The organism is Entomomonas moraniae (genome assembly GCF_003991975.1).
GTDB classification, from domain to species: domain Bacteria; phylum Pseudomonadota; class Gammaproteobacteria; order Pseudomonadales; family Pseudomonadaceae; genus Entomomonas; species Entomomonas moraniae.
The window spans coordinates 1-57,671 of the sequence record NZ_CP029822.1; the positions used below are offsets into that span (position 1 = coordinate 1).

53 protein-coding genes and 1 riboswitch (1 of these 54 running past the window's edge) are annotated in these 57,671 nt (G+C 38.9%); of the genes, 24 read left to right on the plus strand and 29 right to left on the minus strand.

Features of this window, described 5'->3' with window-relative positions:
• The 8 genes from cysB to DM558_RS00040 all read left to right on the plus strand — a co-directional run bounded on the left by cysB (nucleotide 1) and on the right by DM558_RS00040 (nucleotide 7,994).
• A complete protein-coding gene (gene cysB / locus DM558_RS00005; protein WP_127161479.1) occupies nucleotides 1–975 on the plus strand; it encodes an HTH-type transcriptional regulator CysB in 975 nt (324 codons plus the stop codon).
• Nucleotides 976–1,007: 32 nt separating this feature from the next.
• The gene (gene ispF, locus DM558_RS00010) at nucleotides 1,008–1,490 is read left to right on the plus strand and encodes a 2-C-methyl-D-erythritol 2,4-cyclodiphosphate synthase (RefSeq protein ID WP_109703603.1); all 483 of its coding nucleotides are present in this window, start codon (nucleotides 1,008–1,010) and stop codon (nucleotides 1,488–1,490) included.
• Complete coding sequence (gene truD / locus DM558_RS00015) at nucleotides 1,477–2,523, plus strand: tRNA pseudouridine(13) synthase TruD (protein WP_127161480.1); 1,047 nt, start codon at nucleotides 1,477–1,479, stop codon at nucleotides 2,521–2,523. The genes ispF and truD overlap by 14 nt, the downstream gene beginning before the upstream one ends.
• The gene (surE, locus tag DM558_RS00020; protein WP_127161481.1) at nucleotides 2,511–3,254 is read left to right on the plus strand and encodes a 5'/3'-nucleotidase SurE; all 744 of its coding nucleotides are present in this window, start codon (nucleotides 2,511–2,513) and stop codon (nucleotides 3,252–3,254) included. Before truD ends, surE begins: the two co-directional genes overlap by 13 nt.
• 2 nt (nucleotides 3,255–3,256) lie before the next feature.
• A complete protein-coding gene (locus DM558_RS00025; RefSeq protein WP_127161482.1) occupies nucleotides 3,257–3,925 on the plus strand; it encodes a protein-L-isoaspartate(D-aspartate) O-methyltransferase in 669 nt (222 codons plus the stop codon).
• A 24-nt stretch (nucleotides 3,926–3,949) separates the two neighbouring features.
• On the plus strand, nucleotides 3,950–4,822 hold the full coding sequence (locus tag DM558_RS00030; RefSeq protein WP_127161483.1) for a peptidoglycan DD-metalloendopeptidase family protein: 873 nt from the start codon (nucleotides 3,950–3,952) through the stop codon (nucleotides 4,820–4,822).
• A 3-nt stretch (nucleotides 4,823–4,825) separates the two neighbouring features.
• Nucleotides 4,826–5,254, plus strand: a complete 429-nt coding sequence (locus tag DM558_RS00035; protein WP_127161484.1) for a DUF2750 domain-containing protein — start codon at nucleotides 4,826–4,828, stop codon at nucleotides 5,252–5,254.
• A 514-nt stretch (nucleotides 5,255–5,768) separates the two neighbouring features.
• Complete coding sequence (locus tag DM558_RS00040) at nucleotides 5,769–7,994, plus strand: primosomal protein N' (protein ID WP_228411773.1); 2,226 nt, start codon at nucleotides 5,769–5,771, stop codon at nucleotides 7,992–7,994.
• A 45-nt stretch (nucleotides 7,995–8,039) separates the two neighbouring features.
• Here the strand turns inward: DM558_RS00040 and DM558_RS00045 are convergent, their stop codons facing one another.
• From DM558_RS00045 to elbB, 8 genes are all read right to left on the minus strand, one after another.
• A complete protein-coding gene (locus DM558_RS00045) occupies nucleotides 8,040–8,783 on the minus strand; it encodes an SPOR domain-containing protein (protein ID WP_127161485.1) in 744 nt (247 codons plus the stop codon).
• A gap of 3 nt (nucleotides 8,784–8,786) precedes the next feature.
• A complete protein-coding gene (gene argS / locus DM558_RS00050; protein ID WP_127161486.1) occupies nucleotides 8,787–10,526 on the minus strand; it encodes an arginine--tRNA ligase in 1,740 nt (579 codons plus the stop codon).
• 96 nt (nucleotides 10,527–10,622) lie between these two features.
• On the minus strand, nucleotides 10,623–12,011 hold the full coding sequence (locus DM558_RS00055) for an MATE family efflux transporter (RefSeq protein WP_228411774.1): 1,389 nt from the start codon (nucleotides 12,009–12,011) through the stop codon (nucleotides 10,623–10,625).
• Between the two features lies 1 nt (nucleotide 12,012).
• The gene (locus tag DM558_RS00060) at nucleotides 12,013–12,513 is read right to left on the minus strand and encodes a YcxB family protein (RefSeq protein ID WP_127161487.1); all 501 of its coding nucleotides are present in this window, start codon (nucleotides 12,511–12,513) and stop codon (nucleotides 12,013–12,015) included.
• Between the two features lie 31 nt (nucleotides 12,514–12,544).
• Nucleotides 12,545–14,338 carry a DEAD/DEAH box helicase gene (locus DM558_RS00065; RefSeq protein WP_127161488.1) on the minus strand — a complete coding sequence of 598 codons (1,794 nt, stop codon included), beginning with the start codon at nucleotides 14,336–14,338 and terminating at the stop codon, nucleotides 12,545–12,547.
• A gap of 217 nt (nucleotides 14,339–14,555) precedes the next feature.
• Nucleotides 14,556–15,644: a tRNA (uridine(54)-C5)-methyltransferase TrmA gene (trmA, locus tag DM558_RS00070; RefSeq protein ID WP_127161489.1), complete on the minus strand. Its 1,089-nt coding sequence runs from the start codon at nucleotides 15,642–15,644 to the stop codon at nucleotides 14,556–14,558.
• A gap of 6 nt (nucleotides 15,645–15,650) precedes the next feature.
• The gene (locus DM558_RS00075) at nucleotides 15,651–16,952 is read right to left on the minus strand and encodes an NCS2 family permease (protein WP_127161490.1); all 1,302 of its coding nucleotides are present in this window, start codon (nucleotides 16,950–16,952) and stop codon (nucleotides 15,651–15,653) included.
• A 58-nt stretch (nucleotides 16,953–17,010) separates the two neighbouring features.
• A complete protein-coding gene (elbB, locus tag DM558_RS00080; RefSeq protein WP_127161491.1) occupies nucleotides 17,011–17,673 on the minus strand; it encodes an isoprenoid biosynthesis glyoxalase ElbB in 663 nt (220 codons plus the stop codon).
• Between the two features lie 169 nt (nucleotides 17,674–17,842).
• Here elbB and DM558_RS00085 point away from each other — a divergent pair, with 169 nt between their 5' ends.
• Complete coding sequence (locus DM558_RS00085; RefSeq protein ID WP_127161492.1) at nucleotides 17,843–18,556, plus strand: pirin family protein; 714 nt, start codon at nucleotides 17,843–17,845, stop codon at nucleotides 18,554–18,556.
• 15 nt (nucleotides 18,557–18,571) lie between these two features.
• Here the strand turns inward: DM558_RS00085 and DM558_RS00090 are convergent, their stop codons facing one another.
• Nucleotides 18,572–19,123, minus strand: a complete 552-nt coding sequence (locus tag DM558_RS00090; protein WP_228411775.1) for a DedA family protein — start codon at nucleotides 19,121–19,123, stop codon at nucleotides 18,572–18,574.
• A 225-nt stretch (nucleotides 19,124–19,348) separates the two neighbouring features.
• Here DM558_RS00090 and hemB point away from each other — a divergent pair, with 225 nt between their 5' ends.
• The 3 genes from hemB to DM558_RS00105 all read left to right on the plus strand — a co-directional run bounded on the left by hemB (nucleotide 19,349) and on the right by DM558_RS00105 (nucleotide 23,684).
• Nucleotides 19,349–20,356: a porphobilinogen synthase gene (hemB, locus tag DM558_RS00095; protein ID WP_127161493.1), complete on the plus strand. Its 1,008-nt coding sequence runs from the start codon at nucleotides 19,349–19,351 to the stop codon at nucleotides 20,354–20,356.
• Nucleotides 20,357–20,434: 78 nt separating this feature from the next.
• Nucleotides 20,435–22,564, plus strand: coding sequence for a polyphosphate kinase 1 (ppk1, locus tag DM558_RS00100; protein ID WP_127164766.1), 2,130 nt, complete (start codon nucleotides 20,435–20,437; stop codon nucleotides 22,562–22,564).
• A gap of 28 nt (nucleotides 22,565–22,592) precedes the next feature.
• A complete protein-coding gene (locus DM558_RS00105) occupies nucleotides 22,593–23,684 on the plus strand; it encodes an alpha-hydroxy acid oxidase (protein ID WP_127161494.1) in 1,092 nt (363 codons plus the stop codon).
• Here DM558_RS00105 and DM558_RS00110 read toward each other — a convergent pair.
• The gene (locus DM558_RS00110) at nucleotides 23,681–24,115 is read right to left on the minus strand and encodes a DNA polymerase III subunit chi (RefSeq protein ID WP_127161495.1); all 435 of its coding nucleotides are present in this window, start codon (nucleotides 24,113–24,115) and stop codon (nucleotides 23,681–23,683) included. The genes DM558_RS00105 and DM558_RS00110 overlap by 4 nt on opposite strands.
• Nucleotides 24,116–24,301: 186 nt before the next feature.
• Between DM558_RS00110 and DM558_RS00115 the strand changes: the two genes are divergently transcribed.
• From DM558_RS00115 to DM558_RS00145, 7 genes are all read left to right on the plus strand, one after another.
• Nucleotides 24,302–25,807, plus strand: a complete 1,506-nt coding sequence (locus DM558_RS00115) for an RNA polymerase factor sigma-54 (RefSeq protein WP_127161496.1) — start codon at nucleotides 24,302–24,304, stop codon at nucleotides 25,805–25,807.
• A gap of 61 nt (nucleotides 25,808–25,868) precedes the next feature.
• Nucleotides 25,869–26,156 (plus strand): ribosome hibernation-promoting factor, HPF/YfiA family, encoded by a 288-nt coding sequence (hpf, locus tag DM558_RS00120; protein WP_127161497.1) that lies wholly within the window; start codon nucleotides 25,869–25,871, stop codon nucleotides 26,154–26,156.
• Nucleotides 26,157–26,323: 167 nt separating this feature from the next.
• Complete coding sequence (ptsN, locus tag DM558_RS00125; protein ID WP_127161498.1) at nucleotides 26,324–26,788, plus strand: PTS IIA-like nitrogen regulatory protein PtsN; 465 nt, start codon at nucleotides 26,324–26,326, stop codon at nucleotides 26,786–26,788.
• Between the two features lie 8 nt (nucleotides 26,789–26,796).
• Complete coding sequence (gene rapZ, locus DM558_RS00130; protein WP_127161499.1) at nucleotides 26,797–27,648, plus strand: RNase adapter RapZ; 852 nt, start codon at nucleotides 26,797–26,799, stop codon at nucleotides 27,646–27,648.
• A gap of 14 nt (nucleotides 27,649–27,662) precedes the next feature.
• Nucleotides 27,663–27,935 carry an HPr family phosphocarrier protein gene (locus DM558_RS00135; RefSeq protein WP_109703585.1) on the plus strand — a complete coding sequence of 91 codons (273 nt, stop codon included), beginning with the start codon at nucleotides 27,663–27,665 and terminating at the stop codon, nucleotides 27,933–27,935.
• A 226-nt stretch (nucleotides 27,936–28,161) separates the two neighbouring features.
• On the plus strand, nucleotides 28,162–30,057 hold the full coding sequence (gene dxs, locus DM558_RS00140; protein WP_127161500.1) for a 1-deoxy-D-xylulose-5-phosphate synthase: 1,896 nt from the start codon (nucleotides 28,162–28,164) through the stop codon (nucleotides 30,055–30,057).
• Nucleotides 30,054–30,779 (plus strand): 16S rRNA (uracil(1498)-N(3))-methyltransferase, encoded by a 726-nt coding sequence (locus tag DM558_RS00145; RefSeq protein WP_127161501.1) that lies wholly within the window; start codon nucleotides 30,054–30,056, stop codon nucleotides 30,777–30,779. Before dxs ends, DM558_RS00145 begins: the two co-directional genes overlap by 4 nt.
• A 48-nt stretch (nucleotides 30,780–30,827) precedes the next feature.
• Here DM558_RS00145 and DM558_RS00150 read toward each other — a convergent pair whose 3' ends face one another.
• Nucleotides 30,828–33,404, minus strand: coding sequence for a glycosyltransferase (locus tag DM558_RS00150; RefSeq protein ID WP_127161502.1), 2,577 nt, complete (start codon nucleotides 33,402–33,404; stop codon nucleotides 30,828–30,830).
• 236 nt (nucleotides 33,405–33,640) lie between these two features.
• On the opposite strand from DM558_RS00150, the gene DM558_RS00155 reads away from it, so the two are divergent.
• The 5 genes from DM558_RS00155 to DM558_RS00175 all read left to right on the plus strand — a co-directional run bounded on the left by DM558_RS00155 (nucleotide 33,641) and on the right by DM558_RS00175 (nucleotide 39,919).
• A complete protein-coding gene (locus DM558_RS00155; RefSeq protein WP_228411776.1) occupies nucleotides 33,641–35,086 on the plus strand; it encodes a phospholipase D family protein in 1,446 nt (481 codons plus the stop codon).
• Between the two features lie 93 nt (nucleotides 35,087–35,179).
• On the plus strand, nucleotides 35,180–36,124 hold the full coding sequence (gene ribF / locus DM558_RS00160; RefSeq protein ID WP_127161503.1) for a bifunctional riboflavin kinase/FAD synthetase: 945 nt from the start codon (nucleotides 35,180–35,182) through the stop codon (nucleotides 36,122–36,124).
• Nucleotides 36,125–36,134: 10 nt separating this feature from the next.
• Nucleotides 36,135–38,966, plus strand: coding sequence for an isoleucine--tRNA ligase (gene ileS, locus DM558_RS00165; protein WP_127161504.1), 2,832 nt, complete (start codon nucleotides 36,135–36,137; stop codon nucleotides 38,964–38,966).
• A gap of 31 nt (nucleotides 38,967–38,997) precedes the next feature.
• Nucleotides 38,998–39,501: a signal peptidase II gene (gene lspA / locus DM558_RS00170; RefSeq protein ID WP_109703580.1), complete on the plus strand. Its 504-nt coding sequence runs from the start codon at nucleotides 38,998–39,000 to the stop codon at nucleotides 39,499–39,501.
• The gene (locus DM558_RS00175) at nucleotides 39,494–39,919 is read left to right on the plus strand and encodes an FKBP-type peptidyl-prolyl cis-trans isomerase (protein WP_127161505.1); all 426 of its coding nucleotides are present in this window, start codon (nucleotides 39,494–39,496) and stop codon (nucleotides 39,917–39,919) included. Before lspA ends, DM558_RS00175 begins: the two co-directional genes overlap by 8 nt.
• Nucleotides 39,920–39,931: 12 nt before the next feature.
• Here DM558_RS00175 and DM558_RS00180 read toward each other — a convergent pair whose 3' ends face one another.
• The 18 genes from DM558_RS00180 to DM558_RS00265 form a co-directional block, all read right to left on the minus strand.
• Complete coding sequence (locus DM558_RS00180; protein ID WP_127161506.1) at nucleotides 39,932–40,753, minus strand: TatD family hydrolase; 822 nt, start codon at nucleotides 40,751–40,753, stop codon at nucleotides 39,932–39,934.
• Nucleotides 40,753–42,642: a DEAD/DEAH box helicase gene (locus tag DM558_RS00185; RefSeq protein WP_127161507.1), complete on the minus strand. Its 1,890-nt coding sequence runs from the start codon at nucleotides 42,640–42,642 to the stop codon at nucleotides 40,753–40,755. Before DM558_RS00185 ends, DM558_RS00180 begins: the two co-directional genes overlap by 1 nt.
• 236 nt (nucleotides 42,643–42,878) lie before the next feature.
• The gene (gene metF, locus DM558_RS00190) at nucleotides 42,879–43,721 is read right to left on the minus strand and encodes a methylenetetrahydrofolate reductase [NAD(P)H] (protein WP_127161508.1); all 843 of its coding nucleotides are present in this window, start codon (nucleotides 43,719–43,721) and stop codon (nucleotides 42,879–42,881) included.
• 56 nt (nucleotides 43,722–43,777) lie between these two features.
• Nucleotides 43,778–45,169, minus strand: a complete 1,392-nt coding sequence (gene ahcY / locus DM558_RS00195; protein ID WP_407644296.1) for an adenosylhomocysteinase — start codon at nucleotides 45,167–45,169, stop codon at nucleotides 43,778–43,780.
• Nucleotides 45,170–45,244: 75 nt separating this feature from the next.
• A riboswitch (S-adenosyl-L-homocysteine riboswitch) is annotated at nucleotides 45,245–45,321 on the minus strand.
• A 128-nt stretch (nucleotides 45,322–45,449) separates the two neighbouring features.
• The gene (locus DM558_RS00200) at nucleotides 45,450–45,860 is read right to left on the minus strand and encodes a hypothetical protein (protein WP_109703574.1); all 411 of its coding nucleotides are present in this window, start codon (nucleotides 45,858–45,860) and stop codon (nucleotides 45,450–45,452) included.
• Between the two features lie 127 nt (nucleotides 45,861–45,987).
• Nucleotides 45,988–47,469 (minus strand): phosphatase domain-containing putative toxin, encoded by a 1,482-nt coding sequence (locus DM558_RS00205; RefSeq protein ID WP_127161510.1) that lies wholly within the window; start codon nucleotides 47,467–47,469, stop codon nucleotides 45,988–45,990.
• A 141-nt stretch (nucleotides 47,470–47,610) separates the two neighbouring features.
• Entirely contained in the window at nucleotides 47,611–48,489 is an 879-nt protein-coding gene (locus DM558_RS00210) for a LysR family transcriptional regulator (protein WP_127161511.1), read from the minus strand.
• A 3-nt stretch (nucleotides 48,490–48,492) separates the two neighbouring features.
• Entirely contained in the window at nucleotides 48,493–49,896 is a 1,404-nt protein-coding gene (locus DM558_RS00215; protein ID WP_127161512.1) for a sigma-54-dependent transcriptional regulator, read from the minus strand.
• Nucleotides 49,897–49,907: 11 nt separating this feature from the next.
• A complete protein-coding gene (locus DM558_RS00220; RefSeq protein WP_164731202.1) occupies nucleotides 49,908–51,518 on the minus strand; it encodes a two-component system sensor histidine kinase NtrB in 1,611 nt (536 codons plus the stop codon).
• A gap of 1 nt (nucleotide 51,519) precedes the next feature.
• Nucleotides 51,520–51,744 carry a PP0621 family protein gene (locus DM558_RS00225; RefSeq protein WP_127161514.1) on the minus strand — a complete coding sequence of 75 codons (225 nt, stop codon included), beginning with the start codon at nucleotides 51,742–51,744 and terminating at the stop codon, nucleotides 51,520–51,522.
• Between the two features lie 69 nt (nucleotides 51,745–51,813).
• Entirely contained in the window at nucleotides 51,814–52,527 is a 714-nt protein-coding gene (locus tag DM558_RS00230; RefSeq protein ID WP_127161515.1) for a 16S rRNA (uracil(1498)-N(3))-methyltransferase, read from the minus strand.
• Nucleotides 52,524–52,874 (minus strand): phosphoribosyl-ATP diphosphatase, encoded by a 351-nt coding sequence (locus DM558_RS00235; protein WP_127161516.1) that lies wholly within the window; start codon nucleotides 52,872–52,874, stop codon nucleotides 52,524–52,526. The genes DM558_RS00230 and DM558_RS00235 overlap by 4 nt, the downstream gene beginning before the upstream one ends.
• A 5-nt stretch (nucleotides 52,875–52,879) precedes the next feature.
• A complete protein-coding gene (gene hisI, locus DM558_RS00240) occupies nucleotides 52,880–53,272 on the minus strand; it encodes a phosphoribosyl-AMP cyclohydrolase (RefSeq protein ID WP_127161517.1) in 393 nt (130 codons plus the stop codon).
• Nucleotides 53,273–53,280: 8 nt separating this feature from the next.
• Nucleotides 53,281–54,891 (minus strand): ubiquinone biosynthesis regulatory protein kinase UbiB, encoded by a 1,611-nt coding sequence (gene ubiB / locus DM558_RS00245; RefSeq protein WP_127161518.1) that lies wholly within the window; start codon nucleotides 54,889–54,891, stop codon nucleotides 53,281–53,283.
• 1 nt (nucleotide 54,892) lies between these two features.
• Nucleotides 54,893–55,465 (minus strand): ubiquinone biosynthesis accessory factor UbiJ, encoded by a 573-nt coding sequence (locus DM558_RS00250; RefSeq protein ID WP_164731203.1) that lies wholly within the window; start codon nucleotides 55,463–55,465, stop codon nucleotides 54,893–54,895.
• A gap of 8 nt (nucleotides 55,466–55,473) precedes the next feature.
• A complete protein-coding gene (gene ubiE, locus DM558_RS00255; protein ID WP_127161520.1) occupies nucleotides 55,474–56,247 on the minus strand; it encodes a bifunctional demethylmenaquinone methyltransferase/2-methoxy-6-polyprenyl-1,4-benzoquinol methylase UbiE in 774 nt (257 codons plus the stop codon).
• A 71-nt stretch (nucleotides 56,248–56,318) separates the two neighbouring features.
• A complete protein-coding gene (locus DM558_RS00260) occupies nucleotides 56,319–57,464 on the minus strand; it encodes an ABC transporter permease (protein ID WP_127161521.1) in 1,146 nt (381 codons plus the stop codon).
• A 1-nt stretch (nucleotide 57,465) separates the two neighbouring features.
• On the minus strand, nucleotides 57,466–57,671 hold the 3' end of the coding sequence (locus DM558_RS00265; RefSeq protein ID WP_127161522.1) for an ABC transporter permease. It continues 946 nt past the right edge of the window; the window shows 206 of its 1,152 coding nt (coding positions 947–1,152); its start codon lies beyond the right edge, outside the window — the gene reads right to left on this strand; its stop codon occupies nucleotides 57,466–57,468.

Here is a 57,671-nt window from a genome sequence, read left to right on the forward strand (position 1 = left end):
ATGAAGTTACAACAATTACGTTACATTTGGGAAGTTGTACGCCATGACTTAAATGTTTCGGCAACAGCCCAAAGTTTGTATACTTCACAACCTGGAATCAGTAAGCAAATAAGGCTGTTAGAAGATGAGTTAGGCGTTGAGATCTTTTCACGCAGTGGCAAACATCTAACACAGGTAACACCTGCGGGCGAAAGAATTATCGAGTCAGCGATTGAGATTTTACGTAAAGCTGAGGGAATTAAGCGAATAGCACAAGAGTTTTCAAGTGAGAAAAGCGGTTCTTTAACCATTGCAACAACGCATACACAAGCACGTTACTCATTACCTAAAATGATTAGTGAGTTTATTACACATTACCCTGATGTTGCATTGCATATGCATCAAGGTTCCCCAACACAAATAGCCAAAATGGCGGCAGAGGGAGCCGCGGATTTTGCCATTGCTACCGAAGGGCTAGAGGAGTACACAGATTTAGTGATTATGCCATGTTATCGCTGGAATCGTTGTGTTATTGTTCCTAAGAGCCATCCTTTGAGTAGTTTGAAAGAGGTGAGTCTAGAGGTTTTAGCAGAGCAACCATTAGTAACGTATGTTCATGGTTTTACTGGACGTTCTAAACTTGACAGTGCTTTCTATGCCAAAGGGCTAGATCCTAAAATAGTTTTTACAGCGGCTGATGCTGATGTTATTAAAACCTATGTACGCTTGGGGTTAGGGGTTGGGATCATTGCTAATATGGCATTTGATGAGAATGCAGACAGTGATTTGGTTAAAATCAATATTGGTGATTTGTTTGAACCGAGCATTACTCGTATAGCTTTTCGTAAAGGAAGTTTTTTACGTGGCTTTATGTACGAGTTTATTGAAAAATTTGCTCCCCATTTAACGAAGGATGTTGTTAATAAAGCAATTGAATATCAAGGAAAGCCAGAGTTTTCAAGTCTATTTGATAATATAGAGCTACCCACTTATTAGTGGAGTAGCCATTTTTGATTAAGAGTTTATACATGCGTATTGGACATGGGTTTGATGTACACCGATTCGGTGAAGGTTCTTTTGTTACTCTGGGTGGTGTAAAGATTCCCTTTCATAAAGGGTTGATCGCTCATTCAGATGGCGATGTGTTGATTCATGCGGTTTGTGATGCTTTATTAGGCGCTTGTGGCTTAGGCGACATAGGTCGCCACTTTCCTGATACGGATCCGCAATATAAGGGGATCGATAGCCGACAATTACTCCGCCATGTGGTTGCGTTAGTCAATCAACAAGGCTGGCAGTTATTAAACATGGATGCCACTATTATTGCACAAGCTCCCAAAATGTTGCCTCATATTGAGAAAATGAAAACATTATTGGCAGAAGACTTGGCAGCAGATTTAACACAAATTAATATTAAGGCGACGACAACAGAACAGTTAGGTTTTGTTGGGCGAGAAGAGGGTATCGCTACACACGCAGTTGTATTATTGGCTCCTTATGAAAGAAATTGAATTATTAGGCCCAACCGCTTGGGCAGAATCTTGCGGTAATGCACAGTTGAAAGCCACAGCAGAAGATTTCCAAGTCGATGAAGTATTGGATATTCCACTAACAGGCGAGGGAGAACATCTCTGGTTGTGGGTTGAAAAACGTTATTTAAATACAGAAGAAGTAGCAAAGCGTATTGCAAAAGCAGTTCAGGTACCGTTAAGGCAGGTAAGTTATGCGGGTTTAAAAGATAAGCTCGCGCTAACACGGCAATGGTTTAGCATTCATTTACCGGGTAAGAGTGATCCCGATTTGAGTGCTTTAGAGTCTGAACAGTTGCATATTGCTAAAAAAATACGCCATCAACGTAAGCTTCAACGAGGAACTCATTCAGGGAATGGGTTTATTATCTGTTTAACACAGTTGCAAGCGGATAAAGAAGCTTTAAACGAGCGCTTAACACAGATTGCTTCAACTGGAGTTCCCAATTATTTTGGTTTACAGCGTTTTGGTTTTGAGGGCAATAATGTTGTACAAGCGTTAGAGTTTGCTAATCAGCATCATTATCCAGAGCAAAGAAATATGCGCTCTCGCTTATTATCATCGGCAAGAAGTTATTTATTTAATAAGGTATTAGCTGCCAGAGTATTAAATAGCACTTGGAACCAAGTTATTGAAGGTGATATTCTTTCTTTTACAGAAAGCCGTAGCTTTTTTCCAGCAAATGAATTGGAATCAATGGATAACCGATTCGCAGAATTAGTTATTCATCCGACGGCCCCTTTAATTGGTGAAGGTGAGCTTGCTACGACAGAGACCGCCTTTCAACTTGAGCAAACCATTTTAGAGCATGAACCGTCATTGGTAAATTGGCTTCAAGCGGCTGGTTTAAAGCAAGAGCGACGTATTTTAAGGTTGCCAGTCAAATCATTGACATGGGATTTTATCGATACGGACAGATTACAATTAAGTTTTACATTACCAACAGGATGTTTCGCAACATCGGTAATCAGAGAGTTAGTTTCGTTGCAAGTGGATGATCAATGTACATTTTAATTTCTAATGATGACGGTGTTAATGCGCCAGGTATTAAAGCACTTTATGATGCTTTGGCTAATGATGGTGATTGTAAAGTATTAGCACCTATGCGAGATATGAGCGGTACAAGCAATTCATTAACACTCAATAGGCCGCTTTATCCTACTTATTTGGAAAATGGCTTTGTAGGAATTGATGGAACCCCCGCAGATTGTGTGCACCTTGGTATGAACGGCTTTTTTGATAATAAACCTGATTTGGTGGTGGCAGGAATTAATTTAGGGGCGAATTTAGGTGATGATGTATTGTATTCTGGTACAGTCGCCGCGGCAACAGAGGGGCGTTTTACTGCGATGCCTTCTTTTGCTTTCTCTTTAGTCTCAAAAACAACAACACACCTAGCAACGGCAGCATATTATGCTAAAAATATTATTAAAGAATATGCTAAACTAGAACTACCTAAACATACAGTACTTAATGTCAATATTCCTGATTTGCCTTTGGAGCAAGTTAAAGGAATACAATTAACGCGCTTAGGTTATCGTACTCACTCATTACCTCCAGAAAAAACGGTTAATCCAAGAGGAAAGGTTGGCTATTGGGTTTCGCGGGTTGGTGATATAGTTGATGGGAGTGAGGGTACTGATTTTTATGCGATCAAAGCGGGGTATGTTTCAATTACGCCATTAACCATTGATCGTAGTTGTCGATCTTCATTGGATTCTTTACAAACGCTTAGGAAATTATAAGTATGACTGATAGTTTGATGCGAAGCGGTATTGGCATGACTTCGCAGCGGACAAGACAACGCCTGGTTCAGCGGCTTCAAGAAGAAGGCGTAATGAATGAGCGCGTGTTGGCTGCAATTGGTAATACGCCGCGTCATCTATTTATTGATGAGGCTCTGTCCCATCGTGCTTATGAAGATACGGCATTACCTATAGGACATAATCAAACTATTTCTCAACCACTCATTGTTGCGCACATGTCAGAGCTATTATTGGCCACAGGGCCATTAGATAAAGTGCTAGAAATAGGTACTGGATCAGGTTATCAAACGGCTATTCTTGCTCAATTAGTTAATCGTGTCTTCTCTGTGGAAAGAATTCAACCACTGCAAGATAAAGCGAAAGAACGTTTACAATCATTAAAGTTGCGTAATATCGTTTTTCGTTGGGGAGATGGTTGGGAAGGGTGGAATGCATTAGCACCTTATAATGGTATTATTGTCACGGCGGCAGCTCTAGAGGTTCCAAAAGCATTGCTTGATCAATTGGCTGTTGGGGGACGATTGGTGATGCCCGTGGGTGATAGTCATAGCCAACAGCTTTATCTTATTACAAGACAAGAGCAAGGTTTTAAACAACAAATACTTGGGAATGTACGCTTTGTTCCTTTACTCAACGGTACTATTCGTTAATTTAATTTTTATTAGGAGCTTAAAATGGGGGCATTGAACAAAAGGTTATTACCCATTTCAACACTCGCTATCTTAATATTCACAACAGCTTGTTCATCAAACAATAATGCGCATGTACAAGTTGTTGATAAAACGACAAGCTATAATCAACGTGTTAAAACCTCAGAAGTGCCAAGAGTTGGAAAAGTTGTGCAGTCAAATGCGACTTACACGCCAACGGCAAGAGGTCAGTATACTGTAAAGCAAGGTGAGACACTGTATTCGTTGGCCTTTAATTATGGTAAGGATTGGCGTGAATTAGCGGCTTCTAATAACATTCAATCCCCTTACACTATCTACCCTGGTCAGGTTATTTATCTTGATGGTAAGGCTGTATCAAGTACGACAACCAATACCCATAGTTCGGGCAGTGTAAAAGTTACAACAACCCAAACTAAAGCAAGTACAACCACAAAAGCCTCGAAGACAACTAGCACCCAGACACCAACAAAAACCGCTTCAACTGTTAAAACAACGACGGCTGTTGTAGGCGGATGGACATGGCCAGCCATGGGAACGGTGATTGGTACATTCTCCCCAACAGGAACGTTGAATAAAGGGGTTGATATTTCAGCCGCTGAAGGTACGCCTGTAATGGCAGCCGCTGCAGGTACGGTAGTCTATGCAGGTGATAACTTGCATGGTTATGGTAACTTATTGATTGTAAAACATAACGATAGCTATGTAAGTGCTTATGCCCATAACCGACAATTATTAGTTAAAGAAGGCCAGAAAGTTTCTGTTGGTCAAAAAATTGCTGAAATGGGTTCTACAGGTGCAGATAGAGTTAAACTCCATTTTGAAATTCGTTTAAATGGTAAGCCTGTTGATCCACTCAAATATTTACCAAAGAAATAATATATGTCCATGAAAAAAATCCACGAGCTAGAAGTTAAAGCTTTTAGCCAATTGACCAATAAGCAGCGCTATAATTATTTTGTGACCAAAGTATTTGAGTGGAAATCTGTGTGGGGATTAGCCGATCAAGACGGGTGGGTGGTTACTGAGATGAGCGAAGATATTATTTTCCCTTTATGGCCTGCTGAACCCTTTGCAGAAAAATGCCAAATTAACGATTGGCAACAGACACAAACTAAAGAAATAGAGTTTGATGAACTTATTAATGTCGTGTTACCTGACTTAGCAGAAGATAATGTCAAGGTAGCCACCTTTATTGTTCCTGGTAGTGATCAGTGCGGAGTACTTCCAGCACAAGAGTTATTAAATGATTTTTTAACGCTACAAGAACAAGAAAAGTCCAAAGAAGCTAATGATGCCTCATCGGAGTAATTATTAATCTACGGATTATATAAGTGACCACGTTTATTTTTTATTAAGAATAAAATTCTTGGGGCAGAGCGCCAACTTAATGATAGTCGAAAATAAAAGTTATAAATTTTACATGATTATTGTTATGGGATTGTATGGATACTTATCTTTTTGAGTAGAGAAATAATCTGTTAGTTTTTTTAGAAAGTATGAGGAGTCTAATCATTGGTTAAACCCCGCTTGATAGGAGAGGGTGCTATTATCAATTTAGATTGTAAGGTCTGCTCTTATTCGGTGGTGAAGACTTTAATTATACCTAGTTTATTTAGACTCTCTGGAAATCCGTTAGCCTGATTATGAAATTCATTGAGCGCTATTTAGCAACTAAACTCAATGTTCAATGGTCGACAAGTATTTTATGATAAATACAGGTGTGTTACCGTTTCTCTTAATATCAATAAAAATAAGCTTATCCTCTTTGCACTTTTTACAAATCCTTATATGATGGTTTTATAAATGACTCTAAGGATCACTTGTGCCTAACAAGACTTACTACTTGCGCTTAGCTTTACCTTCACCGTTGCGGCGATTATTTGATTATTTGCCAGGGAAGGGGCTCGATGTCGCTTTATTAAAAGCAGGGATACGAGTAAAAGTGCCTTTTGCTAATCGTGTATTGATAGGTGTATTAATAGAGGTTGTTGAGGAAACCAATGTTCCTGTTGAGAAGTTAAAGCCTATCCTTGAGGTTATCGATGATGCTCCTATTATTTCGCCGATGCTTCTAAGTTTTTGTCAATGGACTGCTAATTATTATCAACATAGCTTAGGCGATACCCTTTCGTGGGCATTACCTAATTTATTAAGGCAAGGTAAATATCCTGATGATAATAAAGAGCTTTATTGGCGAGTTAGTCAAAATGCAAGCCTTGATGATGTTCGCTTAAATCGGGCAACCAAACAAAAGAAAACTTTAAGGATAGTCATGCAGCACCCTCATGGCCTTTCTCAAGGATTACTGCAAGATTTAGAAATACAACCTGACACTTTGAGGCGTTTACAAGAGAAAGGCTTGGTTTATGGTGAGCTTCGAGAGCGTAAACATACACCACATCAAGGCAGTTGGTTAATTGAGCCAGAATTATTGGCTAATGAAGAACAAGAAAAAGCAATTCAAACAGTTAGTGGATCGTTAGATCATTTTCAAACTTTTTTATTGTACGGTATCACTGGCAGTGGCAAAACAGAGGTGTATTTTCAGCTTATTCACCAAGTATTACAGGCGGGTAAGCAGTCACTTGTTCTTATTCCCGAGATTAATCTAAGTCCACAAACACTGTATCGTTTTGAAAAGCGTTTTAATGCAAAAATAGCCGTTATTCACTCTAATCTAACCGATAAAGAGCGTTTAAATGCATGGCAGCAAGCCAAAGAAGGTACAGTTGATATCGTGATAGGAACGCGCTCAGCCATTTTTACCCCAATGGCACATTTGGGGCTGATTATTGTGGATGAGGAGCATGATAGCTCATATAAGCAACAAGATGGTTTACGCTACCATGCGCGTGATTTAGCGGTTGTGCGTGGGCGTATGGAAAATACGCCGGTTATATTATGTTCAGCGACTCCTTCATTTGAAAGCTTATATAACGTAGAGCAAAAGCGCTATCACTGGTTAAGTCTGACTGAACGAGCAGGCAGTGCAGAAAAACCAAAGATTTTGTGCTTAGATGTGCGTGCACAAACGATGGATGCAGGCATTTCATCACAGCTTCAGCACTTGATAACTCAAACATTAAATGCAGGGCAACAGGTTCTTATTTTTATTAATCGCAGAGGTTTTGCCCCTACGCTGATTTGTCATGATTGTGGTTGGATTTGTCATTGTCCTCATTGTGATGCAAGGATGACTTTTCATTTAAAAGACCATGTATTACGTTGTCATCATTGTGATTATCAGATGTCTCCTCCACTGGCATGTCCACACTGTCAACATGTTAACTTAAAACCTGTTGGTGTAGGCACAGAGCGTACAGAAGAGCGATTAAAAGTGTTATTTAAAGATTGGCCTATTTGGCGAATTGATCGCGATACGACGAGTCGCAAACAAGCAATGCAAGAGATTGTAGAAACGGTACGTAGTGGTGAACCTGGAATTTTGGTTGGTACGCAAATGCTAGCAAAGGGGCATCACTTCCCTAATGTGACCTTAGTAGCGATCTTAGATGTTGATAGCGGGTTGTTTTCAGCAGACTTTAAGGCGTGTGAAAAAACTGCACAATTAATTGTACAAGTGGCTGGCCGTTCCGGAAGAGCTGAGCATAAAGGAAAAGTCCTTATTCAAACACATTTACCTGATCACCCGCTTATCATTGAACTGATCGATAAAGGTTATTTGGCTTTTGCTCAGCACGACTTGCAAGAACGAAAAGAGGCAAATTTACCGCCTTATAGCCACTTTGCTTTATTAAGGGCAGAGGCTTATAAAAAGGAGCAGTTGGATGCTTTTTTTATAAAAGCGCATGCACAAGCCGAATTATTGGCAACACAGTTTGCAAATAACGTATTTGAGATATTTGATCCAGTTCCTGCACCGATGGAAAGAAAAGCGGGACGTTACCGTGCTCAATTATTGATTCAAAGTAATCTGCGGCCAATGCTACATCACTTTTTAAGTCAATGGATACAGTCTTTAGAAGAGATGCCTAAGATGAGTCAGATCAGATGGTCGATTGATGTCGACCCAATAGATTTATTCTAGTGATCTCACTATAGCTAGATCACCAGAATGGATAATGTCACAGAACTAATTAACTTTGCGTGGAACCACTAAGGTTTGTTTAAAACCATGTGAAGCCAGTTGGCTCTGTGTCTTTGAGGCTTGCTCTTTAGTAGCGAAAGAGCCAATAATCACACGGTACCATGTTTTTCCATTAGAAGATGCCGTTTCTAATTTAGCATTTTGTCCAAGCATTAATAACTGTGCGCGAATACTTTCTGCACCTTGCTTCGAAGGATAAGAACCCACTTGTAAGAAAAATGTCATTTTAGTGGGCGAAGCAATGGTTGCTACCTGTGTTGGTTTTTGTTCTGCGATGCTAGTAGTAGGAGTATTAGCAACGGGTTTGTTAGTAGGTTTTTCTGTTGGTGCCGCTGCAACCGTGGTTACGGGGGCAGGTGCAGGTTTTTGTTGTACCGGAGGTAGAGGGGGAGGTGTTTTTCCATCTAACAGTGCGGCTGCACGCTCACCATCGAGCTGTTTATACTCTTGTGGTGTGACAGGCGGAGCGGTATTGGTTGCGGTTTCTTTACCCGACAGTAAATCACGGAATACAAACTTAGGTTTATCGGTTGTATGATCTTTAGGCGTAATACTAGTCGTTGTTTTTTGTTCAGGTCGAATATCTTGTTTAGGTTCAAGCTTCATTAAAAACATAATGAAGCAACCAATGACGATCCCAGCTACTAACCAAATCCATGCCGGAGCACTTGATTTTGCTGGTGGAGTATATTTATTAGCCCCACGAGGTTTAGTTTTTGCTTTAGCCATTTGTTACATGCGCTCCAACGGAACCAGTCCTAATAATTCTAATCCTTGTTTTAAGGTACGACCTGTTAATGCAGTCAGACGTAAGCGGCTTTGTTGCTGAGCTGTAGTCTGGGCTTTTAATACAGGGCATTCCTCATAAAATGTTGAGAAAAGCTTAGCTAATTCATAAAGGTAATTACACAGCAAGTGTGGCAACCCTTTGCTTGATACACTATTTAATGTTTCAGTAAAGAGCATTAAATGTGCAGCTAAATCTTTTTCTTGCTCTGCTTCTAAAACAATTTTACCGTCTAATTGCTCGATTGTCTTATTTGCTGTACGTAATACACCTGCTGTACGTGTATACGCATACAATAAATAAGGGGCTGTATTTCCTACTAAGCTTAACATGTTATCAAAACTAAAGGTATAGTCACTAGTACGGTGTTTTGACAGGTCTGCATATTTAACGGCACCTATGCCAATGGCATGGGCGATCTTTTTGCATTCTTCATCACTCATGTCTGGGTTAAGCTGTTTGGCCAGATCATAGGCTTTTTGTTCAGCATCGTTGAGCAGATCGACTAATTTAACAACACCACCATCGCGGGTTTTAAAGGGTTTACCATCTTCACCATTCATGGTGCCAAAGCCCATGTGTTCTAAGTCAAGTGCTGGTTTAGCAAAGCCTGCTTGGCGTGCAGCGACAAACAGCATATCAAAGTGTAACGATTGGCGCTGATCGACAAAATATAAGCAACGATCGGCTTTAAGAACATCATTACGATAACGGATAGCAGCAAGGTCTGTGGTTGAGTAGAGATACCCACCATCCGCTTTTTGGACAATCATGCCCAGTGGCTCACCTTCTTTATTTTTAAAGCCGTCTAAGAATATACATTGCGCACCATCACTGATGGACAGCATATTTTTAGCTTTTAATGTTTCGATGATTTTGGGGAGGTCTTCATTATAAGCACTCTCACCTCTAACGTCTTGACGGGTTAGTTTGACATCAAGACGATCATAAATTTGTTGACAGTGGCCTAAAGAAATATCATTAAACTTTGTCCAGAGAGTCAAGCAACCTTTATCACCGGCTTGCAGTTTAACCACCATTTCACGCGCTTTCGTTGCAAATTCAGGTGATTCATCAAAGCGTTTTTTAGCCGCACGGTAGAAGTTTTCTAAGTCAGACAATTGGTTTTCAGCGTGATTAGGGTGTTCTTCCATATACGCAAGCAACATGCCGAATTGTGTTCCCCAGTCACCCACATGGTTTTGACGTATGACGGTATCACCCAAAAACTCAGTAACACGGCCAACCGCATCACCAATGATAGTTGAGCGTAAATGACCAACATGCATTTCTTTAGCAAGATTAGGGGATGACATGTCGATAACGACTCGTTGAGTTGGGGTGGTTTTTGTCACCAATAATCGAGGGTCGCTAAGCACTTCATCTAGCTTTGTTGCTAGGGCTTGTGAATTTTGAAAAAAGTTTAAAAAACCTGGGCCTGCAATTTCAATTTTGCTAATCTCGTCATGTTGAGGCAATGAGGCCAATAACTTTTCAGCTAGATCACGTGGTTTCATGTTAGCTGGTTTAGCTAACATGAGAGCAATATTTGAGGCAAAATCACCGTGTGACTTGTCTTTTGTGTTATCTATTTGAATAGTAACATTTAGGTCATTAGGTAAAATATTTTCATTAACTAATGACGCTAATGCTTGTTTAATAAGTGTCTGGATAAGTTCTTTCATTAGGATTCTGTATAGAAAACAAATTAAAATAAAGGATTAATCAACTCGCTATTGTATACCAAGTTTAGGTATAGCCGATACTAGTAAATCGTGAGATCACATTTCTTGGATAGTTTTTTGTTCTGTTCGTTGTTGATTGGGCTCTATCCATTGATTACGTTGTTCAATTTTCCAAGCTGTATAACCGAGTATAATGCTTCGTAGTGCCATAAACGTGAGGAAGGTAATCCATAGCCCCGTATTAGCGAAAGATTGTAATAAGAAGCCTAAGGGTAAACAGATGATAAAAGCTAAAAGCATACTATTACGCATTTCTTTAGCTCGAGTTGCACTAATAAATAGTCCGTCTAATAAATAGCTCCACACTGTGATAAGCGGTAGGACAGCAAGATAAGGAATTAATGGATAGGCGTGCTCACGAAGCTCAAGAATGGTTGTTTGCATATTAATAAAATAAACACCTAGCTCAAAAAAGCATGCTGCAAACAACAGGCTAGCAATTAGAGCCCAACCACATGAAACCATCAGTATTTTATGAAAGAGGATTTTATTCTGTCTGCCAATGGCTTTGCCACATAAGGCCTCAATGGCGTAAGCAAAGCCATCTAAAATATAGGCTGTTATGGTTAAGCCATTAATAATTAGGGTGTTAGCGGCAACCGTGTTTTCACCTAGTTTTGCACCTTCAATCATTAATAGGAAAAATACACATTGCAAGGTTAAGCTGCGGATAAAAATATCTCGATTAACACTTAATAAAGGTTTCCAACTGTGCCAGTTTTTTAGGTAAGTAAATAACCATTGGCCTGTATATTTTTTTAAAGGTGTTGATATAAAACAAAAACCAATAATACAGCCAGACCATTCAGCAATAAGAGCAGCTTGTGCTGCCCCTGTTACTCCTTTACCGAGATACAAAACAAACCAAACAGATAAGACCATATTGATAATGTTGGTAATAATGAGGATTAATAAGGGGATGCGTGCATTTTGAGAACCTAGATACCAACCTACTAGGGTATTGTTAATTAACGCAGCAGGTAGCCCCAGTACGCGCCAATTAAAAAATTGTTGTGCCGATTCATGAAATTGTTGATTGGGTTGAATCCAATAGAGTGTCAGCTGATAAAAAGGGGAGGCAAGGACGATTACAATGGCTGCGATACCAGTCGCTAATAATAAGCTTTGTATCAGTACTTGTCGTAAAGCTGTGCCATCTTTACGCCCAACTGCTTGTGCGGTGAAGCCAATTGTCCCCATTCGAAAAAAGCCTAAACAGCCCACAATAAATAGATAGGTGGTACTCCCCACAGTTACTGCTGCTAGATTTTGTGCTTCAGGAAGCCTACCCATCACCATGGTATCAACTAAAGAAACGAGGGGAACAGAAAGGTTAGATAAAATCATAGGCAGTGTGAGTGCCCAAATTTTTTTATGAACAGAAAGGTCTTTCCAACTTGTTAAAAAAGAGGTGATAAAAGACACGTTATTTTATTTTACAACCAGCCGCTTGGGTTTTTTCTAATATAAACTCTTGGGCTTCTTGTGGTATAACATTAAGAGGGAATGTGGCATAGCTGGCACGTGCTAAGAATACAAGCCAAGTATCTGGATAACGCCAGATTTCTTTTATGGCAGACCACGGCCACTCACCTTCGCCTAGTTCTGATGAGAGCGCGAATTTATCATCATACATTTTGATGGTAACTTCTGGATTCTGTAAGGCTCTAAAAGTGCCTAAGACATGGTAGCGGTTGTTGAGATATGTACTAATACCAAACAAGAGACCAAGGGTAAAGATAACAGCAAAAGCACCCATCATCCAAGAGGTATCTTTTTTGATGAGTGCACTAATAAAACAGAAGCCAACAAAGAGCATTGCTAAAAAATAACGCCAGCCCAAAGATTTTAACCAATAACGACGGACTGACTTTTTGAGCATGGGTAGAGTGTATGTCATGGTTATTTGATGGCGAATTTCTTCCATTTTGCTCTACCCACTATGCTGTATTGATTGACTAATCTTCGCGGTAACGTCTTAGTTTTAAAGGCTTACCTGCAACACGTGTTTCTTTAAGTTTAGATAAAATACTGTCTAAACCTTTTTCAGGTAATTCAACTAAACTAAAACTATCACGGATAGTGATTTTTCCAATTTGGTCTTTATTAATACCTGCTTCATTGAGTATAGCACCTAATAAGTTTTTAGCTGCAACACCATCTAGACTACCAACGGGCGTACGGCAACGAACTTTGCCTTCAGAAATTCTATCGTTTCCATTATCTCGTCTTTCACCGCGAGAACTACGTTCTTTTCTTTCTCCGCGCTCACCACGCTCTTTTCTTTCACCACGTTCTGCGCGCTCTTTTCTTTCACCACGTTCTGCGCGCTCACCACGCTCCTTTCTTTCGCCGCGGCCTCTACGTTCCCTGGGCTCTCTACTATCAGGCTTACTGCTAACAGGAGTGAGTTTTGGCTCAGTTTTCTCAATCTCTTCAACTGTAATAGGGCGACGGCTACTTGCACGTCGTAGTAGGGCAATAGCTAAATCTTCGAGTGAACAGTCTAAATCACCTTGTAATTGTTTAATGAGTTCAAGGTAATGTTCTTGGTTCTTTTGTGGCGCAGCAAAAGGCTGTAAATTTTTAGTAAGGCGTTTAATTCTAGCGACTAAAATGTTTTGAGCATCTGGTAAGCTTGCTTCACTTACTTCTTGTTTAGTAACACGTTCGATTGTTTGTAGCATACGACGTTCGCGAGGTGTTACGAGGAGTAATGCTTTTCCTGTGCGACCTGCACGGCCCGTACGACCAATACGGTGTACATAAGATTCAGGGTCATATGGCATGTCGACGTTAAAGACGTGAGTGATACGGGGTACATCTAAACCTCGTGCGGCAACGTCGGTTGCAACAACAATATCGAGGCGGCCATCTTTTAATGACTCTACAACTCGCTCACGTTGATTTTGTGCAATATCGCCATTGAGTGCAGCAACACGATAACCTTTGATTTCTAACTCGGTAGCTAAATCGAGAGTGGCTTGTTTAGTCCGTACGAAGGCTATCACTGCATCAAAATCTTCTACTTCTAATAAACGAAGTACGGCTGTATTTTTTTGATCAGGATGTACCATTAAGTAGCTTTGTTCAATACGTTCTACGGTTTGTGTTTTTGTAACTATTTTAATATTTTTTGGATTGTTTAATTGTTTTTCAGCGATGGCTTTAATAGAAGCTGGAACAGTTGCTGAAAATAGAGCTGTTTGGCGCTTAGCAGGTAATGTTTTAAAAATGCTTTCAAGGTCATCCATAAAGCCGAGCTTTAACATTTCATCAGCTTCATCTAGTACTAAAAATTTAACTTCTGACAAGAAATTGTTATCGCGGCGTAAATGGTCACAAAGTCTCCCCGGTGTTGCAACTAATACTTGTACGCCTTGGCGAATAGCTCGTAGTTGTGCTCCCATAGGTGCACCACCATAAATAGCGGCTACTTTTACAGTAGGCATTAATTTAGCGAAGGTTTCGAATGCGTCAGCTACTTGTAAAGCCAGCTCTCTTGTAGGCGCTAATACAAGCACTTGTGTATGACGATTATTGGGGTCAATTTTGCTTAGAATAGGTAAAGCAAAGGCAGCAGTTTTACCTGTACCTGTTTGAGCTTGACCAATAATATCTTGACCAGCTAGGATTTCAGGTATGGCTTTGCTTTGTATGGGAGATGGTTCTTCGTAGCCAGCGGCAGTAATAGCTGCTAATACACTAGGGTGAATACCAAGCTCAGCAAAGGAGTTGTTTTTTTGGGTCATGAAAATGCCTCGATATGCAATCGCAATTACCCAAGAACTAAGACTGCCTATGCCTAGTTTACTAATAACCCGAGCAGCATAAATGATTGGGATCTGCGAAATTTGAAAAAATAAGATGATGTGCATAACACACCATAAATCGATTTAGCTATATATTAATAGCGGTCGAACATCATACGTTAATTTAATAAAAAATAAAGTGGTTTGTTGTAAAATATTATTTTTGCTCTAATAAAATGCCTGTTTCTATGTGATGAGTATAAGGAAACTGGTCAAATAATGCAAAGCGGGTAATTTTATGAGTAGTTTGTAGTAGCTTAATATTCTCTGCTAAGGTTTCAGGATTGCACGAGATGTAGATGATACGGGAAAAGCGTCTAGCCAGTTCACACGTTTCAGTGTCCATCCCAGCTCTTGGGGGGTCAACAAAAATAGTCCCAAAATTGTATTCATCCAAATCAACATGAGCTAAGCGATTAAATGGTCTTGTTTTATTAAGTGCTTGGGTTAACTCTTCAGCGGATAGTCTGACTAACATTATATTATCGATTTGATTATCAGCTATGTTTTGTGAAGCTGCTTTAACCGATGTTTTACTGATTTCAGTAGCTAATACTTTATTGACCCTTGTGGATAAGGGGAGCGTAAAATTGCCATTACCACAATAAAGCTCGAGTAAATCATCATCGCGCTTACCTAACACATCGTATGCCCAGTTCAGCATTTTATTACAAACATCTGCATTGGGCTGGGTGAAGGCCCCTTCAGGTTGTTGGTAGGTAAATGGGCGATTATCTACAATGAATCTTTCAGTGACATAATCATGACCAATCACAATTTTTTGTTTACGTGAGCGGCCAATAATATGAATATTAAGTTGTTTAGCCAGTTGTACGGCTTCGGCTTGCCATTGTTCATCGAGAGGGCGGTGATAACAGAGAGTGATTATGGCATCGTCTGTCTGAGTCGTTAAAAACTCTATTTGGAACAAGCGATTTGATAAGACTCCACTAGCTTCCCATGCTGCTTTTAAGTGCGGCATAAGCGCATTAATTTTTTTGCTAGCAATAGGAAAGCTATCAATAAGTATAGGCGTGTATTTATCGCCAGCTTTAAACATCGCGTAATCTAATTGATCACCACTGCGCCATAACCTAAACTCGGTACGCATTCGGTAGTGTTTGTCAGGTGATTCAAACACCTCTAATGCAGGAGCATTAAAAGGTGCTAATAAGTCAGCTAAATAAGTTTGCTTCTTTTTTAATTGTTCGCTGTAACGGTTTGAGTCAAATAATAGTGTATTCATAAGTCATTAGTGTATAAAGGCAAATTTCAAAGCAAACAAAATAGAAAGTACAATCAATGCGGAATTGACTTGATGTTTACGTCCCGTTAAAAGTTTAATGACTGTCCAACTGATAAAGCCAAAGGCGATACCATTAGCGATGGAGTAAGTAAATGGCATGGCAATAGCTGTAATCAAAACGGGAGCAGCTGTGGTTAAGTCATTCCAGTCAATTTCAGCAAGGCCAGATGCCATTAGAATGGCTACAAACATCAGTGCTGGGGCGGTCGCAAATAGAGGAACACTTTCTGCTAAAGGAGAGAAGAAGAGGGCGAAAATAAATAAGATCCCTACGACACAAGCTGTTAACCCTGTTCGCCCACCAGCTGCAACTCCTGCTGTCGATTCAACAAAGCTGGTAGTAGTTGATGTACCTAGTAATGAACCTGACATGGCCGCGGTACTATCAGCTAACAATACTCTGCCCATGCGAGGAAGGTAACCATCTGCGCGCATAAGCCCCGTCTTTTTTGCAACACCAATTAAGGTTCCTGAGTTATCGAATAGATCCACAAATAGAAATGAGAAAATAACTACGATCATGCCGACTTGAAAAGCACCTGCTATATCTAACTGTAAAAAGGTAGGGGCGATTGAAGGGGGGAGTGATGCGACACCTTTAAACGGTGAAATATGGAGAATAATACTTATGGCGGTAATAAATAGAATACTGATAATGACTGCACCGGGTATTTTTCGAGCTTCTAATGCAATAAGGATAAAGAAACCTAAAATAGCAAGTAGTGGTTCTGGTTTTGTGAGGTCACCAATGGTAACGAGTGTTGCTGAATCAGCGCCAATAATACCTGCTTTTTGTAAAGCAATGATAGCAAGGAATAAACCAATACCCGCTGCAATCGCTGAACGCAATTCTAAGGGAATACTGTTGATAATCCATTCTCTGATTTTAAATAAAGAAAGTAGAAAAAAAAGGGTGGCAGAGATAAAAACAGCGCCAAGTGCAACTTGCCAGCTATAGCCCATCGAATGAACAACTGTGTAAGAGAAAAAGACATTTAGTCCCATCCCTGGTGCTAGGGCTAAAGGGTAGTTAGAAATTAAGCCCATGGTGCATGAGCCAATAAAGGCAGCAAGGCAAGTAGCAACAAAAACAGCAGAGTGATCCATGCCTGCACCGTTCGCATCACTTAAAATATTGGGATTAATAAAAAGAATATAAGACATGGCTAGAAAGGTGGTGAAGCCAGCAATAACTTCTGTTCTAATCGTTGTATTGTTAGCTTTTAATTTAAATAACTTCTCTAGCATGCTTTATTCTCTGCTAATTAAAATGAAATGGTGTAAGTGATAAATACAGTCTGGTGTATTAAGTATTAGTCAATTGAATTAGGCGTGTGACCAGTTTTTTAATACCAACTGCTACTTCGCTAATATTTTTACCTAACATATAAGCAGGGGTAGAGATAAGTTTATTGGCTTTGTCTTCAACAATATTAGAGACATCACAAGATTGATGAACAGCACCCATTTTTTCGAGTTCTGCTGCTGTATTCTCATCGTTACCAATGGTGCAAATCACTCCTCTGCCATAAATTTTTGGGGCAAGGTGGGGGGCAATACAAATGAGGCCAATGGGTTTTTCAGCTTTAGCAAACGATTTTGCAGCTGTTAACACATCATCATTAACCGTGCAATCTGAACCTTTAAATGCGAAGTTTGAAAGATTCTTGGCCGCGCCAAAGCCACCTGGGATAATAAGGCCATCAAAATCATCAGCTGTTAATTCTTTAACATCTTTCACATTACCACGAGCGATGCGAGCTGATTCAACTAATACATTGCGTGTTTCAGGTGATTCTTTTTGTGTCAGGTGATTAATCACGTGTGTTTGCTCTATATTCGGTGCAAAACACTGTATTTTTACGCCTTGTTCAGATAGATAGAGTAGCGCTAATGTGGCTTCATGGATTTCGCTACCATCATATACACCTGATCCTGCAAGGATTACAGCTATTTTCTTAGTGGGCATAATCGTACCTGTTTTCATATAGAGTTAGTAGCTAACCATTATATAACAAAATTTGCCTGTTATGATTTGTTGATTAACAAAAAAATAGCAATAATTTGTTCCATTTTTATCTATTGTTTTATCTATTTTCAAGAGTATTATTTTTAAAAATGAAATTAAAGAGGTTTATATGATAACGAAAACATTGCATAGAGCTATTGACCGGGGCCATGTTAAACATAATTGGCTCGATACATACCATAGCTTTAGTTTTGCACAGTATTTTGATTCAAAAAAAAATAACTTTGGTGCATTAAGAGTTATTAATGATGATGTGATCGCTTCTGGAAAGGGGTTTGGAATGCATCCGCACCAAAATATGGAGATTATTACGATTCCTCTGTCAGGTGCTTTAGCTCATAAAGATAGCATGGGGAACAGTTCTATTATTCGCGCAGGAGAGGTACAAGTCATGAGTGCAGGGACTGGTATCTATCACAGTGAGTATAATGCGAGTCAAGAGCAAGCCGTTAGTCTACTGCAAATTTGGATATTTCCTAATAAGGAGAATTTGAAACCTCGTTATCAACAACTTACATTTGATGAGTCAAGATTGAATGAGTTTCAACAAGTGGTTTCTCCTAATTCGTATGATAGTGGTGCATGGATACACCAACAAGCATGGCTTTCATTGAGTAAGTTTGACCGAGAAATAGAAATTGATTATGTTTTACATAATGAAGCGAATGGTTTGTATATTTTTGTGATTGATGGTCAAGCTGTTGTGGATGATCTTGTTTTATCAAGTAAAGACGCCTTGGGGATAGAAAATCAATCAGCTGTAAAAATGCTTGCACAAAAAGGTGCTAGGATTTTACTTATAGAAATTCCTATGCATTACTAATTGTTTGTACATGCTTTATTCTTTTGATTCTCTGCGGCATTTAAAAAAGCGATGCAGCCAAAAGAATAAAGCAATCACAATAATCGCAACTAAGAAAATAAGTTCGTAATCTTTGAGGTAACTAAGCACGATACTACCAAAATAATAAGAGGTACTACCTAATACAACTGACCAAATAATGGCACCAATAGCATTTAATATAACATAGCGCTTAGGGGAGTATCCCGATATACCAATGGCAACAGGCATGATTGTTCTTAGGCCATACATAAACCTAAAGGTGAGAACCCATAAATCAGGATTCTTTTTTAAATAAATAAGGGCTTTATCTGCTGATTTTTGCCATTTAGGCCGTTTTTGTAAGATGGCAATGCCGTAGTGCCTACCTAGAAAATACCAAAGTTGATCACCAAAATAACTACCAATAAATGCGACGATAATCACTATTTGTAGATCTAAGTAATCGTGTGCGGCAGCAATACCAGCGAGTATTAAAATAGTTTCCCCTTCTAAAAAGGTTCCTATAAATAACGCGAAATAACCGTACTCATTTAGCAAATGTTCCATTATATAATCTAACTTCAAACCAGTAATTAATTTATAACTTAATAGTATATACAAAAAAGCAGTATGGTACTGTATCTTAAATCGTGACAAAATCTATTAACCTATTAATAAAGTATTTAGAAATACTTTATTGGCTAGCAAGAGCAAGGTGTTGCGGTAAAATGGTAACTGTTTATTATTTATTCATCTACTTGATAGAGAGCAATTTTTGTTTTAGGAGGTAATGTGTTTTCTTATTCTAATCGTTTATTCCCTGCTACTAGATTACGAAGAAATCGCGTGGATGACTTTTCAAGGCGACTGGTCTGCGAAAGCCAACTTTCTGTTAATGACTTTATTTTGCCTGTTTTTGTGGTCGAAGGTAAAAAGCAGCGAGTGGATGTCCCCTCTATGCCGGGAGTTCAAAGATTATCCATTGATGAGTTGTTGAAGGAGGTTGAAGAGCTTGCTTCTTTAGGTATTCCTGCCATTGATATTTTTCCTGTTATCGAACCCTCATTAAAAACAGAGGATGGTCGTGAGGCTTGGAATTCGAATGGTTTAGTACAACGAACGATTCGCGCCGTGCGGGAAAATATCCCAGAGATGGGAGTGATTACTGATGTGGCACTGGATCCTTATACAACCCATGGACAAGACGGTATTATAAACGATGAGGGTTACGTCGTTAACGATGTGACAGTTGAGGCACTCGTGAATCAAAGCCTATCCCATGCTCAGGCAGGTGCGCATGTTATTTCTCCTTCTGATATGATGGATGGACGTATTCAAGCCATTAGAAATGCTTTTGAAGAGGATGGACATCATACAACTAGATTAATGGCTTATTCTGCTAAATATGCCAGTGCTTATTATGGGCCTTTCCGTGATGCGGTAGGTTCAAGCAGTCAATTAGGGAAGTCAAATAAGTGTAATTATCAAATGGACCCAGCGAATGCTGATGAAGCATTGCATGAAATAGCACTTGATTTAGCTGAGGGAGCTGATATGGTAATGGTTAAGCCGGGGACACCTTATTTAGATATTGTGTATCGGGTTAAACAAACATTTAAAGTCCCCACTTTTGTATACCAAGTGAGTGGGGAGTACGCAATGCAAATGGCTGCTATTAATAATGGATGGCTTTCAGAAAATATTATTATGGAAACATTGCTTGGCTTTAAACGTGCTGGTGCGGATGGAATATTATCTTATTTTGCTAAATATGCGGCTGAGCAATTAAAAAATAATTGATTTCTTAAAAAGGTTGAAATAGCTATGGCTATAAAAGATAACAAGAATCAAGAGCTAACAGAAAAAGAAGTTATTTCGATGGTTGATGGTGTGGTAGAACAACCACCCACAGAGCTAGAGGATAATCCTATTAATTTAGATGATTACAGTTTATATCTTAATCGTGAGTTTTCCCTCCTTGAGTTTAATTCTCGGGTATTAGAGCAGTCTTTAGATGAGTCTTATCCATTGCTTGAGCGCTTAAAATTCTTATTAATTTTTTCAGGCAACTTAGATGAGTTTTTTGAGATTCGCGTCTCAGGCTTAAAAAAACAGGTGAAATTTTCTCGTGAGCAAGTGGGTGATGATGGCCTCTTGCCTTATCAAGTCTTAGAGCATGTTAATACGGTTGTGCATGATCTCGTGGCACGGCAATATCACATTCTAAATGAAGTGTTGTTACCTGCATTAGCTGAACAGAATATCCGTTTTATTCGCCGTAGAAATTGGAATACAAAACTTAAAGCATGGGCTCGTAAATTTTTTAAGGAAGAAATTGAACCTATTGTAAGTCCTATTGGGTTAGATCCTACCCATCCATTTCCATTATTGGTTAATAAAAGTCTTAACTTTATTGTGGAGCTTGAGGGAACAGATTTATTTGGTCGCAGTTCTGGACTGGCGATTATTCCAGCACCAAGATCATTACCTAGAATTGTGAGAGTTCCTGAGTCGGTAGGGGGAAGTGGTGATAATTTTGTTTTTTTATCTTCGCTCATTCATGCTTATGCCGATGATTTATTCCAGGGCATGCAGGTAAAGGGTTGTTATCAGTTTAGATTAACGCGTAATGCTGATTTATCTGTTGATGCAGAGGATGTGGATGACTTAGCCAGAGCGTTAAAAGGTGAGCTTTTTTCAAGACGCTATGGTGATGCGGTAAGGTTAGAAGTAGTTGATGCATGCCCTGCACATCTAACAGATTATTTGTGTGATCAGTTTCATTTACCAAAAAACGAGCTTTATTTAGTAGATGGCCCCGTCAATTTAACACGACTTTTTCGTATTACTGAGTTGGAAGGGCATGCTGAACTACAACATAAGCCGTTTTTATCGATTATTCCTAGAACGCTGCAAAGAAAGAAAGACAATTTCTTTGCTACGTTATCAAGAACCGATGTTCTGTTATTGCACCCGTTTGAGTCATTTACCCCCGTGATTGATTTTATCAAACAGGCAGCTAAAGACCCTAATGTCTTAGCTATTAAACAAACACTCTATCGGACAGGTGCTAATTCTGAGGTGGTTGACGGCCTTGTTGAAGCTGCTCGTAATGGTAAAGAAGTAACCGCAGTTATTGAGTTAAGAGCACGTTTTGATGAAGAGTCCAACTTACAATTGGCTTCACGATTACAAGAAGCAGGTGTTATTGTTACCTATGGCGTGGTTAGCTTTAAAACCCATGCCAAAATGTGTTTGATTTTAAGACGCGAGGGAACTGAGCTAAAACGCTATGCGCATCTGGGAACAGGTAATTACCACGCAGGTAATGCTAAGCTGTACACTGATTATAGTTTGCTAACAGCAGATGTCGCATTGTGTGAAGATATGCATAAGCTATTTATCCAGCTAATTGGCATGGGGAAAACGCAACGAATGAAGAAGTTGCTTTATTCACCTTTTACGTTAAAGAAAAATTTACTGGATATGATTAGTCGAGAAGCTGTCATTGCTGCTCATGGAGAGCAAGCTCGGATTATTATAAAAGTAAATGGCCTTACCGATGCAAAAATGATCAAAGCACTTTATAAAGCGAGTCAAGCGGGTGTAAAAATTGATCTTATTGTACGAGGTAAGTGTTGTTTGAGACCTGGTGTACCTGGTGTTTCTCAAAATATACAAGTACGTTCTATTATTGGTCGTTTCTTAGAACATAGCCGCGTTTTCTACTTCCTCAATGGTGGAGAAGAAAAGATTTATTTATCCAGTGCAGACTGGATGGAACGTAATCTTGATATGCGTGTGGAAACGTGTTTTCCTATTGAAGGTAAGAGGCTAATTTCTCGTGTGAAAAAAGAGCTTGAACTTTATTTAAGTGATAATACACATAGTTGGATACTGCAAAGTGATGGCAGTTATATTCGCTCTAAGCCTATTGGAAATCAAATACCAAGGTCAGCACAACAAATATTATTTGAACAGTTAACTAAGCCAGTACATAGCCATTAAATAATTTGACGAGAGGGGAACATCATCGATGGTTTATTCAATTGTACCACCACAATTATTTTCAGTTGAAGATTATGAAAAATCCTCTGTTAAGCACATGGATCATACTGCTTGGAGTTATTTGGTTGGTGGTAGTGCGGATGAGATAACTGCTGATAAAAATAAATGTGCTTTTGATGAGATACAGTTACAAACACAGGTGTTAAGGGATTTTGCAGGTGCGAATACACGATTGAATTTGTTAGGCAGTACCTTACCTTTTCCTATTTTATTAGCCCCTGTTGCGTGGCATAAATTATTTCATCCTGATGGTGAGTTAGCCACTGTACAAGCTGCTTCTGCAATAGGTGCGGGTATGGTGGTCAGTACGCAGTCGAGTGTTTTATTAGAAGATGTGGCTGAAAATGCAACGAAGCCGTTATGGTTTCAATTGTATATTCAGCCAGATCGTATGTTTACAGCGGAGCTAGTGAAACGGGCAGAACAGGCAGGTTATAAAGCATTGGTTTTAACCATTGATGCACCTATTTCGGGTGTTCGTAATCGTGAGCAACGGGTTAATTTTCATCTCCCACAAGGTATTAGTTCCGTTAACTTAGCGGGTATGAAAAGGCCAGCAGTACATAATGCTAGTTTGTTAGAAAGCCCTTTGTTTTCAGGGCAGTTAGAAAGCATTCCAACATGGCAAGACATTGAGTGGTTAAAATCTATTACCTCATTGCCAATTATTGTGAAAGGTATTACTTCGGTGGCCGATGTTGAACAGGCCATTACTTTAGGTGTTAATGGCTTGATCGTTTCTAATCATGGCGGACGTGTATTGGATACACTACCTTCAACCATCGAGTTATTACCCGGTATTGCTGAGCAAGTGGCAGGACGTGTCCCTATTTTATTAGACAGTGGTATTCGTCGTGGTACGGATATTTTAAAAGCGCTAGCTTTAGGAGCGAGTGCCGTGATGATTGGACGTCCTTATATCTATGCGCTTTCTGTTGCTGGTGCGGTTGGAGTTGTCCATTTATTAAACATATTGCGCGCGGAGCTTGAAGCCGCAATGGTATTAACAGGCTGCCGTACCTTGTATGAAATTGATCGATCTCTTTTATGGAAGAGCTAGATTTTGGTGAGTGTATGATAATCGAGTGAACAGTTAGCTGTTTTATAAAATCGATAGTTTTCGCGTGCTTGATCTTTCAACAACGGATCATCAATAACAAATTCGGCTATTCGAGCAAACTGTTGATAGCTATTGGGGGGGGTAAAGCTTAAATTAACGAGTAACTTATTGCTTGTTAATGGAATATCTACTCCTTCATAGCCTAAAATAACAGGACTTTCTGGATTTTCTTCCACTAGATCATGAGCGATAAAACTATTGGGTTGGAATTGCCAAAGCAATTCATTCATCTGTTGTCGTTGCTCTGTGTTTTGGCAAAGAATATAAATATTATCTAATTGTCGCCATGCCTTATTAATTAACTTACAACTAAATAATAAACAATCTGCTATTTGCGTGGTGGGTAAGTTATAAAAGTCTACTTTTGGCATGGGGCTTTACCATCAATTTATAATAAAAATGCTATGTAACCTATTATATTAACCAATATTTTTTAATACTGCATTAAACAAATTTTTGTGATGTAGGTTGTTTCATTTTTCTGACGTGTTATTATTTGAGTAATAGAAATTAAGGCATATAATTTGCTTAATATTATGAGGTTTATGGATTAGGGTATGAAGCCAACCTTAGCGTTAAAGATAGGACAACAACTGTCAATGACACCCCAGTTGCAGCAAGCAATTAGGCTTTTGCAATTGTCTACTGTTGATTTACAACAAGAAATTCAAGAAATACTAGAATCTAACTCTATGTTAGAGCAGCAGGAACCCGGTGAGGAGTTTGATGATAACAACTTATTGGCAGAAGAAAATATACTGGTTAATCCGTCGAGCCAAGAAATTAGTTTCAAAGATCATAATCATGACAATGAAAATACGATAAGCACTGACGATAGAAACCAAGTTTCATCAACTGATGTTATTCCTGAAGAGCTCCCCGTTGATACTAATTGGGATGATATTTATCAAAGTAGTTTGCCAGCTTCTCATAACGACTCAGAAGAGTCTGATTTTACAACGTATACCTCCGAGGGCGAAACCCTACAAACCCACTTATTATGGCAGCTTAATGTAGCCCCATTAACCGATAGAGATAAAACAATTGCCATTAATATTATTGATTGTATTAATGAAGATGGTTATTTAGAAGAGTCAATCACTGATATTTGTGAAGGGTTGGATGCATCGCTAGAGGTTGAGGCTGATGAAGTCGAAATGATGCTTCATTACATTCAGCAGTTTGATCCAGTGGGGATAGGCGCACGAGATCTAAAAGAATGTTTACTCCTACAGTTAAATGGCTTGTTTACTGAGCACACTTATTATCAAGGGGCAAAAGAGCTTGTGACAACTTGGTTAGATGTTTTAGCGTCGAAAGATTATACCAAGTTGATGCGGTTGACGAAACTTAAAGAAGAAGAGTTAAGGCAAGTGATAGGTTTAGTACAATGCCTTAATCCTAAGCCTGGCAGTCAGATAGAGTCTAAAGAGCCAGAGTATATTGTCCCTGATGTGATTGTCCGTAAAAATAATGACCACTGGATTGTTGAGCTTAATCAAGAGGCGATGCCTAAGCTCCGTGTTAATGCACAATATGCAAGTTATGTACAACGTGCTAACAATTCATCAGATAATCAATTTTTAAAAAACCAACTTCAAGAAGCACGTTGGTTTATCAAAAGCTTACAAAGTCGTAATGAAACACTGATGAAAGTTGCAACACAAATTGTTGAACATCAGCGTGGCTTTTTAGAATATGGCGAAGAAGCGATGAAGCCATTGATTTTATCAGAAGTGGCTGACGTAGTTGGGATGCACGAGTCGACTATTTCTCGTGTAACAACTCAAAAATATATGTACACCCCCCGTGGTATTTATGAGCTGAAATATTTTTTTTCAAGTCATGTTAATACTTCCGAAGGGGGGGAGTGTTCATCAACGGCTATTCGCGCTATGATTAAAAAACTAATTGCTGCAGAGGATTCTAAAAAGCCTTTGAGTGATAGTAAATTGACCTCTTTATTGGAGGAGCAAGGTGTACAAGTGGCGAGAAGAACAGTTGCTAAATACCGAGAGGCATTGGGCATTGGTTCTTCGAGTGAACGTAAACAATTCATATAATAAATAACGTCGCTTATACTTATTTTGAGTGTAAGTATTTTTAAATGTTAAGGAGAAATATATGCAAATTAACATTACTGGTCACCAACTTGAAGTTACAGAAGCTTTACGTAACTATGTTGATGAAAAATTCACAAGGCTTGAAAGACACTTCGACAAGATAACTAGTGCCCAAGTCATTATGGGTGTTGAGAAGTTAAATAAAAAAATAGATGCAACGTTGCTATTAGCCGGTGGTGAGGTAGTTGCCAGTGCTGAAAATACTGACATGTATACAGCTATTGATTCATTAGTTGATAAATTAGACCGTCAATTAATTAAGTTTAAAGAAAAGCAACAAAAATACTAATTAGTTTTTGAGTGTAAGGCCTGATTTCATAATTAATTTATTAATTATGAAATCAGGCCTTAATTTATTTGTATAGACAACATCACTTAATGATTGATATACATGTTATAATTATTTAAATATTAGACAATTTTTTATATAAATTTATTGAGCGATCATTTTTGTTTATGATTCAACTTAAAGAAATACTAACGCCATCCCAAGTGGTAGTAAATGCTCATGTGACTAGCAAAAAAAGAGCGTTAGAGCTAGTTGCTCAGACAATTGCAGAAAACTGTAATGAATTAGATGTTCATAACTTGTTTGAGCATTTAATAGAAAGAGAGCGATTAGGCACGACTGGTTTTGGTAACGGTGTGGCTATTCCCCATTGTCGTATTGAAAATTGCCAACAACCTATTGCAGTTGTTTTGAAATTAACGACACCAATTGATTTTGATGCTATAGACAACGAACTGGTTGATATTCTTGTTGGATTAGTTGTTCCTAATAATGCGACAGATGAACATTTGCAACTACTTAAACAAATAGCCGCGTTATTAAGTGATGCGCAAGCATGTAAACAGATAAGATCCTCTACAAGTAGTCAAGAGCTTTATCAAATTTTAACAAATGGAGTTTCAGGTATATAGGAACGGATATGCGTCTTGTTATTATCAGTGGCCGCTCAGGTGCGGGAAAAACTACCGCTTTACATTTGTTAGAGGATAACGGTTTTTACTGCATTGATAATTTACCTGCAAGCCTTTTTTCTGTTGCGATTGAGCAAGCCATATCCCAAACCAATATTACCAAAATAGCGGTATCGATTGATGCGCGAAGCTTGCCTACGCAAATTGAAAATTTCCCTACTGTGTTTGAGCACTTACAAGGTAAATATACTTCTTGTGACTTAGTCTATCTTGATGCAAAAGATGACATATTGATCAGTCGTTTTTCTGAAACAAGACGTCGCCATCCCTTAACAACGGGAGAGCGCTCATTACCTGAATCTATCGAAGAAGAATCTAGGCTATTAGCCCCTATTGTTAATTTAGCTACTTTGCATGTTGATACAACTGCTTTAAATATTTACCAGCTAAGAGACTTTTTAAAACTCCGCTTGTTAGGCGAAGCAGGGCTAGCGACAGCACTGCTTATTGAGTCATTTGGTTTTAAGTATGGTGTACCAATAGATGCAGATTGGATTTTTGATTTAAGGGCATTACCTAATCCTTATTGGGTAAGCGAGTTAAGGTATTTAAAAGGGAAAGATCAGGCTGTAATAGATTACTTAGAGAAACAGCCCGATGTATTGGAAATGCAAGAAGACATACTGACGTTTTTAAAGAAGTGGCTACCCAAAATTATAGCATCTAATAGACCTTATATTACGGTTGCTCTAGGTTGTACTGGTGGGCAACATCGTTCTGTTTATTTTGTAGAACAAATCAGTCGTGAGTTAAAAACGCTTTTAACCAATGTTCAGGTGCGCCATCGTGATTTATCATAGGAGATTTACAGTAAATGCAGTCAAAAGAAATCGAAATTATTAATCAATTAGGACTACATGCCCGAGCAGCAGCTAAGTTTGTGGGGGCTGCAGGTCGTTTTGATTGTAGTATCAAAGTTGGACGTACCGTCGATTCGCTGGTGGATGGTAAAAGCATTATGTCTGTTATGATGTTAGCTGCAAGTAAAGGCACTAAGTTACAATTAATAACAGATGGTACCGATGAACAAGAAGCTATAGACGCTATTGTAGAGCTAGTAGAAAATTATTTTGGTGAAGGTAAGTAGTACATAGATAAAAGCATGTAAACTCATGCGATACTGATATTATAAAGACGTTATTATTTGTTATGATACATGTCTATTAATGGTCTCATGTATACAGCAGTAAATGATTAATATCTACTGCATGTGAGTTTTCCGTGATAATGGCTAAGAAAGATAATTAATTATTTATGCATCTTTTCTTGTCAGATAAAAGATCTGATTTGATTATATAGAATGAATATTGCTAATGCCTAAAACTTTTTATGATATTCCTAAGCAGCGTCCGATTACTCCCTTGCTTGATAGCATTGATGATACGAAACAACTGCGCTTATTAGGTAGTGCCGAGTTACTCCAACTAGCAGATGAGCTACGAGAGTATTTACTCTATAGCGTTGCTAAAACAGGGGGCCATTTTGGAGCAGGGCTTGGGGTTATCGAGTTAACCATCGCATTACATTATGTCTACAATACGCCTGTTGATAATTTGGTATGGGATGTTGGGCATCAAGCCTACCCCCATAAGATTTTGACAGGCCGTCGTGAGCAAATGGCTACACTACGTCAACGGGGCGGATTAAGTGCTTTTCCTAAGCAAACGGAAAGTGATTATGATAGTTTTGGGGTTGGTCATTCCAGTACCTCTATTAGTGCAGCATTGGGCATGGCTATTGCTGCCCACTTACAAAATAATCAAAAGAAAACAGTTGCCGTGATTGGCGATGGTGCACTTACTGCGGGCATGGCATTTGAAGCGCTCAATCATGCAACAGTTGTTGATGCCGATATGTTGGTCGTGCTTAACGATAACGAAATGTCCATTTCCGATAATGTGGGCGGGCTTTCTAATCATTTAGCTAAAATTTTATCAAGTCAGACGTATCGTAATGTTCGAGACAATGGTAGAAAACTGTTGTCACATTTACCTGGGGCATGGAATATTGCTCGCTTAACGGAAGAATATGCTAAAGGTATTCTTGCTCCTACAACATTATTTGAGGCGCTAGGCTGGAATTACATTGGGCCAATAGATGGTCATGACCTCCCTACATTAGTAGCGACATTACGTAATATGCGTAATTTATCAGGCCCTCAATTCTTGCATATCGTGACTAAAAAAGGGAAAGGGTTTGCCCCTGCAGAAGCGAACCCTATTGCTTATCATGCAATTAGTAAACTAAAGCAGACCAGTATCGATAAACAAGAAAGCAAACCGCCTAAATATTCTAATGTATTTGGTCAGTGGCTTTGTGACATGGCCGCGCAAGACGAACACTTAGTAGGTATAACCCCTGCAATGAAAGAGGGATCAGATCTGATTGCCTTTAGTGAGAAGTATCCACAGCGCTATTTTGATGTGGCGATTGCAGAGCAACATGCGGTGACCTTAGCTGCAGGTTTGGCTTGTGATGGTATGAAACCTGTAGTGGCCATTTATTCAAGTTTTTTACAGCGTGCTTATGACCAGCTTATTCATGATGTGGCTATTCAAAACTTAGATGTATTATTTGCAATTGATCGAGCTGGGCTTGTTGGAGAAGATGGACCCACTCATGCGGGAAGCTTTGATCTTTCGTTCTTACGCTGTATTCCTAACATGGTTATTATGGCGCCCAGTGATGAAAATGAACTGCGTAAGATGCTAACAACGGGGTATTTATACCATGGTCCCGCCGCGGTTCGTTATCCTAGAGGAACAGGGCCTAATGCAAAAATTGAAAAAACACTTTTACCTATAGCAATTGGTAAAGCGGTTGTTCGCAGACAAGGCCAACGACTTGCTATCCTAGTATTTGGCGTGCAATTACAACAAGCAATAGTGGTTGCTGAGAAATTAAATGCAACCGTTGTTGATATGCGGTTTGTTAAACCCCTAGATGAAGACTTGTTGATAACTATTGTAAAAGAGCATGATTTATTAGTAACGATTGAAGAAAATAGCATTATGGGTGGTGCTGGCTCTGCTGTAGGAGAGTACTTATCTAAACATAATTATACAAACTCATTATTACAGCTAGGCTTACCTGACAGCTATGTTGAGCATGCATCACATTCGTTTATGTTAGCTGAGTGTGGCTTAGATGAAGCAGGGATAGAGCAAGCAATTAATACGCGTCTAGCAATGTTGGAGAAAGATGCGTGAGACTCTCTCGATTCTTTGTTAATACGCCGCTTACGCTAGGCGATATCGAGCTACCAGAGCAGATAGCACATTATATGGGACGTGTTTTGCGGCTGCCTGCTGGCGCAGAGGTTCAGTTATTTGATGGTTCAGGGTTCGAGTTTTTAGGCTCGATCAGTGAAATAACTAAGAAAAGACTGACAGTTACGCTGACAGAGCAAATAGCAGGTCTTCCCGAGTCACCTCTTCATACCCATTTGGGACAAGGGTTGGCACGTGGTGAAAAAATGGATTTTGTGATCCAAAAGGCAACAGAGCTAGGCGTTAATGAAATAACCCCATTAGTGACCGAGCGTTGCGAGGTTCGTTTAAGTGATGAACGAGCCGATAAACGCCTTTTACATTGGCAGCAAGTGGCGATTAGTGCCTGTGAACAATCAGGTCGTACTAAAATACCTGTTATCCATGCGCCTATCGTGCTGGATGATTGGTTGGTTCACGTGCAAGCTGATCTTAAATTGATGTTACACCCGATGGCGGAGTCTATAGAAAGTTATACGAAACCTTCTTCGTTAGCACTATTGATAGGACCTGAAGGTGGTTTTTCTGATAATGAAATAGCTAAAGCCAAACAACATGCTTTTCAGTCCATTCGTTTAGGGCATCGAGTCTTACGTACAGAAACTGCGCCTATTGTGGCTTTGACGTTAGCACAACAGTTGTGGGGTGATTTCTCTGCTTAAAAAAATACGGCCTTGTATTCGGCCGTATTTAAAGTTTCTGCTCCCCAGTTATTCTGATTCTGGGGCTTTTAATGATGACACAAGCGCCATGAACATAGCGGCTAAATAGGGAAGTGATTGAATTGTTAACATCGCTATCCAAAGAATAAGATCATAGCCAAAACTGCTTTGTGTGATGATTAAACCCACAACCATTGCCCATAGCAATAGCATAATAAAGAGCTCTTCTCTGGCCTCAGCTAATGCCACCAATAAACCATGGGTACTGCGCATTTTAGGTGTTCTAAAGAACGGAATATGCTTTGTCACTGTGCCATAAATAACCGCTTTGGCAATGGTATGCGAGAGTGATAATCCGGCAATCGCTGCATATAAACCTTCTTTATAATTGATGGTAACTGCTTTTTTATAAAGAAAAATAATCTTGCCTACTTTAAATAAAAACAGTGCCAGTGGCGGTAATGCAAAGATGGTTAAAGGGGGGTCAAATTGTTGAGGATTAATAATCATCGCCGTTGACCACAATAGCGAGCCAATGATAAAGAAAATATTCATGCCATCGGCAATCCAAGGAAGCCAGCCAGCAATAAAATGGTAACGTTGACCTCTAGTTAATTGTCTAGTGTCTTTTGACTCGCCCAGAACCAATAATTTGAAATGGTGCTTAATAATTTGCATTGCACCATAGGCCCATCTAAAGCGCTGTTTTTTAAAGTCGATAAAGGTATCTGGCATTACCCCTTTACCAAAGCTTTGCTCACAATAGGCTGCAGAGAGGCCTTTTTCAAAAACGCGAAGACCCAGTTCAGCATCTTCAGTAATACACCATTCTGCCCATTTTAATTCGTCCAATACGGTACGGCGAACCATGGTCATCGTACCGTGTTCGATAATGGCATCACGCTCATTACGGGTTATCATACCGATATGGAAGAATCCCTTATATTCAGCATAACAGAGCTTTTTAAAGAAGTTTTCATCACCGTCGTAGTAATCTTGTGGTGATTGAACAATGGCAATTTGTTGGCTTTTGAAATGAGGCGTCATGTATTTTAGCCAGTTAGGCTCAACACAATAATCGGCGTCAATCACTGCCACAATTTCTACCTCAGGAGAAACTCTTTCCAATGCATAATTGAGTGCACCTGCTTTAAAACCAGCCAAGGGAGCGACATGGAAAAAACGGAATTTTTCACCGAGCTCTTTACAGTAAGCTTCGATAGGTTCCCAAACATTAGGGTCTTTCGTGTTGTTATCAATCACCATGACTTCATAATGAGGGTAATCTAAGTTAGCCAATGCGTTGAGAGTTTTTTTCATCATCTCAGGCGGCTCATTATAGCAGGGGACTTGTACGCAAACTTTAGGACGATAAGCTTCATCTTCCATGACGGGGGGGAAGGGGCGGCGGCGGTTACTTGTCCAAACGGTTTCAGCTAACTCATGAGCTTCAACTAATATCACAATGGCAACACCAATGACCCCAAAGGTTAATAAGATGCCGACAATCAAATTAAACCATGTACTGTATTGTTGGGTATAGTCATAACCAATCCAAACAATAGCTGAGGCACAGGTAAAAGCAATCAGGGTTAGAAAAACACGGCCTCTCTTTTTAAGTGATGAACCATCAATCATTAGTAGTGCAAAGGCTAAGAAGGCGAGTACAGCCGAAATAACCGCAAGAGTTTTCCATTCAGGGATGGCGACAATTGGCCCTGTAAAGTTAAATTTAGGCTGTCTATCAAGGCCGTATACACCCCAATAAGCACCAACAGCGCCTTCTTGTGCAATTTTCCAAGGTTGGTCGAATGCTTCAACAACGAAGTAATTGTAGCTGAGGTCATTTAATTGGTTAACCAATGTGCGTAAATAAATAGCTTGTTCAGAGTAAGAAGCTTCTGCCTCACCAATCATACGGCCATTACTAGGCCAACCCACTTCTGAGAGAAGCAATGGTTTGTTTGGAAAGTCTTTTTCAAGCAGTGTTATTTTATCAAAAACAAAGTCAATGGCTTGGTTGGCAGGGACTTCTTCCCAGTAGGGCAAAATATGGGCAGCCACTAAATCAGTATGGTTGGCGAGTTCAGGGTATTTATCCCAAATATGCCATTGTTCGGAGGTGGTAACAGGAATATCGAGTTGTGAACGGGCATAGTCGAGGTAGCTGATCATTTGCTCAAGGCTAACTTCTTCGCGAAATAGCGCTTCATTCCCAATGGTTAAACGGACAACATTTTTGTTTTCTTTGGCTATTTGTATCGCCTTATCTAATTCTTTTTGATTTTCTTCTAAATCATTACTGATCCAAGCACCGAGTGTTACATTTAAGCCATATTCTTTAGCAATCGCTGGGATAGTGGCTAAGCTTCCTTTAACAGAGTAAACACGAATATTGTCTGTTTCTTTGGTCACAATGTTGAGGTCTTGTCTAATCTCTTTTTCTGTTGGAAAGGTATTTTTAGCAGGGTCTTCTCCATTATGAAAAGGAGAAAAAGAGTAACCTGATATATAAGATGGCCAGTTAGGTGCCTGAATGGGGCGGTCATACCATGCCCATATCCCTGTAAAAAAAGCAGTGATCAGGAGTACAATAATAATATTGGCGGTGCTTTTGTGCTTCATGAAAAAATAACCTTAAAATAAATAACCGCTAAGTCAATCTAGTTTTTATATAATTAAAAATTAACTATAAGACAGCAATAATGTAGATTAGCTCATCTAATCTTTAAAAAACAGTAATTCATTATGTTTTTAAAGTTTCGTTAAACTAATTTTAATAATTTGTTGACGCTTTATATGTTGTTTATATGGAATAATGTTTTATAGTTTTAGGTAACTTAATTAGGAAGACAAGTGACATGCAACCAGCCTATACACAAACAGGATATAAAATGACGGAAGCTATCCATTCGTTGGTTTCACAGCATATTGGAGAAACGGGCTGTGTATTGTTTGATGATAATTTAGATGCTTTTGTGATTAGAGCCATTAGTGCCAGTGAGGCAGGGCAGAGTTTAGACTTACAATATTATATTTGGAATCATGATTTAACCGGTAATCTATTAGGATATGAATTATTAAAAGCGGCTGATCGTGGAGTGCACGTACGCTTGTTACTTGATGACATGAATGCCCATGATAAAGATACACTACTGGCAACGCTAGAACAGCACGAGAATATTGAAATACGTTTATTCAATCCAAGTTATGAGAGAAATAACTGGTTTCGACGCAGTTTTGAACTAATTTTTAGAGGGTTAAGTCTCAATCGAAGAATGCACAATAAAGCATGGATTGTTGATAAAAGCATTGCGATTGTGGGCGGAAGAAATATCGGTAATGAATATTTTGATGCTGCCCCCAAAACTAACTTTTTTGATGTAGATACCTTAATACTAGGTAATGCAGTTTCAGAGGTTTCTTCCATATTTGAGCAGTTTTGGAATAGTCGCTCGGCCATTGCTTTAAATAAATTGGTCAAAACTAAGGAAGGTTCTTTACAAGAGTTGCGTCAATATATTGAAAATATGGATGACAATATCATTAAAGAAACCAATGTCTATCGAGAGCGCTTAAAAAACTCTCCAAGTATTGGCGTACTTTTAAAACAAGGTCGTCCTATTTTCTGGACAAAAGAAGTTCATGTTTATTCAGACCCCCCAGAGAAAGCGGTTGGAAAAGGGCAAGACCAATGGTTAATTAATCAACTGTACCCTGTTTGGGTGAGTGCTCAATCTAATCTAAAATTGATGTCTCCTTATTTTGTACCAGGGAAAGAAGGCGTTAAGTTGATGGCAGATTTGAGAGAGACAAATGTTGAGGTTGGCGTTTTAACTAACTCATTGGCGGCGACTGACGTAATGATAGTACATAGCGGCTATGCACCGTATCGAATGCCGCTACTAAAAGAAGGGGTTAAACTCTATGAGTTAATGCCTTTTAACCATACTAAAAAGAAATTATTTGGTGCCAGTGGGGCGAGTCTACACACAAAAGTGTTTATTAAAGATGATCTAACCTGCTTTATTGGTTCATTTAATTTTGATCCACGGTCTATTCGCTTGAATACAGAGATGGGGATTTTATTTAACCAGCAAGAAATGGCAAAAGTATTGTCGGAGCTTTTTGTACTAAAAGTGAAAGAAAATAATAGTTATCAACTATTTGTTGAAAATAATCAGTTACGCTGGAAAGATGGGTCAGAAGAGCCTCCTATCATCTGGAAACACGAGCCTGAAGTCGGTATTATTAAGCGGGCAATTACAAGAATAGCCAGTTGGTTGCCTATCGAATCGCAGTTATAAAGAGCGAGATGTGGCAGTTTCCTTCATTCAACTATGGCATGTGATAGATTCTATCGTTATAATCTATTACTTTTATTGAAAGCGTTTACTACTATGCAATTAGTTCGCTGTTTGCAGGACTTAAAAAAATTACAATCGGGCAGTGTTGTTACCATTGGTAATTTTGATGGCTTACATTTGGGGCATCAAGTTATTCTGGAACATGTGAAGGCGCAAGCTAAAATACTGAATGTGCCTAGCGTTGTTATTATTTTTGAGCCACAACCTAAAGAGTTTTTTGTCCCCGATGCGGCAACTATACGCTTAACTAGATTGCGTGAAAAATTGGAGCTGTTCAGAGATAACGCAATTGATTTTGTTTTATGCCTTCATTTCAACCAAAACTTTAGTAAGTTAACAGCAGAAGATTTTATCAAGAAAATTTTAGTAGATGCATTGCATATTAAGCACATTGAAGTAGGTGATGATTTCTTATTTGGCGCTAAACGTGCAGGTAATTTCACTATGCTCGAAGAAGCTGGTAAAGAGTTTGGTTTTAGTGTGAAAGATGCTAAAACTGTTTTTTTAGACGGTGAGAGAATTAGCAGTACCCGTGTGCGCAATGCTTTGTTAGTGGATGACTTAGATTTAGCTGAGCGTTTATTAGGCAGGCCTTTTCAGTTATCAGGCCGTGTTATCCAAGGTCAGCAGTTAGCAAGAAAGTTAGGTTGTCCAACGGCAAATATTCAATTAAAACGAAAACAAGCGCCACTAAAAGGTGTGTTTGTAGTAAGTTGTGAGCTTGATGGTAAAGTCTATTGTGGTGTTGCCAATATTGGCATAAGACCTACCGTAAAGGGCGATGGTAATTCCCATTTAGAAGTTCATTTACTGGATTTCTCGGGTGATCTTTATAAAAGACACATTCGAGTGACTTTTCATCAAAAGCTGCGTGATGAAAAGAAATTCAACTCACTTGATGAGTTAAAAGCAGCAATTGACAAAGATGTGACCAATGCACGTGCTTATTGGCATGCACGTGGCTTATTAAATTGTTAGGGCTTTTATTATGACTGATTATAAATCGACATTGAATTTACCGGAAACAGATTTCCCCATGAAGGCAAGCTTACCTCAACGGGAACCTAAATTAATTGAAAAATGGACAAGTGAAGGTTTGTACCAAAAAATTCGTGCGATTAGTGAGAACCGCCCTAAGTTCTTATTGCACGATGGCCCGCCATACGCCAACGGTAATATTCACATAGGTCATGCTGTCAATAAAATTATTAAAGATATTATTAACCGTTCAAAAATCTTATCAGGCTACGATGTGCCCTACATCCCTGGTTGGGATTGTCACGGTTTACCGATTGAAAACCAAATAGAAAAGAAACACGGCAAGAATATTGACGCAGATAAAATGCGCGAGTTGTGCCGTGCTTATGCAAAAGAGCAAGTAGAAGGGCAGAAAAAAGATTTCATTCGTTTGGGTGTATTGGCGGATTGGGATAATCCCTATTTAACCATGAATTTTGTGAACGAAGCAGGTGAAGTGCGTGCCTTAGCTGAGATGGTCAAAAAAGGCTATGTCTTTAAAGGGTTAAAACCGGTTAACTGGTGTTTTGACTGTGGTTCAGCTTTGGCTGAGGCCGAAGTAGAATACCAAGATAAACAATCCGATGCTATTGATGTAGGCTTTGCCATTGCTGAGCCTGAAAAATTAGCCGCTGCGTTTGGTCTGCCAAGCTTACCTAAAACAGCCTATGCTGTAATTTGGACTACAACACCTTGGACAATCCCTGCTAACCAAGCGTTAAACTTCCATCCAGAGTTTGAATATTCTCTTGTTGATGTGGGTGATAAGTTATTAGTTTTAGCCACTGATTTAGTTGCTGATTGTTTAGAGCGCTATAAATTAGAAGGCAAGGCCATTGCCCAAACAGTCGGTGAGAAATTAGAGCTGATTGCATTCAATCATCCATTTTACGATAGACACTCACTTGTTTATTTAGCCGATTATGTTGAAGCAACCTCGGGTACAGGTATTGTACACAGTGCCCCTGCTTATGGTGTGGATGACTTTAATACCTGTAAACGTTATGGCATGTCCAATGACGATATTATTGCACCTGTGCAAAGTAATGGTGTCTATGCAGATGATTTACCGTTCTTTGGTGGTCAATTTATTTGGAAAGCTAACCCCAATATTGTCGAAAAATTAAAAGAAGTTGGCGCATTGCTATCTTACGAAAAGATTAACCACAGTTATATGCATTGCTGGCGCCATAAAACACCCCTTATTTACCGTGCTACAGCACAATGGTTCGTGGGAATGGATAAGCAACCGACAGAAGGTAAAACCTTACGTCAACGTTCATTACAAGGTATTGAGCAAACAGAGTTTTTCCCATCATGGGGGAAAGAGCGTTTATACGATATGATTGCAAAACGCCCTGACTGGTGTATTTCTCGCCAACGTAATTGGGGTGTTCCTATTCCATTCTTTTTAAATAAACAAACCGGTGAGTTACATCCTCAAACGGTTGAGTTGATGGAAGAAGTTGCAAAACGTATTGAAAAAGCAGGTATTGAAGCATGGTTTAAACTTGACCCTAAAGAGTTATTAGGTGATGAGGCCGATCAATACGATAAAATCAGTGATACCTTAGATGTATGGTTTGACTCAGGTACTACCCATTGGCACGTGTTACGCGGTTCTCATCCATTAGGTCATGCGAGTGGTCCTCGTGCTGATTTATACTTAGAGGGTTCTGACCAGCACCGTGGTTGGTTTCATTCTTCGTTATTAACCGGTTGTGCGATTGATGATCATCCACCTTACCGTAGCTTATTAACCCATGGTTTTACGGTGGATGAGAATGGCCGTAAGATGTCAAAATCTCTGGGTAATGTTATCGCTCCTCAAGAGGTAACAGATAAGTTAGGTGCCGATATTTTACGTCTATGGGTTTCATCTGTTGATTACTCAGGTGAAATTGCTGCATCTCATGAGATTTTCCAACGTAATGCTGATGCCTATCGCCGTATTCGTAATACCATTCGTTATTTATTATCGAATCTTTCTGGATTTAATCCTGAGACAGATTTATTACCAACCGATCAGCTCCTCACGTTAGATCGTTGGGTTTTAGATGCTGCTGCCAAAATGCAAAGTGAATTAAGCGATGCCTATACACAGTATAAATTCTGGCAGGTTTATCAAAAACTACATAACTTCTGTACACAAGAGTTGAGTAGTTTCTATTTAGATTTAATCAAAGACCGCCAATACACAACGGCTAAAGATAGTGTAGCAAGACGTTCTTGCCAAACAGCATTGTTCCATATTGCAGAGGCATTAGTTCGTTGGATTGCACCTATTCTTCCATTTACTGCTGAGGAAGCATGGACATATTTACCCGGTAAACATAATGAGTCTGTGATGTTAAATACTTGGTATGATGGCCTTGTTGAGTTGCCAGAAAGTTTCGCATTGGGTCGAGACTATTGGCAGCAAATTATGCAAGTTAAAACAGCCGTTAATAAAGAAATTGAAAATCAGCGTAATAATAAGATGGTAGGTGGTAGCTTACAAGCTGAGGTCACTTTGTATGCACAAGCTGAGTTATTTGATGCATTGAATAAACTTGGTGATGAATTACGATTTGTTCTAATTACCTCTAAAGCTGATATTTTACCTTATGATAAAGCACCTGTAACATCTGTTGATACAGATATTGAGGGCTTAAAACTGGCTGTTAAAAAATCGGATAATCAAAAATGTGCACGTTGCTGGCATTATGTGGCTGACGTCGGTGCTCATGCTGATCATCCTGACCTTTGTGGCCGTTGTATTACAAATGTTTATGGTCAAGGCGAAGATCGTCACAACGTCTAAGCAAATAAGCATTTTATAGAAGGGTTATTTAATGGCACGATTTGGTAAATTATCTTGGGTTTGGGTTTCAATACTGGTCATTGCACTTGACCAGTATACGAAGTATTTAACACTGCATGATCTTCCATTTGGAAAAATGGTTGAGGTGATCCCAAACTATTTTGCATGGTTTCATACTTACAATTACGGTGCTGCATGGAGCTTTCTTGCTGATCATTCAGGTTGGCAAAAATGGTTATTTGCAGGCATTGCCTTTATTGTAAGTATTGTGTTGGTGATTTGGCTAACGAAGCTTAGAACCAGCAAAGAGACTTGGCTTGCTATTGCTCTCGCTTTAATTCTTGGTGGGGCGCTAGGTAATCTTTATGACCGTGTTATTTTAGGTTATGTTGTTGATTTTATTTTAGTGCATTGGAAAACAGATTATTATTTTCCTGCATTTAATTTAGCTGATACAGCGATTACTATTGGTGCGGCAATGTTGATTATCGACATGTTATTTTTTGCGAAGAAAAGAGAGAAGAAACATGACTAGTATTACGGAAACAAGCCGTGTAACTTTGCATTTTTCTCTCAAATTATCTTCTGGTGAGGTAGTGGATAGTACGCATGATAAAGAAGCGGCTACTTTTACCATGCAGGATGGTAGTTTATTACCGGGGTTTGAACAAGTGCTCATAGGTCTAAAAGCTGGTGATAAACAAGCATTTCTTATTAAAGCAGAACAAGGTTTTGGTTTGCCAAATCCCCAGAATATACAGAGGATAGGTCGTGAACATTTCAAACAAGTCGATTTAGAGATTGGCTTGATTTTGATGTTCAAAGACGCTGCAGGTTCTGATTTACCAGGTGTTGTTAAGTCTTTTAATGACAAAGATGTTGAGATTGACTTTAATCATCCGTTGTCGGGCAAAGACATTTTATTTGGCGTTGAAATTATTGATGTCATTTAGTGATTAAAAAGGCTAGTTAAAACTAGTCTTTTTAATTTCATCCATTGACCAGTTAAACAGCTTACATGCGTTATGGGTTGTTACTGTTGCAAACTCTTTTTCATTTATTTGCTTAATAATCGCCAGTTGCTTGCTTATTTCAGGCAAGTATTCTGGGCTGTTGCGCATTCCTTGTCTAGTCACAGGCGATAAATCTGGGGCATCTGTTTCTAATACAATAGATTCTAAAGGAAGCTGTTGTAGTACACGATGCATACGGTAAGCATGTGGATAAGTTCCTGCGCCTCCTAAACCAATTTTAAAACCTAGTTTAATGTATTCTTTTGCTTCTTCGTAACTACCGCTAAATGCATGCGCAATGCCTTGTTCTTTAAAATGGCATTGCTTTAGAATCTTGATGGTATCAGCATGAGCGCGTCTGACATGCAATAAAACAGGGCGTTGGTAATGGCTTGCAATTGCTAATTGTTCTTGAAATATTGCTTGTTGCAGTGCTTTATCAATATGGTCTATATAGTAATCTAACCCTATTTCACCTAATGCGCATAGCTTTTTTTTGTGGTTTGTATTCGCATAAAGTTGCCTTAATAATGCTAAAGCATCTTCTCTTTGTTTTTGTTGATCTGGAATATACATGGGATGTATACCACAGGCTACATGTAAAGAGGTGTGCTTAGTAGATAATTCAATATCATCTTGCCATTCATTGGCAAAAACACTCACTACAATTTGTTTGATAACACCTTTTTGAATACTGTTTTCGATGACTTGGTCACGATCACTGTTAAAGTCATCGCAACCAAGGTGATTATGAGTATCAATGAATGATGGCATTACTCATCATCTGAGTTCTTACGAGAAAGAAGCATCGGCTTCTCACCTTTAGGAATATGACGATTAGCTAGGCTGTCAAGTTGCTCCATTGTCGGTAGTCTATCTATTCTTGGGTGTTTACGGTGAATAATAGACGTTACAGTAGATGATGCCTTTCTTTGTTGTGGCTCTTGAAAATCATTTGTTATCGGTGGCGTATTCGCCATAATTTCACGTGGTTTACGGGTTGTTGTCTTAGCGGTCGTGGTCGTTGTGCGATTATTGCGTCGATAAAGAGAGTTTCTAGGGCGGCGTTCTGTAGTCGCTTGTTCAGAAGCTACTTGGGTACGTGCCGTTTTTGGTTTTTGAGCCCGGGGCGCTTTTGCTGTTGCGGTAGCCGCACCTTGTTTGTTCGAAGTAAAACGTTTATTTCCATTATTTTTGGATTTATCTTGGTAAGGGCTGACATAGTCCACGCTATTACCAAAATTGTCATAGTCATCATCACGGAATTCATCTTCTGGACGATCAGGTGGTAACTCATCAGTAATGCTACTAACAGGTTGTGTTCTGCGATGTTTGTTATAAAGATTACGTGTTGTTTTCGTTTTGGTACGCGTTGTTCTCGTTACTTTTTGAGAGTCTACTGCGTTATCTGTTGTTTCTTGAAGATCTTGTTCATTGGTTGTGGATTGTACTTTCTTTCTTGATTTTCTACCGACAGCTGGATGTCTAAATATACGTTTAAAGCGATCTGGGTTTTCTTCATTCACTTCTTCAACATATATAAAATCGGCCATATCGCCATCAGGAATTTTTTGTTTGATAAAGTCTTCAATAACTAGCAATAGCTTTTCTTCTTCAGGGTTAACAAAAGAGATAGCTTCATCGATCTCGATAGTGTTGATACGTTGAATATATTCATCTTCAATATAAGGAAGATCAAAATTAACAATGCACGATAAATCGCTAACGTCGAGGTTCTCTAGTTGGATATCGGTGGCAATGAGTACTTGTAAAATACCTTCTTTGAAATCAGCAAGTGTTTTATTAACGATATTAGGTGTTTTATTAGTATAAATTGTGCACGTATGAATGCCCTTACTTTCAAGATAGGTAGATAGACGGGTTGCACCGTATTTTGTACGGGTAAATACAAGCACATGTGGCCATTTATGCTTATTGATTAAATGAACCAATAATGCAGACTTTTGACGTGTTGGAATATAATAAACACTTTGTTTTATGTGTTCTATAGACGGCGTTATATTGATTTCAATACGTTCTGGATTTTTTAGTAAAAAATGGGCAAGAACGATAACATCATCTGTAAAGCTACTTGCATACAGTAAGTTTTGACGGTTAGTCGGCAGATTATCAATGACTTGTTTCGTATTTTTTATGTGATCTTCATTCGTTAAAAGTTCTGCTTCATCTAGAACGAACAGTTCCACTTTAGAAAGGTCAACTGCTTGTTGTTCTAAAAGCTCGGTTAAGCGGGTAGGGGATGCAACTAACACATCGACACCATGGCTTAATATTTTTGCTTGAAGTACAGGATTTGTATTGTCTAGGACGCAAGCCAATGTTAAGGGAAAATCAAACGAATAAGCTTTAAAGTATTCTGTTATTTGAATAGCTTCATCTGCGGTTGCTGCTAAAATAAGTGCCTTAGGATGTTTAGATGCAACATGTTTTTTCTTAGTTGTGCTGGGGGGAAACAACTTTTCAATGATTGGAAGTATGAAGCTACCAATTTTTCCTGTTTCTGCTGAAGGGGCAGCAACCATAAGGTCGTTGTTTTGTAGAATAACTGGAATCGCCTGTTCTTGTAAAGTTGTGGGCGTTTCATACAATGATTTAGTTGTTTCTGATAAAAGCTCGGAAAGTCCTAGCGATGTAAAGGACATGCAAAAAATCCTATTATTAAGTTAATAAATAATGATTGATATGATCTTTTTAATATTTGCGCAGTTATATTCAACTTGAATGTTACTGAATGACCTGTCCTGCGCTATACAGATATTAGTAATATGGGGAGAGTTTCAAGTTGAATATCTTATTATGCTTTTTGAGCAAAAAGTTAAGTATTTAATGATTATCCGTCATTATACTAAAAAAGCAATCAACTACTAGTCATATAATATTAAATCAAATTTTTCCATACCGCAAGTGTCGGTTCAGCTTGATTTAATGTGTAGAAATGTAAACCAGGTGCACCACCTGCTAACAGTTGCTCACAAAGACTTGTAATGACTTCTATCCCAAAGGCTTGAATGCTTTCTATATCATCAGCATAGGCCTCTAGTTGTTTTCTAATCCAGCGTGGGAGTTCCGCACCACAAGAGTCAGAAAAACGAGCGAGCCTGCTGTAGTTGGTAATTGGCATGATACCGGGTGTAATAGGAATTGTGATTCCCATTTTTTGTACACGCTCAACAAAATAGAAATAGCAATCTGCATTAAAGAAGTATTGAGTGATGGCACCGGTAGCCCCTGCATTAACTTTGTTAACAAAGTGTAGCAAATCTTGTTCCATATTTAGCGCTTGTGGGTGTACTTCAGGATAAGCGGCTACTTCAATATGGAAATGATCTCCCATTTCTTCTCGAATAAAGCTGACAAGATCTGAGGCGTAACGTAACTCCCCCGATGCTGTGCCCATTCCCGAGGGAAGATCACCTCGTAAAGCCACAATCCGATTAACACCTTCTTGTTTGTAGTGTTGTAATAAGTTACGTAAAGATTCTTTGCTATCACCGACACAAGAAAGGTGAGGTGCTGTTGAAACCTGAGTTTTCTTTGTTAATTGTAAGACAGTTTCTAACGTTCTATCTCTAGTCGACCCGCCTGCACCATAAGTACAAGAAAAGAAGTTAGGTTGACAGCTTTTAGTCAGTAGCTTTGCATTATCTAGCAATTTTTCTAATCCCGCTTCGGTTTTAGTCGGGAAGAATTCAAAGCTGAATAGTTTATCGGTTCTGTTCATTATTGTATTTTCCTAGCTCCCCCTTGCAAAGGGGGAGTGTAAGGTAACGAGAGGTATTAGTAGCGATAGCTGTCAGGCTTGAATGGGCCTTCAACAGGTACGTCTATGTACTGTGCTTGTTTTGGTGTAAGCTGGGTAATAACACCACCAAACCCTTTTACCATTTCGGCAGCCACTTCTTCATCTAGTTTTTTAGGTAAAACTTCAACACGTAATAACGAGGCTTTTTTATCAGCCGATTGATCAGCATATTTTTGTTTGAAAAGGTGCATTTGTGCCAATACTTGGTTAGCAAATGAACCATCCATAACGCGGCTAGGGTGCCCTGTTGCATTACCTAAGTTAACTAGGCGGCCTTCGGAAAGAAGAATAAGGTAGTCATCATTATTTGCAGAAAAATTATCTTTTCCAGTTCTGTGCACTTTATGAACTTGGGGTTTAACTTCTTCCCATGCCCAGTTAGCACGCATGAAGGCGGTGTCAATTTCGTTATCGAAGTGACCAATGTTGCAAACTACCGCACGTTTTTTTAATGCTTTTAGAATGGATGCATCACATACATTAACGTTACCTGTGGTGGTTACGACAAGGTCTATTTTTTGTAAGATATCGCGGTTTACACAATTGTCTGAACCGTCATTAATACCATTTTTGTAGGGAGAAATAACTTCAAAACCATCCATGCAGGCTTGCATTGCGCAGATAGGGTCTACTTCAGAAATGCGGACAATCATTCCTTCTTGGCGAAGTGATTGTGCTGATCCCTTACCTACATCGCCATACCCTATGACTAAGGCTTGTTTTCCTGCTAATAAGTGGTCTGTCGCTCGTTTAATGGCATCATTTAGGCTGTGACGACAACCGTATTTATTGTCGTTCTTACTTTTAGTAACTGAGTCATTTACATTAATAGCTGGTACTTTAAGTGTTCCTTTCTTCCACATTTCTAATAAACGATGAACACCAGTAGTGGTTTCTTCAGTGATGCCATGGATTTTTTCTAGCATGGCAGGGTATTTTTGATGCAAGATGGCTGTTAAATCACCACCATCGTCTAATACCATGTTGGCTTCCCAATGTTTTCCATCTTTTAAAATGGTCTGCTCGATACACCACTCATATTCTTGTTCTGTTTCGCCTTTCCAAGCAAAGACGGGAATATTAGCCGCAGCAATCGCAGCGGCTGCTTGATCTTGTGTTGAAAATATATTACAAGATGACCAACGGACTTCTGCGCCTAATGCAACAAGGGTTTCAATTAACACCGCTGTCTGTATTGTCATGTGAATACAGCCTAGAATTTTAGCCCCTGCAAGCGGTTTTTCTTGTGCGTATTTGTGACGTAATGCCATTAATGCAGGCATTTCAGACTCTGCAATGATAATCTCACGGCGACCCCAGTCTGCTAATTTTATATCGGCTACTTTATAGTCAGAAAATTGACTCATGCTCATATCTCCATTTTTAAGGATGCTTTAATTTAAATCATTAACGAAATGTAATGAGTAAAATGAAAGTTTATTTTTATATGAGCGCCGTTGAAAATAGATGATTAATCGAGCCTGACAACCTGTTTGTTGCTGCAGCGCTCCTCGAATAATTGAAAAGATCGCGATATTATAATCATTTTTTTTTATTATCCCAAGCGTTAATAAAAAATAGCTTGGTTATTCTTGACGTAAGAGAAAATAACCTTGGATATATTAGGATACCCAAGGTTTATAAAGATTAAACGTTTTCTTCTAGCATAGGTAACTGCATACGGGCTTTAGTTAAAGCCATACCTAAGTTTGCACTTTTACGGCAAACGAAGCAAACAATATAGTCAGGGTAGCGTTTACCACGCATAAAGATATGCAATAAGTTTTCACTGTTGACAATGATTTCTTGGAAGTAATGGTAATCAGCATCTACAGGTAAGCCACGTGCTTTTCTGAAGCATTGTTCAATCATCGCGACGTTGGGTCCTTGGAATATATCAGCAGTTGCTGCAGCCACTAGATCGAGTACTTCTCTAGGGTGTGAATCGATAGTTTTTACAGAAAGTAACATGCCAGATGAAACGTCTACGTAACCTGCCGCTAGACATTCTGGAATAGCATTAATCGCGGTTTGAACAGCTTGGTCTAAATTAGCCATAAAATAGTCCTTGGTTTTATAAGTTTTATTGATTTTTGGCAATATATTTTAAAAAGTTTTTAAATCGCCCATTGTATTCTACTTTCGTTTAACGTAAAAGCAAGTAATATAGCACCCTTTGTGGGTATCACTCACTTGTTGCTCTAATTAATATATTATCTTCTAATGAATAAAGTAAATCCTCTTGTTCTTTTGATTGTACATAACCCGCATCAATTTGCCTTAATCTTTTTAAAGCCTCTTCCGCAGTGAGTCCCTTTTTTATTAGCCAAGCACCAAGAATTGTGCCAGTTCTTCCAAGCCCAGCTAAGCAGTGAACACCTAGCACTTCTCCACCCGCTAATAGTTTATCTATTTGTACCAATAGCATTTTTATCCACATGACAGGAGGTGCTCGGCGGTCTTCAATTTTGAATTGGATACTTTTGATACCATATTGTTGTAGTATTTGTTCAGGAAGCTCTCGTTCAGTGAGGTTAACAAGAGTCGTAATACCAACATCACGCAATGCTGATAGGTCATATTCTAATGGTGCAACGATGCCGGGCATTGGGCAGCCAGCAAGTTGTTCTGGCACAATCCAATGGAAACCATTGGGGCCAACAAAACGACTGCGTGAGATGTTTTTTCTTGCTAAGTTAGCGGTTACTGAATTAGCACCACTCATTAGTACGGGGTCAACTGTCTCATTTTTCTGAGCTTCCACTGTAGGGGTAGTTGGTGTCGGCGCTTTTTTAATTTGTGACGCTTCTAGTAGGGTGTTTTGTCGTTTTTCTTTGAGTTTTGTGATAATCCCAATCGCTTCCTTAGGTAAGGGAGGGGGCTTGATGGCTGTTTCATCTAATGCATCAATATCAGCATCAGGGGCAGGAACATAGCAGCTCCCCGAGCGTAAGAATTGTGCGACCACTTCGTTTTGTTTTTTATTTTTGAAAAAGTCATCATTACTTTCGAAAGCTTGTACACGACCGCCAGCAAGTAACATAACTTTGTCAGCAATATCTTGGGCCTGCTTTTGATGGTGTAAAATGGTGATACAAACACGTTCTTTACTTATATTCTTAATTAACTCAAGCAGTAAGTTAGCCCCTTTTTCTGTCATTTTTGTGGTTGGTTCATCTAACAGTAAAAGAGGTTGTTGAGTAAGCGTTTCTCGTATTATGTTGGCAGCTCTTGCATATTCAATCGGCAATTGAATCATTGGTTCATCTAAATAGGGAATCATTGACTGAATTTCTAATTTTTCGATTTGTTCAATAATATAACTACGCATTTCAGGAACAGTTTTAGGTGCATCAAGAACTTTACGTAAAGCTTCAGAAAGGCATTCTATAACAGGCTGTCCCATGGCTTTAGCATTTTGCTGAACCAATAGGGGAGTATTATTATCATCAATGGGGTGGCCTTGATAGATAATTTCACCCCATGTACTAGCACTGCTTGAGCGTTTATTTATACCTGCAAGAGATCGCAAAAGTGTTGATTTACCTGTTCCGCCAGGCCCCATAACGACAACAATCCCTTTCTCCATGTCTATGGAAAAATTAATATCGGCTAATATAATCCTTGTGCCGAATGCTATACCGTATGATTTAACGTCAAGTAACATCCCTAAAAATCCTTTGGATAGTGAGAAATAATTATAGTAGTTTGATGTGTTCGTTCAAGATTTACTCATTGACGATTATTAACACTTTATAAAATAATCTTTTGTTTAAATTGAATATATTTTTAAAGCCATATAAATAAACTATATTATTCTAGCACACTGATCTAAAAGTTCTATAAATTTTATTGTGGCTTGGGATAATGTACGCTCATGATGGAATAAATACCCTAAGTTTCTTGTTAATTCGATGTTAATTGTATTTAGTTCGATGACTTGATTATCAATCATTGTGGAGGGGATTATGCTCCACGCTATACCAATAGAGGCCAGCATTTTTATAGTTTCCATATAATTGGTACACATAATGACATGGGGGATTAAATGAGCCCGTAGAAAATAATTGTTGATAATGTCATGAGTAAATGTACCTACCCCAGGGAAAATAGCAGGGTGTTTTGATAGTGTCTTTAAGTCTATATTTTTTAGTTTGGCTAATGGATTATCTGGAGAGCAAACAAACTTTAGCTCATCATACCATATTATTTTTGCCATGAGGGGGCTGGGTGTTTGTGGGGCTAGCGTAATAATGGCTAGTTCCACTTGTCCATGCAGCACCGCATCATATGCTTTCTCTGAGTCTAGAAAATGAATATCAAGATTGACCTGTGGATAGGTTTTGGTAAATGTTTTCAAAACGGGGGGTAATCGATGTAAGCCAATATGATGGCTAATAGCAATGGTTAGTGTTCCTTTAACGTCTTTTTCTAAGTTAGATAGTTTGCGACTTGCATCTTTAATTTCAGTAATAATATGATAAGCATGAGGTAGTAATGCTTTCCCAGCTTCTGTCAGTTGTGTTGTGCGACCAATTCGGTCAAATAGTTTGGTATTAAGTGATTCTTCAAGATTAATAATGCGTTTACTGATAGCAGGTTGTGTGAGGAATAACCGTTCAGCCGCTAAGGAAAAACTAGCCGTTTCAGCAACGGCTATAAAAGCACTCAAGTTAGCAATATCCATTGATTAGTCTATGCCTAGTTTTTTTAAGCGATAGCGCATGGAGCGAAATGATAATCCAAGTCGTTCAGCCGCAGCTGTTCTATTCCAACGATTTTCATCCAGTGCTTGAGTGAGAATTTTTCTTTCTATGAGTTCGAGATACTCCTCTAGATTATCCACTTCGCTTAAGTCAGGAAGATGATCTAGATTAGTTGTTGATGGCCTTGTGACCACTGAGTTTGAAGTTCTGGGCTGTATTGGTTGTTGCAGTATAGGGGACGATGCCACTTCTATAGAGGTTATGCTGGCAAAGCGTAAGTCAGTAGGTTGAATAACTCCATTTTCACAAAGTGTATAAGCCCGCTCTAAAATATTTTCTAGTTCACGAACGTTGCCTGGGAAATCATAGGTTTTGAGCTTTTCAATGGCCGCATTTGATAATTCAACATTATATTCTGCTCTTTTTATCAGCGCATTTGCCAATAATGGAATATCGTCCTTATGAGCCCTAAGCGGAGGAATTTTTAACTCAATAACATTGAGTCGATAATAAAGGTCTTGTCTGAATTTTCCATCAACCACTCTGGCGGCTAAATCAGCATGTGTTGCACAAAGAATTCTTACATCAATGGGTTGTTCTTGTTGATCACCAACAACACGAATTGATTTTTCTTGGATAGCACGGAGTAATTTTACTTGCATATTGAGTGGAAGATCAGCCACTTCATCTAAAAAGAGGGTTCCACCTTGAGCTGCTTGGAAAAGGCCGATTTTATCTTGGTTGGCTCCTGTAAAACTTCCTTTACGGTGACCAAAAAATTCACTTTCCATAAGTTCTGAAGGGATTGCTCCACAGTTTACAGCAATAAAAGATTGTTTTGCGCGGGAACCTTGTAAGTGAATTAAGTGTGCAATTACTTCTTTCCCTGTCCCTGACTCCCCATTAATATATACAGGGGCTTGGCTCCTTGCTACCTTATTGACTTGATCGCGTAATGTCTGAATAAGAGGATTTTCTCCCAGGAACTGTTTATCAAGAGGAATGTTATCCACTTTATTCGTATTCAAATTCAGCGCTGACTTTATAATTTCACGTAAACGATTTAAATCGATTGGTTTAGTCAGATAATCAAATGCCCCTGCTTTTAAAGCAATAATAGCGGTGTCCATGCTCCCGTGTGCGGTAATCATGGCAATAGGCATTTGTGGATAATGTTGTTGTGTATAGGAGATAAAGTCTAAACCGTCCCCATCAGGCAGTTTCATATCTGTTAGACACATACAGAAATCTTCTTTTTTAAGTATTTCTGTTGCATCTTTTATAGTACCTACTGAGCGCGTTTGTAATTTTAAACGCCCCAGTGTTATTTCTAGAAGTTCTCTAATATCTGGCTCATCGTCTATAATTAAAATTTTTGTTTGAGTCATTATTTTCTTTCCTAAAGTATCGATGTGGCTGAACAAAAAGTAACACGAAAACAGCTACCGCCATTTTTTCTAGGCAAGTAGGTTAATTGTGCTTGATTGCTTTCACATAATTCTTTTGTAACGAATAGTCCTAGCCCTGTTCCTGTACCATCATTGCTGGTTGTAAAAAAAGGTTCAAATAATTTATCTTCATATTCGATAGGAACACCGAGCCCATTGTCTAAAATATCTAATTGGGGTAGTTGAGTTGCACTATCAATGTACAGCATTAACCAAATATGGGTCGCTTCATTCTCTTTTTTCGTGTGACGAAAACCATTATTAGCCAGATTCGTAACAATTTGATGTAATTGTGAAGGGATAATATACGTATAAATGGGCCGTGTGGCAATGTCTAACTCAATTAGTTGATCGGGCCTCAATGTTTCTTGGTATTCAATAATGAAGTTTTCTAACCATGACGTTAGTTCAAGTGGCTTCATTTCATAGTTGTAAGTATGACTCGGTTTTTTTCTTGATAGTTGTAATACGTTACTAATAATATTGTTCATTCGATCAGAGTTATTTAAAATAATCTGTAATAATCGATGATCTTGTGTATCCATATTTTCAGATTCTTTTAATAATTGTACAGCATGGCTAAGTGCCCCTAATGGGTTGCGTATTTCATGGGCAATGCTTGCGGTTAAATGGCCCAATGATGCCAATTTTATTTGTTGCACTTGCTTGGCTATCATTTCTATGCTCTCTAAGAAAACGAGAATTACGAGCTGATTACTATGGCGCGACTGAACAATGGTTGGACGTAATTTATGAAGATTCTTTTTTGCAGGTTGAAGTGGTTGTAATTCTAGTTTTGGGTTGTTAAGCCATTGTTTAATCGCCGTGTAGAGTTCTGGAAAAATATTAGCAACAGATAGTCCGTTTAAGACAGGCTCATCTAATAAATGAAGTGCTTCATTATTAGCCATGATGATTTGTCCTGTCTTATTGACTAACAAAACACCTGATGGCATTTGTTCTACAATAATATTGTTGAGGATTTGTAGATTAGCGACATCAGATGCTTTTTGTTTAGCGAGTGCTTCACTGGTTCTCATCCGTGTAATGAGATTTTGAATTAACACTGCACTAATAAAACACAAAGCTCCCAGTGTCGCGGCTTGTATGTAAGTTGAAATGGATATATTGGTGCTAAGCGATAGTAGTCCAGTCAGTAAAACAATGGCAATACTGCTAATGGCTGCAATAAGTAGGCCGATTTGTCCACGAAAAAGACTATTGGCAATAGCAACAGTAACAATAAGTAAGTTCCCTATACCACTTGAGGGCCCAGCCGCTGCATAGAACAAGATGGAGAGAATGATGATATCAAAAAAAATCAGCGATAATGCGAGCTTAGGGTTATTGGATAAAGAGAAAAATAAAGAGATTAAATTACAAAGAAAATAAACCCAGCAAGTCACAAAGAATAGTTGTTGGTTTGCTACATTGAGTAACCAATGATCAAGGCTGACAGAAACAACTAAAATTAGAAGAAGGCTAAGTGCGATCCGATACAGTTGATATAAGAATAGAATACGTTTTGTGGCGTGAAAAGTACTTTCTGATTGAAAGATCAATTTACTTCTCCACCTTTTGGGCGTGTTCAGCGCAACAATACCAATGTCCATTGGGGCCTTTTATTGCTTCTTCTTGTGATACATAAACTTGACAAAAATAGCACTGTTGCATTGGTTTGATCTCATCAGTATTTTTTTTGCCCGCTTGTACTTTAAGCTTTTGCACATGTTGCCATAGCGTATAAATAGCAAAAATAATGATGATAAATAGGAAAAGTTTAAACATGAGGCTGCCTCGTGCAAGATGTTAATCTTTTTCTATTATACAAGAGAAATCATGCGAATTTTAAATTTGTTAATAGTAAAGTTTTGTAAGTAATGCTGTGACTGCTGTTTCAACGCGTAGAATACGTTGACCTAACTGGATAGGTGTAAATCCTAGGTGTGTTAGTTTATTAACCTCATAGTCAATCCATCCCCCTTCTGGGCCAATGGCTAACGTAATGGGTTGGTTGGGTAAAGAAGGGCAGGGAAGGTAGTCACCTAAATGGGCGATATAGTTTTGTGACGATTGGCAAAGGATTGGTAATTCATCCTCAACAAAAGGTTTAAACCGTTTTTTAAACTGTACCTCGGGAAAAACAGTATCTTTGGCTTGTTCAAGTCCTAATAATAACTGTTGCGTAATATTTTCTGTGGTTAAAAAGGGTGTTTGCCAAAAGCTTTTTTCAACTTTGTAACTGTTGATGAGAATAAGCTTACTAACCCCCATTGTAGCGATTGTCTGGAAAACACGGCGGAGCATCTTGGGGCGTGGTAGAGCTAGAAGTAGTGTGATCGGTAACTTAGGTGGTGGTGGTGTGTTGAGTTGTATATCATCGATAATAACATGGTCTGCTCCCAAGTAGCTGATCGTGCCATTTCCCATGTTACCGTTAATAAGCCCTATATTAAGTGTATCACCAACGTTGCTATTATAAATTTGTTGGATATGTTGTAACTGTCTACCCGCTATTTTAGCTTGTTGTGGGTTGATTAAGTCATCAGGGGAAAGTAACAATAAGTTCATGAAGAGGACGTAGGGTTATTTTTTGTTCTAGCTGCTTTTTCTTCAAGCCCAGATAACCCAAAGCGGCGATCTAACTCATCTAATACTTGTTGCGGGTCGATATTTAATGAGGATAGCATTACAAGACTATGAAACCATAAGTCTGCTGTTTCATAAATTACATCATCATGGGTACCACTTACTGCTGCATCTTTAGCCGCTATAATGGTTTCTGTCGCTTCTTCACCGACTTTTTCTAAAATCTTATTAATGCCCTTTTGGTATAAACTTGCCACATAAGAGCTTTCAGGAGAGGCTTGTTTACGTTCTTCTAAAACTTGTGTGATGCGTTTAATAGTGTCAGACATTATGATTAGCTCTTGTGGTAAATTTCTTCAGGATTTTTTAGTGGGCTGGAAATTTCAACCCATTGGTTGTCTTTTAGTTCACGGTAAAAACAACTGATACGACCTGTATGGCAAGCAATTTTACCAAGCTGCTCTACTTTAAGTAGTATGACGTCGTTATCACAGTCTAAATAGATGCCATGAAGTGTTTGAACATGGCCTGATTCCTCGCCTTTACGCCAAAGTTTTTGACGTGATCGAGACCAGTAAATAGCGCGTTGCTCTTTTATGGTGAGCTCAAGTGATGCTTTATTCATCCATGCCATCATAAGAACTTCATTAGTCTGAAAGTCTTGGGCTATAGCAGGAACTAGCCCATCTTCATTCCATTTTATTTGGTTTAACCATGTTATAGACATCTTGAACCTCATGAGGAGCGGCGTATAATCAGGTAGATACCTGTTATTGACATTAGATAGCTAGGCCAGTTATCTAATGATGTGCCATAGGTTATCGTTAAACTAATGCTAGCAGTGAGTAATAGCACGCCTAAAATGCGTAGCATGGTATTATCGTTATTAGTTTTTTTGGTATGTTTTTGTGCCGCTTTAATTTCTCTGTAGCGCTCTTCAATAATGCTACGTGCCATTTTGGCAATGTGAGGAATTTGTTCCATCTGGCTACGTGTATCAGAGATGATTCTGCGCATTCCTACACGCTTTTTCATCCAGCGCTCTAAATAGGGTTTAGCAGTACTCCATAAATCAAGCTCTGGGTAAAGTTGTCGGCCTAGCCCTTCAATATTTAATAAGGTTTTTTGTAACAGTACGAGTTGTGGTTGTACTTCCATATCAAAACGACGGGCAATTTGAAATAACCGCATTAAAACAAAACCAAAGGAGATATCTTTGAGTGGCCGTTCAAAAATGGGTTCGCAAACGCTACGTATGGCATCTTCTAGTTCATTAACTTTAGTGGTTGGGGGAACCCAGCCAGAGTCTATGTGCAGTTGCGCGACGCGTCGATAATCACGTTTAAAGAAGTAAAAAACATTACGCGCTACATAATCTTGGTCTTCTGGTGTGAGACTGCCGACAATCCCGCCATCAATAGCAATATAACGAGGCGATTCAGGGTAGGTGGTATCAATAAAGATATTGCCTGGATGCATATCAGCATGAAAGAAACTATCACGTAAGACCTGCGTGAAAAATACTTCAACTCCGCGTTCTGCAAGTACTTTAAGGTTAACATTACGAGCATTTAAAGCTGCCATGTCACTGATAGGTATACCGTAGATACGCTCCATGACAAGGACTTGCTGGCGACAGAGAGGCCAATAGACTTTGGGAACATAAAGTTGATCAGAATTTTCAAAATTACGGTGTAATTGAGAAATATTAGCCCCTTCGCGTTGAAGGTCTAGTTCGTCATTAATGGTTTTTTCATAATCGCTGATCACTTCGATTAAGTGCATCCGACGAGCATCGTAATTGACATACTCAGCTATTTGGGCACAGCTGTATAGCCAAGAGATATCTTGCTGGATAATAGGTTTTAAGTTGGGTCTAACCACTTTAACGACAACTTCTTCTCCCGTTTTTAGGCGAGCAGTATGAACTTGTGCAATTGATGCCGATGCGAGGGGTTTGGTGTCAAACTCTGAAAAAGCCTCAGTCACTGTCATGCCCAGTTGCTTCTCAATTAGTGCAACCGATTGCTCAGCAGGAAATGGTGGAACGTTATCTTGAAGCGATGAAAGTGCTAAAGCAATATCAGCTGGAATTACATCTTGACGTGTTGAGAGCATCTGCCCAAATTTAATGAAAACAGGGCCGAGTTCCTCTAGAGCTAAGCGTATACGTACACCACGGCTAAAAGTCAAAGGTTTTCGTCTAAACCAACGCCAAGGGAGAAGATTTTTAAAGATACGAATCCAAAAAGGGAGTACAGGAATATCAAATAGTAAGTCGTCTAATCGGTATTTAATAACGACTTTGGTGATTTTATAGAGTCTTCTAATGGCTAGTAATCGCATATTAAGATTTTTTAAACCTTTTCTGTAAAGAATCCATTAGTGCGGTCAATGGTGTTTGATGCGCTTTATTATTAGGTTGTACAGTCGTATTGTCAAATAGTTGGCTCAGTTGTGATTGTACAAACGCAATACTTTGTTTTATCTGTTGATTTCCAGATTGAATAGCCTGTGTTGCTAGTGTTAAAAGATCAGGGCTAAACCATTGCGATAATTCATGTTCCCAGTCAGGATTTAAGTTATCCAATATTTTAAAAAACTGATAAAGCAGGCCAGTGTTTCCTGCCATAATGAGGTCTGTACTTCTTAAAAAGTGCTCTTTATTTTTTGCCAGTAATAGTTGCAATAATATGGCAGATGACGCAGTCAGTTCAGCATCAATGGGGCTCTCATTAGTCTGGGTTAAAAAGATGCCAGCTGATGTAGGGATGATGACAAAACAGTAGCTAGGTGTTGTGCTATAAATAGCAATAGTTTTTCCCTCTAAGGTAGCCATTTGCTCTGTAGCTTTCGCATCCATCATGATTAACTTGTTCACCCCTTTTTCAAGGGTTGTTAATGCTGTTTGCATTATCATTGAATACATCAAGGTTTGATCCCTTTATGTAAGGCAACGATGCCTCCTGTCATATTATGATAGGTCACAGGGTTAAAGCCAGCAACTTGCATCATAGCTTTTAAGGTTTCTTGGTCGGGGTGCATTCGAATCGATTCTGCTAAATATTTATAGCTATCTGCATCGTTAGTGATTAGTTTGCCCATTATGGGTAAAAATGTAAAAGAATAAGCATCATACACTTTAGAAAATAGATTGTTTGTGGGCTTTGAAAACTCTAATACTAAAAGTCTACCGCCGGGCTTTAAAACACGGAAGATAGATTTTAATGCTTCTTCTTTATGGGTCACATTTCTTAGGCCAAAGGCAATAGTCACGCAGTCAAATGTATTTTCGGCAAAAGGTAGTTTTTCAGCATCAGCTTGTACAAAGCGGACATTGTTAACAATCCCTTTGTCTGTTAGTTTATCACGGCCTACATTTAGCATTGATGAGTTAATATCAGCTAAAACAACTTCTCCTGTCTCACCGACTAAACGTGAGAATTTTGCAGTTAAATCGCCCGTGCCACCTGCGATATCAAGTACTTTGTTGCCTGTCCGAACACCTGAAAGTTCAATGGTAAATCGTTTCCATAGACGATGAATGCCCATAGACATTAAGTCGTTCATCACATCATATTTTGCAGCAACAGAGTGAAAAACTTCTGCCACTTTTTTTGATTTTTGGCTTTCTGGCACATTTTGATAACCAAAATGAGTTGTTGCTTCAGGTTGCTGTGGTTTATTTTCTAAGTCAGACATAATGTACCTCTTTAGTATATGGTGACATTCTAAACGTAACAAACATAATCATCCATCACTTTTATGAGTGTTTATATTTTTCGCCAAGATAAACGTTTAATTCCATAGTCACGAAGCCAGCCAATAATAAATGCAGCAATAATATAAAATATAGCTAAGGCAAAGAGCATCAATACTTCATTCCATACGGAACTAATAGGCAGATGAAGTTGATTAGTACCTGCCAGCATTTTAGTGGCCCATGTTGAAGGTAAAAATTTTGAAATAAATAGAATGATGGGAGGCATTGAACTGGATGGCCAAATAGCACCTGAAAAGTAAAAAACAGGCATGGGGATAAAGGTTAATGTGAGATAAACCAACTCAACGCTTCGTAAGCACTGCATGATAAATACTCCCATAGCAATAACTGCCAGTAGAAAGGGAATAACCAATAGTAAAAGTTCAAGGATGGGCGCAGTTTGCCTAAACCCCATAATGGCAGGCCACAGTACTAATAGGACTACCGTTAAAAATAGCCAAATAGGAATAAGCCCCGTGAGTGCTCCTAAGTGAATATGAAAAGGGGTTTTACCATTGTTAGCAATGTATAAAGCAATACTCGTTCGAGTACTTGCCATGAGCATCGATTGTTGCAGCATCATAATCAATAAACCCGGGAGAACGATAGCCGCGAAGTTGACACCCGGATTATAAAGATCAGTTAAGGTGTTGTTCATGGGGTTTAAAACAGCACTTGCCTGATCTTTTGAAAACCCTTGAGCATATAAAAGTTGTTCGTTGTACTGTGTAGAAAGCTGTTGGTAAATTGCCGTAATAGCTTGTTGGATCTGGCCGTTAGACAGTCGGTTAGTAGCGTCACCATAAATAGAAATCGTAACGTTATCACCACGTAAAAAGTGCTTTTCGAAGTCAGGTGGAATGATAATAACGCCAAATAATTTGCGCCAGTGCAGATCATTTTTTGCTTGATTAAGGTTGGTGTAGTTAATGGTTTCCATTTTAGGTGAGCTGTTAATTTGCCTAATAATAAAACGGCTACTCGTACTATGATCCTGATCTATGACCGCAACGGGTAAGTTCCAAACAGATTGATTCCAAAATACAAGGCTGGTTAAACAAAGAGAAACCAGTAACATCATCCACATGGGAGTGTTAAGTAATCTATACAATGTCTGCTTAGCGGTTTGTAAATATTCTTTGAATGCAGGTGCCATGTTAGTTACCATCAGCGATATTAAGGCGATTCTTAAGTCTTTTTCTAACGAGGAATGCGACAACAATCGGATAAATAGAAAGAATTAAACAGACTTCGAGAATAGAGATTGGTTGAACATTTCGTAAGAAGATGTCAAACATAGTGTATAACGCATGGGTTAATGGTTGTAAGTTTGAAATGATTTGTGCGGGTAATGGCATGGATA

Coding starts and splice junctions, on each gene's coding strand:
- cysB (WP_127161479.1), top strand. CDS start 1: ATGAAGTTACAACAATTACGTTACATTTGGGAAGTTGTACGCCATGAC.
- ispF (WP_109703603.1), top strand. CDS start 1,008: ATGCGTATTGGACATGGGTTTGATGTACACCGATTCGGTGAAGGTTCT.
- truD (WP_127161480.1), top strand. CDS start 1,477: ATGAAAGAAATTGAATTATTAGGCCCAACCGCTTGGGCAGAATCTTGC.
- surE (WP_127161481.1), top strand. CDS start 2,511: ATGTACATTTTAATTTCTAATGATGACGGTGTTAATGCGCCAGGTATT.
- DM558_RS00025 (WP_127161482.1), top strand. CDS start 3,257: ATGACTGATAGTTTGATGCGAAGCGGTATTGGCATGACTTCGCAGCGG.
- DM558_RS00030 (WP_127161483.1), top strand. CDS start 3,950: ATGGGGGCATTGAACAAAAGGTTATTACCCATTTCAACACTCGCTATC.
- DM558_RS00035 (WP_127161484.1), top strand. CDS start 4,826: ATGTCCATGAAAAAAATCCACGAGCTAGAAGTTAAAGCTTTTAGCCAA.
- DM558_RS00045 (WP_127161485.1), bottom strand. CDS start 8,783: ATGGCTAAAGCAAAAACTAAACCTCGTGGGGCTAATAAATATACTCCA.
- argS (WP_127161486.1), bottom strand. CDS start 10,526: ATGAAAGAACTTATCCAGACACTTATTAAACAAGCATTAGCGTCATTA.
- DM558_RS00060 (WP_127161487.1), bottom strand. CDS start 12,513: ATGGAAGAAATTCGCCATCAAATAACCATGACATACACTCTACCCATG.
- DM558_RS00065 (WP_127161488.1), bottom strand. CDS start 14,338: ATGACCCAAAAAAACAACTCCTTTGCTGAGCTTGGTATTCACCCTAGT.
- trmA (WP_127161489.1), bottom strand. CDS start 15,644: ATGAATACACTATTATTTGACTCAAACCGTTACAGCGAACAATTAAAA.
- DM558_RS00075 (WP_127161490.1), bottom strand. CDS start 16,952: ATGCTAGAGAAGTTATTTAAATTAAAAGCTAACAATACAACGATTAGA.
- elbB (WP_127161491.1), bottom strand. CDS start 17,673: ATGCCCACTAAGAAAATAGCTGTAATCCTTGCAGGATCAGGTGTATAT.
- DM558_RS00085 (WP_127161492.1), top strand. CDS start 17,843: ATGATAACGAAAACATTGCATAGAGCTATTGACCGGGGCCATGTTAAA.
- DM558_RS00090 (WP_228411775.1), bottom strand. CDS start 19,123: ATGGAACATTTGCTAAATGAGTACGGTTATTTCGCGTTATTTATAGGA.
- ppk1 (WP_127164766.1), top strand. CDS start 20,435: ATGGTTGATGGTGTGGTAGAACAACCACCCACAGAGCTAGAGGATAAT.
- DM558_RS00105 (WP_127161494.1), top strand. CDS start 22,593: ATGGTTTATTCAATTGTACCACCACAATTATTTTCAGTTGAAGATTAT.
- DM558_RS00110 (WP_127161495.1), bottom strand. CDS start 24,115: ATGCCAAAAGTAGACTTTTATAACTTACCCACCACGCAAATAGCAGAT.
- DM558_RS00115 (WP_127161496.1), top strand. CDS start 24,302: ATGAAGCCAACCTTAGCGTTAAAGATAGGACAACAACTGTCAATGACA.
- hpf (WP_127161497.1), top strand. CDS start 25,869: ATGCAAATTAACATTACTGGTCACCAACTTGAAGTTACAGAAGCTTTA.
- ptsN (WP_127161498.1), top strand. CDS start 26,324: ATGATTCAACTTAAAGAAATACTAACGCCATCCCAAGTGGTAGTAAAT.
- rapZ (WP_127161499.1), top strand. CDS start 26,797: ATGCGTCTTGTTATTATCAGTGGCCGCTCAGGTGCGGGAAAAACTACC.
- DM558_RS00135 (WP_109703585.1), top strand. CDS start 27,663: ATGCAGTCAAAAGAAATCGAAATTATTAATCAATTAGGACTACATGCC.
- dxs (WP_127161500.1), top strand. CDS start 28,162: ATGCCTAAAACTTTTTATGATATTCCTAAGCAGCGTCCGATTACTCCC.
- DM558_RS00150 (WP_127161502.1), bottom strand. CDS start 33,404: ATGAAGCACAAAAGCACCGCCAATATTATTATTGTACTCCTGATCACT.
- DM558_RS00155 (WP_228411776.1), top strand. CDS start 33,641: ATGCAACCAGCCTATACACAAACAGGATATAAAATGACGGAAGCTATC.
- ribF (WP_127161503.1), top strand. CDS start 35,180: ATGCAATTAGTTCGCTGTTTGCAGGACTTAAAAAAATTACAATCGGGC.
- ileS (WP_127161504.1), top strand. CDS start 36,135: ATGACTGATTATAAATCGACATTGAATTTACCGGAAACAGATTTCCCC.
- lspA (WP_109703580.1), top strand. CDS start 38,998: ATGGCACGATTTGGTAAATTATCTTGGGTTTGGGTTTCAATACTGGTC.
- DM558_RS00175 (WP_127161505.1), top strand. CDS start 39,494: ATGACTAGTATTACGGAAACAAGCCGTGTAACTTTGCATTTTTCTCTC.
- DM558_RS00180 (WP_127161506.1), bottom strand. CDS start 40,753: ATGCCATCATTCATTGATACTCATAATCACCTTGGTTGCGATGACTTT.
- DM558_RS00185 (WP_127161507.1), bottom strand. CDS start 42,642: ATGTCCTTTACATCGCTAGGACTTTCCGAGCTTTTATCAGAAACAACT.
- metF (WP_127161508.1), bottom strand. CDS start 43,721: ATGAACAGAACCGATAAACTATTCAGCTTTGAATTCTTCCCGACTAAA.
- ahcY (WP_407644296.1), bottom strand. CDS start 45,169: ATGAGTCAATTTTCTGACTATAAAGTAGCCGATATAAAATTAGCAGAC.
- DM558_RS00200 (WP_109703574.1), bottom strand. CDS start 45,860: ATGGCTAATTTAGACCAAGCTGTTCAAACCGCGATTAATGCTATTCCA.
- DM558_RS00205 (WP_127161510.1), bottom strand. CDS start 47,469: ATGTTACTTGACGTTAAATCATACGGTATAGCATTCGGCACAAGGATT.
- DM558_RS00210 (WP_127161511.1), bottom strand. CDS start 48,489: ATGGATATTGCTAACTTGAGTGCTTTTATAGCCGTTGCTGAAACGGCT.
- DM558_RS00215 (WP_127161512.1), bottom strand. CDS start 49,896: ATGACTCAAACAAAAATTTTAATTATAGACGATGAGCCAGATATTAGA.
- DM558_RS00225 (WP_127161514.1), bottom strand. CDS start 51,744: ATGTTTAAACTTTTCCTATTTATCATCATTATTTTTGCTATTTATACG.
- DM558_RS00230 (WP_127161515.1), bottom strand. CDS start 52,527: ATGAACTTATTGTTACTTTCCCCTGATGACTTAATCAACCCACAACAA.
- DM558_RS00235 (WP_127161516.1), bottom strand. CDS start 52,874: ATGTCTGACACTATTAAACGCATCACACAAGTTTTAGAAGAACGTAAA.
- hisI (WP_127161517.1), bottom strand. CDS start 53,272: ATGTCTATAACATGGTTAAACCAAATAAAATGGAATGAAGATGGGCTA.
- ubiB (WP_127161518.1), bottom strand. CDS start 54,891: ATGCGATTACTAGCCATTAGAAGACTCTATAAAATCACCAAAGTCGTT.
- DM558_RS00250 (WP_164731203.1), bottom strand. CDS start 55,465: ATGATAATGCAAACAGCATTAACAACCCTTGAAAAAGGGGTGAACAAG.
- ubiE (WP_127161520.1), bottom strand. CDS start 56,247: ATGTCTGACTTAGAAAATAAACCACAGCAACCTGAAGCAACAACTCAT.
- DM558_RS00260 (WP_127161521.1), bottom strand. CDS start 57,464: ATGGCACCTGCATTCAAAGAATATTTACAAACCGCTAAGCAGACATTG.